The organism is Anaerobiospirillum sp. NML120511 (assembly GCF_023050955.1).
GTDB lineage: Bacteria > Pseudomonadota > Gammaproteobacteria > Enterobacterales > Succinivibrionaceae > Anaerobiospirillum.
Window position 1 is genome coordinate 1 of record NZ_JALKIK010000029.1, and the last position, 57671, is coordinate 57671.

At 53.3% G+C, this 57671-nt stretch carries 34 protein-coding genes, 1 tRNA gene and 1 pseudogene (1 of these 36 running past the window's edge); 5 read left to right on the plus strand and 31 right to left on the minus strand.

What is annotated here, in order from left to right; genetic code table 11:
- Positions 1-624 precede the first annotated feature (624 nt).
- The 3 genes from MXE39_RS08660 to MXE39_RS08670 all read right to left on the minus strand — a co-directional run bounded on the left by MXE39_RS08660 (position 625) and on the right by MXE39_RS08670 (position 4249).
- The gene (locus tag MXE39_RS08660) at positions 625-1542 is read right to left on the minus strand and encodes a flagellin (protein ID WP_246978243.1); all 918 of its coding nucleotides are present in this window, start codon (positions 1540-1542) and stop codon (positions 625-627) included.
- A gap of 326 nt (positions 1543-1868) precedes the next feature.
- Positions 1869-2777 carry a flagellin gene (locus MXE39_RS08665; protein WP_246978242.1) on the minus strand — a complete coding sequence of 303 codons (909 nt, stop codon included), beginning with the start codon at positions 2775-2777 and terminating at the stop codon, positions 1869-1871.
- 599 nt (positions 2778-3376) lie between these two features.
- Positions 3377-4249 carry a hypothetical protein gene (locus tag MXE39_RS08670; protein ID WP_247073990.1) on the minus strand — a complete coding sequence of 291 codons (873 nt, stop codon included), beginning with the start codon at positions 4247-4249 and terminating at the stop codon, positions 3377-3379.
- Positions 4250-4679: 430 nt separating this feature from the next.
- Between MXE39_RS08670 and MXE39_RS08675 the strand changes: the two genes are divergently transcribed.
- Entirely contained in the window at positions 4680-5171 is a 492-nt protein-coding gene (locus tag MXE39_RS08675) for a hypothetical protein (RefSeq protein ID WP_247073992.1), read from the plus strand.
- A 671-nt stretch (positions 5172-5842) separates the two neighbouring features.
- Here MXE39_RS08675 and nagA read toward each other — a convergent pair.
- The 7 genes from nagA to MXE39_RS08710 form a co-directional block, all read right to left on the minus strand.
- On the minus strand, positions 5843-7030 hold the full coding sequence (gene nagA, locus MXE39_RS08680; RefSeq protein ID WP_246978239.1) for an N-acetylglucosamine-6-phosphate deacetylase: 1188 nt from the start codon (positions 7028-7030) through the stop codon (positions 5843-5845).
- A gap of 158 nt (positions 7031-7188) precedes the next feature.
- Positions 7189-8592: a DEAD/DEAH box helicase gene (locus MXE39_RS08685; protein WP_246978238.1), complete on the minus strand. Its 1404-nt coding sequence runs from the start codon at positions 8590-8592 to the stop codon at positions 7189-7191.
- A 529-nt stretch (positions 8593-9121) separates the two neighbouring features.
- Positions 9122-9391 (minus strand): succinate dehydrogenase assembly factor 2, encoded by a 270-nt coding sequence (locus tag MXE39_RS08690; RefSeq protein WP_246978237.1) that lies wholly within the window; start codon positions 9389-9391, stop codon positions 9122-9124.
- A 1396-nt stretch (positions 9392-10787) separates the two neighbouring features.
- On the minus strand, positions 10788-12821 hold the full coding sequence (glmS, locus tag MXE39_RS08695) for a glutamine--fructose-6-phosphate transaminase (isomerizing) (RefSeq protein WP_246978236.1): 2034 nt from the start codon (positions 12819-12821) through the stop codon (positions 10788-10790).
- 2013 nt (positions 12822-14834) lie between these two features.
- Complete coding sequence (gene thyA / locus MXE39_RS08700) at positions 14835-15629, minus strand: thymidylate synthase (protein ID WP_246978235.1); 795 nt, start codon at positions 15627-15629, stop codon at positions 14835-14837.
- A gap of 333 nt (positions 15630-15962) precedes the next feature.
- The gene (gene ptsP, locus MXE39_RS08705) at positions 15963-18263 is read right to left on the minus strand and encodes a phosphoenolpyruvate--protein phosphotransferase (protein ID WP_246978234.1); all 2301 of its coding nucleotides are present in this window, start codon (positions 18261-18263) and stop codon (positions 15963-15965) included.
- Positions 18264-18635: 372 nt separating this feature from the next.
- The gene (locus MXE39_RS08710) at positions 18636-19145 is read right to left on the minus strand and encodes an RNA pyrophosphohydrolase (protein ID WP_246978233.1); all 510 of its coding nucleotides are present in this window, start codon (positions 19143-19145) and stop codon (positions 18636-18638) included.
- Between the two features lie 925 nt (positions 19146-20070).
- Here MXE39_RS08710 and MXE39_RS08715 point away from each other — a divergent pair.
- The 3 genes from MXE39_RS08715 (at position 20071) to MXE39_RS08725 (ending at position 23936) form a co-directional block, all read left to right on the plus strand.
- Positions 20071-20883: a MutH/Sau3AI family endonuclease gene (locus MXE39_RS08715; protein WP_246978246.1), complete on the plus strand. Its 813-nt coding sequence runs from the start codon at positions 20071-20073 to the stop codon at positions 20881-20883.
- A 1849-nt stretch (positions 20884-22732) separates the two neighbouring features.
- Entirely contained in the window at positions 22733-23062 is a 330-nt protein-coding gene (locus tag MXE39_RS08720; RefSeq protein ID WP_246978232.1) for a hypothetical protein, read from the plus strand.
- Between the two features lie 797 nt (positions 23063-23859).
- Positions 23860-23936: transfer RNA gene (locus tag MXE39_RS08725), tRNA-Met, on the plus strand.
- A gap of 425 nt (positions 23937-24361) precedes the next feature.
- Here the strand turns inward: MXE39_RS08725 and MXE39_RS08730 are convergent.
- The 10 genes and pseudogenes from MXE39_RS08730 to MXE39_RS08775 all read right to left on the minus strand — a co-directional run bounded on the left by MXE39_RS08730 (position 24362) and on the right by MXE39_RS08775 (position 35857).
- Entirely contained in the window at positions 24362-25276 is a 915-nt protein-coding gene (locus MXE39_RS08730) for a flagellin (protein WP_246978231.1), read from the minus strand.
- Positions 25277-25477: 201 nt separating this feature from the next.
- Positions 25478-26392 carry a flagellin gene (locus MXE39_RS08735; protein WP_246978231.1) on the minus strand — a complete coding sequence of 305 codons (915 nt, stop codon included), beginning with the start codon at positions 26390-26392 and terminating at the stop codon, positions 25478-25480.
- A 339-nt stretch (positions 26393-26731) separates the two neighbouring features.
- Positions 26732-27649, minus strand: coding sequence for a flagellin (locus tag MXE39_RS08740; protein ID WP_246978230.1), 918 nt, complete (start codon positions 27647-27649; stop codon positions 26732-26734).
- Positions 27650-28266: 617 nt separating this feature from the next.
- Positions 28267-29514 (minus strand): hypothetical protein, encoded by a 1248-nt coding sequence (locus MXE39_RS08745; RefSeq protein WP_247073994.1) that lies wholly within the window; start codon positions 29512-29514, stop codon positions 28267-28269.
- 715 nt (positions 29515-30229) lie between these two features.
- Positions 30230-30580: a 50S ribosomal protein L19 gene (rplS, locus tag MXE39_RS08750; protein WP_246978228.1), complete on the minus strand. Its 351-nt coding sequence runs from the start codon at positions 30578-30580 to the stop codon at positions 30230-30232.
- 28 nt (positions 30581-30608) lie between these two features.
- Entirely contained in the window at positions 30609-31355 is a 747-nt protein-coding gene (gene trmD, locus MXE39_RS08755) for a tRNA (guanosine(37)-N1)-methyltransferase TrmD (protein ID WP_246978227.1), read from the minus strand.
- Positions 31356-31422: 67 nt separating this feature from the next.
- Positions 31423-31953 (minus strand): ribosome maturation factor RimM, encoded by a 531-nt coding sequence (gene rimM, locus MXE39_RS08760; protein ID WP_246978226.1) that lies wholly within the window; start codon positions 31951-31953, stop codon positions 31423-31425.
- Positions 31954-32116: 163 nt separating this feature from the next.
- Positions 32117-32347: pseudogene (rpsP, locus tag MXE39_RS08765) on the minus strand (30S ribosomal protein S16); the annotation flags it as partial.
- Positions 32348-33235: 888 nt separating this feature from the next.
- The gene (gene ffh / locus MXE39_RS08770) at positions 33236-34639 is read right to left on the minus strand and encodes a signal recognition particle protein (protein WP_246978225.1); all 1404 of its coding nucleotides are present in this window, start codon (positions 34637-34639) and stop codon (positions 33236-33238) included.
- Positions 34640-35137: 498 nt separating this feature from the next.
- Complete coding sequence (locus MXE39_RS08775) at positions 35138-35857, minus strand: flagellar protein MotX (RefSeq protein WP_246978224.1); 720 nt, start codon at positions 35855-35857, stop codon at positions 35138-35140.
- 1066 nt (positions 35858-36923) lie between these two features.
- Here MXE39_RS08775 and MXE39_RS08780 point away from each other — a divergent pair.
- Positions 36924-37223, plus strand: coding sequence for a hypothetical protein (locus MXE39_RS08780; RefSeq protein WP_246978223.1), 300 nt, complete (start codon positions 36924-36926; stop codon positions 37221-37223).
- A 758-nt stretch (positions 37224-37981) separates the two neighbouring features.
- Here the strand turns inward: MXE39_RS08780 and mdh are convergent.
- The 11 genes from mdh to murD form a co-directional block, all read right to left on the minus strand.
- Positions 37982-38941 (minus strand): malate dehydrogenase, encoded by a 960-nt coding sequence (mdh, locus tag MXE39_RS08785; RefSeq protein WP_246978222.1) that lies wholly within the window; start codon positions 38939-38941, stop codon positions 37982-37984.
- A gap of 621 nt (positions 38942-39562) precedes the next feature.
- Complete coding sequence (locus tag MXE39_RS08790) at positions 39563-42127, minus strand: bifunctional aconitate hydratase 2/2-methylisocitrate dehydratase (RefSeq protein ID WP_246978221.1); 2565 nt, start codon at positions 42125-42127, stop codon at positions 39563-39565.
- A 349-nt stretch (positions 42128-42476) separates the two neighbouring features.
- On the minus strand, positions 42477-43031 hold the full coding sequence (gene ampD, locus MXE39_RS08795) for a 1,6-anhydro-N-acetylmuramyl-L-alanine amidase AmpD (RefSeq protein WP_246978220.1): 555 nt from the start codon (positions 43029-43031) through the stop codon (positions 42477-42479).
- 579 nt (positions 43032-43610) lie between these two features.
- Complete coding sequence (gene lpxC / locus MXE39_RS08800) at positions 43611-44564, minus strand: UDP-3-O-acyl-N-acetylglucosamine deacetylase (protein WP_246978219.1); 954 nt, start codon at positions 44562-44564, stop codon at positions 43611-43613.
- 1912 nt (positions 44565-46476) lie between these two features.
- The gene (ftsZ, locus tag MXE39_RS08805) at positions 46477-47847 is read right to left on the minus strand and encodes a cell division protein FtsZ (protein WP_246978218.1); all 1371 of its coding nucleotides are present in this window, start codon (positions 47845-47847) and stop codon (positions 46477-46479) included.
- A gap of 1740 nt (positions 47848-49587) precedes the next feature.
- Positions 49588-50913 carry a cell division protein FtsA gene (gene ftsA / locus MXE39_RS08810; RefSeq protein WP_246978217.1) on the minus strand — a complete coding sequence of 442 codons (1326 nt, stop codon included), beginning with the start codon at positions 50911-50913 and terminating at the stop codon, positions 49588-49590.
- A 687-nt stretch (positions 50914-51600) separates the two neighbouring features.
- Positions 51601-52359, minus strand: coding sequence for an FtsQ-type POTRA domain-containing protein (locus tag MXE39_RS08815; RefSeq protein WP_246978216.1), 759 nt, complete (start codon positions 52357-52359; stop codon positions 51601-51603).
- A 169-nt stretch (positions 52360-52528) separates the two neighbouring features.
- Positions 52529-53959, minus strand: a complete 1431-nt coding sequence (murC, locus tag MXE39_RS08820; RefSeq protein ID WP_246978245.1) for a UDP-N-acetylmuramate--L-alanine ligase — start codon at positions 53957-53959, stop codon at positions 52529-52531.
- A 774-nt stretch (positions 53960-54733) separates the two neighbouring features.
- Positions 54734-55798 carry an undecaprenyldiphospho-muramoylpentapeptide beta-N-acetylglucosaminyltransferase gene (gene murG / locus MXE39_RS08825; protein ID WP_246978215.1) on the minus strand — a complete coding sequence of 355 codons (1065 nt, stop codon included), beginning with the start codon at positions 55796-55798 and terminating at the stop codon, positions 54734-54736.
- A gap of 171 nt (positions 55799-55969) precedes the next feature.
- On the minus strand, positions 55970-57118 hold the full coding sequence (gene ftsW / locus MXE39_RS08830) for a putative lipid II flippase FtsW (protein WP_246978214.1): 1149 nt from the start codon (positions 57116-57118) through the stop codon (positions 55970-55972).
- 170 nt (positions 57119-57288) lie between these two features.
- A protein-coding gene (gene murD, locus MXE39_RS08835; RefSeq protein ID WP_247073996.1) for a UDP-N-acetylmuramoyl-L-alanine--D-glutamate ligase crosses the window boundary here: on the minus strand, positions 57289-57671 show its 3' end. Its footprint extends 973 nt past the window's final position; only the last 383 of its 1356 coding nucleotides appear in the window; its start codon lies beyond the right edge, outside the window; the stop codon is at positions 57289-57291.

A 57671-nucleotide genomic window follows, 5' to 3' on the forward strand; every position in this document is an offset into this window, starting at 1 on the left:
TTATTTAAATTTGTTTTTGTCTTATTCCGCTTATTTATCGCAAAACTAGTAAGAGTCTTATGCACATCAATATTTGTCATTGACGGATATCTATTTATTTAGTACATAATTGTGGGAAAGTTTTATTTAAGCTGCTAACGTTTGTATTTACGTAAACGCCCATTTTGATGCTCCGGTATTTTCACTATTAGTTTCAGTTTTGATTGGGGCCACAGCAGTTGCCCTCACATGCAATTATATTAACGCCATGTATGTTTAAGCCTTGAATAGAGCTGAATCAATGAAAAATAAGCCGATTTTCATAAACGGCGCACACACAAAATAGATATCAATTCTGGCGTTTAACCGTCATGACCTCCGCATGGCAACTGAAGCTTAACGCCCACAGTCAGGCCTTTCCACATTTATCTTAATAGTCCTCATGCCTCATGATTTGCCTCCCGGCTCATTGGTAATTGCTTTACATAACGAAACCTTATGCTTTGGAGTTTTGTAAAGCGTTAACTGCCGGATGGTGCTTTTTCATGCTCAAAAAACGCCAAAGCCCCTGACCTTAGTAGATCAGGGGCTCCGGAGAGGCTGCATGGACTTAGGGATGCTGCAGCCTTGTATGGACGTGCTGTATTAGCCTAACAGGGACAGACCCAGCTGTGGACGGGTGTTAGCCTGCATGAGCATGGAGGTGGCAGCCTGCTGAATGATGGACTGCTGGCTCAGGTTGGCAGACTCTTCGGCGAAGTCTGCATCACGAATGCGGCTACGGGCGTCAGCCTGGTTGGCGGAAACGTTTGCCTGGTTGCGGATCGAACTCTCAAGACGGTTCTGGATCGCACCTAGGCCAGCACGCTCGGCATCTACCTGAGCAATGAGGTAGTCCATGGCCTGAATGGCGTTCTGAGCAGCATCAGCTTTAGAAAAGACGATAGCCTTATTGTCATAGAATTTGGCTATGTCAATCTTGTTGTTACCACCGCCGCCAAACTTGCCAGTGGCATTTGCAATCCTGGTGAAGTGGGCGTTACCTACGTCGAAGGTAATGGTGTCGCCCTTATTGGCGCCTACCTGCAGAGTTAACTGACCGGCGGATTCCTTGCCACCCTGTAACAGGCCGGTGTCCTTACCACCATCGAGAATAAGAGCGCCACCGAAGCGGGTCTGAGCTGCGATACGATCGATTTCCTGTACCAGAGCAGTGGCTTCCTTGGAGAGGGCGGCCTTGTCCTCACCTGTGTTGGTGCCATTGGCAGCCTGGACAGCCAGAGTACGGATCTTCTGGAGCATGCTGGTGGTTTCGTCCATGGCGCCTTCAATGGTCTGGGCCAGTGCGATACCATCAGCGGCATTGCGGTTACCCTGGTTCAGACCGTTGACCTGGGTGGTCAGGCGGGAGCTGATTTGTAAGCCAGCGGCGTCGTCCTTGGCAGAGTTAATTCTCAGGCCTGAACTGAGTCTCTGGTAAGTGGTAGTCAGCTGATTCTGGACATTGTTGAGGTATCTGCGGCCATTTAAGCTGCTAACGTTTGTATTTACGTAAACGCCCATTTTGATGCTCCGGTATTTTCACTATTAGTTTCAGTTTTGATTGGGCCACAGCAGTTGCCCTCACATGCAATAGTACTAACGCGCCCTTTCATTTCAGCTTAAATAGACACACACTGATGCGATACTCCCTGATTTATCGTAAACAGCACTACTGGACAAACTAAATAGATATAAAAATTTATTTACACCCTCTACTTACATCCTAGAAGATTCATCCATGCCCTTCAAAGCCCATAAATACCAAAGCCCCTGACCTTTGTAGATCAGGGGCTCCGGAGAGGCTGCATGGACTTAGGGATGCTGCAGCCTTGTTTGGACGTGCTGTATTAGCCTAACAGGGACAGGCCCAGCTGTGGACGGGTGTTAGCCTGCATGAGCATGGAGGTGGCAGCCTGCTGGATGATTGACTGCTGGGACAGATTGGCAGACTCTTCGGCGAAGTCTGCATCACGAATGCGGCTACGGGCGTCAGCCTGGTTAGCGGAAACGTTTGCCTGGTTGCGGATCGAACTCTCTAGACGGTTCTGGATTGCACCTAGGCCTGCACGGGTAGAATCGACCTGACCAATCATTTTATCAAGAGCAGAAATTGCATCACTGATATTTTCAGACTTGGTAAATACAATTCCTTTAGTGCCTGACCAGAACTTCTTTAAGTCACCATCAGCAATACCACCATTTAGTGCAATCTGAGAGAACTTCATGGCATTAATCTCGAATGAGATTATGTCACCCTTATTGGCGCCTACCTGTAAGGTCAAAGCACCAACAGAGTTCTTCTGACCACCGCCGCCTTTTGTAAGCAGGCCATAAGCTCCATCGAGCACCTGGCCACCACCAAAGGTTGTCTGCTTAGCAATACGAGTAATCTCTTCTGCAAGCGCTGTAGCCTCTTTCTGCAAAGCCTTTCGGTCATCAGAAGTATTAGTGCCATTGTTAGCCTGAACTGCAAGAGTACGTATCTTCTGCAGCATTCCGGTAATTTCATCCATGGCACCTTCAACAGTCTGGGCAAATGCAATACCATCGCTGGCATTACGGTTACCCTGGTTCAGACCGTTGACCTGGGTGGTCAGGCGGGAGCTGATTTGCAGGCCAGCGGCGTCGTCCTTGGCAGAGTTAATTCTCAGGCCAGAACTGAGTCTCTGGTACGTAGTAGTCAGCTGATTCTGTACGTTGTTGAGATATCTGCGGCCGTTTAAGCTGCTAACGTTTGTATTTACGTAAATGCCCATTTTGATGCTCCGGAATTTACTCTATTCTTTTCTTACAGATCTGGTCAGGCCACAGCAGATGCCCTGACGTGCTGCCTTATTAACGTGTTATTAACTATGTCCTTAAACAGGTAGCCATAAATACCAAAACAGGCTGATTTTTCGTACTATAGCTGTTCATGTTCCCAAAATAGATGTAAATGACTTTATTTACATACCCTGAATTATGGGCGTTAAAGGTCACCATGCGGTATGGATTGCGGGCATGGAGAAGCACCAGTACGTGCCTTTTATGGGCTTAGTGCAGGGCGATTTATCATATTTTGTAAAGCATCTCAGCAGACTTCATTGCGCCATATGCAGGCTGCTGACGGGCTTATGTATAAGCTTTACAGACAGCAGGGCACAGTATGGCGATGTTACGTTAACTGCTGCGTTTTCTTTGCTCTGGCGGCTGCAGGCTTCGATGCAGCCTTTTTGCCGCCCTATGCACTGCTCAGGGTCTGCCAGGAACTGCCTTAAGACTGATCTGCACTGTCCTTGCTACTGGTCTTGCCAGTGCTTCTGTTCATGGCCTTAGCTGTGCTCTTGCCTGTGCCTTTGCCCTCGGATGTCCAGCCTTATGGCATTGCCGGGATTTTGCCATCATCTGGCCCACACATAACCGGATTTGCTATAACCTGATTAAAAATGAAACTGAGAGCCATCATCTCATCCATGTTAAAGCCGTCAAGATCATTCAAATAATCGAGCGTTCCATTTTTAATAATCCTGGTAACCCTTATTTTGAAATTGTCAAATGCGTCACGATGGCGGACCACAGAGACAAGACTCATAGCCATAGCAGAGTCAACGGACTCAAGAAATGACTTCATTGAGTCAGACTCTAAAACACGGCTTGTCAATTGAGACTTCACATAAGACACTTTAGGATCGTTCAGGAAATCCTGGCATATCTGTCTAAAGTGCTCAAGTTCAATTCCGCTGGTACCGTCCTGGGATATGACTGACTTTGGCAAGGCATTAAATATCATATCCAGCTCTGCATCCAGTGACATACTGATGCTCTTATCAACTATCAAAGAGATGCAAAATGGCAGCAGCTTTTGCGCAGCCCAAAGGGCAAGCTCAGAGGGGGACATTGAGTCAAAGTCCACCACAGTGCTGTCCCGATCTTCAAAGATCGGCTTATGAAAACTTTTTGTGCCTGGAGGCAGATCATATGGAACTCTGTCCCTTTCCAGCTCGAGCTCAGCCTCAACGCTGTAGAGAAAATCTTTATAGCTGCCAATATGCTCGTTAAAGTACTGCTCTGCTACGGTGTAATCCCTGCGTCTTATATCACTGAGCATCTGAAGCACCATTATGCTGCTGTCTTTCCTGTCACTGTGCTCAGTTAAAAGCTCCCTCAAGCTGTCATACATAGCCTGAATATCATTAATTCTGGCCATAAGCGCAAAGTTCACCAGAGTCTCATTGTCTGCAAATGCCATAAAGGCATCAGAGGCATTTTGTAACAGATAATACAGATCATTCTTAGTATCTGCCTTGAGAACTTCAGCATAATAAGAGTCGTTGTACTCAGAAAGTTTGTCCTCGACCATAGTCCTGATTATGCTCTGAGCTTTCCTGGCTTTGGCTGCTCCCTTGTAACGTGTTTGTTCATACTCGCTGACAGCCTCACGCTCAGCCCTCTCCTTTAAATCATGGTTTACACATTTATCAGCATAAATGTCGCAAACACATTTCATAATCTGTAACTTGCACGACTCTCGATCAAAATCAACATGCTCCTGACTGCTTTGAGCAAATGATGCCCTGGTGGTGGAGATGCTTTTGGCTGATTCTGATGCATCTGAGGCAGTGCTTTTGGCTGACTCTTGTGTCTCGGCGGCAGGGCTCTTTGCTCTGGTCCTGGTGCTTTTGGCTGATGCTGATGCCTCGGTGGTGGAGCTCTTTGCCCTGGTCCTGGTGCTTTTTGCTGACTCTGATGCCTCGGCGGCAGGGGTCTTTGCCATGGTCCTGGTGCTATTTGCTGACTCTGATGCCTCGGAGGCAGAGTTCTTTGCCCTGGCCCTGGTGCTTTTTGCTGACGCTGATGCCTCGGCGGCAGGGCTCTTTGCCCTGGCCCTGGTGCTTTTTGCTGACTCTGATGCCTCGGCGGCAGGGGTCTTTGCCCTGGTCCTGGTGCTTTTTGCTGACTCTGATGCCTCGGCGGTGGAGCTCTTTGCCCTGGCTCTGGTGCTTTTTGCTGACTCTGATGCCTCGGTGGTGGAGCTCTTTGCCCTGGCTGCAGTGCTTTTGACTGATGCCGATGTCTTCACTTTCTTTGATGCCACCTCCTCTGACTTTGAGGTGCTTTTCTTATTGCCAGTCATACTGCTCACCTTGTCTCCATTAACAAAACTTCGGTAAATACCACTGAGGCACAGCATGTGCCACCTGCAGGCCGTTCTGGCTCAGCAGGTCTGTCTGCAGCTGTTTCTTATTTAAATATACATAATGGCAGCGCTTATGTCTTTAGCTGATGTTCACGTAATCATGATTTACACTCAGATTGCGGCAAAAGATATATCATTTTAGGACGCACCTTGCGCAAATTACGTTTTGTTACTGGCTAACTGCCATGACGCGTATTGTTTTCGAAGACAATGATATGAGCAGCACAAGACAAGAGTAATGGGCTGGAACTGGTTTGCTGCAGCGGAGAGAAAGGAATGTGAAAGGATGGAGATGAAGCAGGCTGGTGTATGAGATGCCTGACTGGTCAGCCCTGCACTGGGTGCACGCATGCTCCATGGGCTGTGCCTGGCTATAGCCATGGCTTGACCTGCACATGGCTTTGCCTTGCGCATGGCTGCTGCCAGCAGAAGCCATCGGTGGGGGGCCTGCGCGGTTGCCTGTTGTGCGCGGGCACGTGATGGGGTTGAAATTTTGCCTGGGGTGATGAAATGCCAAGGGCACCTTTGTCCTGTCATGACGGGGCATGTGTCAGGATAAAGGTGCCCTTGAGAGGGCCAGCCGGCTGGGCCTGGCTGGCTGGCTGGTGCCTCGCCCCGGGGCTGTGGGCCTGGGGCGTGGCTGTCTTAGATAAGCTCGGCTGTGGTCTTTAAGAAGCCGTTCTGGATGACGTAGCGGATCTTGAAGTCGTCGTTGAAGACGATAAGGTCAGCACGATAGCCGTGGTCAATCCAGCCGGACTCGTAGTCAAGGCCCAGTACACGGGCTGGAATGGTGGAGGCGGCCATCAGGGCCTCATCAAGAGGAATACCACAGGTCTTAACCAGGAACTTGACGCCGTCCATCATACAGATGTTGGTGCCCACCAGTGAGCCCTTGGCATCGATAAGACCGCGCTTGGAGTCGTTGAATACTTCAGTACCGGCTACGGTAAAGGAGTTCATGACCTCTGGAGAGCCAGCAATGGCCTGAGAGTCAGAAACGATGTACATGCGGTCCTTGAGCATCTGGTGCACGATACGAACAATGGCAGGGTGCACGTGACGGCCATCGGCAATCACACCGGCTCTTACGGTCTGGGCGTTGAGTACGGCACCGATAATGCCTGGCTCACGGCCGTTGAGCGGACGCATGGCGTTGAACAGGTGGGTAATGTTGTTCACACCCATCTTGAAAGCATCAACGGTATCGTTGAAGGAGGCATTGGTGTGACCAAGAGACAGCTTCATGCCCATGCCCATCAGTTCCATGAGGAACTTGCCGCGTACAACTTCAGGAGCTACGGTCATGTAGGCGATGTTGTCGATATTGTCACGCAGGTAGGCAAGGTCGGAATTGGAGATACCACGGATATAGCCGCTGCCATGGAAGCCCTTGCGCTCAGGGTTGATAAATGGACCCTCAAGGTGAATACCAGGACATACGCCAGGGTGCTTGTCCATGAACTTGCGTACGGCAGCCAGAGCACGGGTCATGCTCTCACGTGGGCCTGATACCAGAGTTGGAACAAAAGTCAGGGTACCGCGCAGAGTAAGCCAGCGACGCATACGCTCAAGGCCGTCAAGGCTCAGGTCTGAGGAGAAGGTGACACCGGCACAGCCATTGACCAGCAGATCAATAAAGCCCGGGGCTACGTGCATGCCGTTAAGATCAATTTCCTCGGAGGTACCGTCCTCAAGCAGCACAGGGTCCACCGGAATAATACGGTGGTTCTGAACTGCAATGCTGTCAGCGCCTTCAAGTACACCCTTGGACAGGTGCAGTTTTGCATTACGCAAAATGGTTGCACCCATTGACTTAGTTCCTAAAATCATATGCTTTCATCATGCCGGCTTAGTTGGAAATCAGGCATGCTCGACTACAGTCATGAGCATGATTCCAGGCAGTAATTCTGACAGGTTAAACCCGCCCGGCGCCGAGACCGCACGGATATTAATCAGGACCTGAGCTTACGACCTGCTCTAAAATTCTTTTACTGCTGCCTGTCAGGTTCAGAGCCCTGTGCAGCTCCGGCATTAACCCTGCCGGCAAGGCGGGCAGCCTTTTTCTCACGTTTGGCTGCAAAATCTGGCTTGCCCTTGTTCTTTTTATCACGCAGGCGCACCTTTTTACGCGGCTTTTTGTCCTCGCGGGCCTTTTTGTCAAAACCGCCATTTGGTGAAGCACGGCTGCGCTTCTTCTCACTTTGATGGACTACACCCACCTCCTCAAAGGAGGCACACAGGCCCTTGATGGCTCTGCGCTCCACAGTACGTCCTGTATAGCGCTCAATGCGCTCGAGAGTGGCAAATTCGTCAGCCTGAACGAGGCTGATAACCACACCCTTTGCTCCGGCACGTGCCGTTCTTCCGGCGCGGTGCACATAGATCTCGCCCTTTGACGGCAGGTCAAAGTTGTAAACGTGAGTTACATCTTCAAGATCAAGACCGCGTGAGGCCACGTCAGTAGCAATAAGGATGGAGACTTCGCCGTCACTAAAACGACGCAAAGCCGCTTTTCTCTCCTGTTGTGAGCTTTCACCCTGCAGGCTTGCAAACGCCATGCCTTGACGCTTTAACAGTGCAGCAAGGCGGCTTAAATTGTCGCGGGTGCGGACAAAAATAATGCTTTTTCCCTGCACTGTGGTCAGCAGATGGAAAAGAATTTTGACCTTCTGGGAATCATTGGCTGCGTAGTAAGCACGTGACTGCAACAGCTCAGGGAGCTTTTCACTGCTCTGCTCAGACTCACCTGCGCTGACTTCATGAGGGTTGTTAAGCACATTGCTGGCAAAATCACGGACACCAAAGCCCTCAAGCGTAGCTGAAAAGAGCATGGTCTGATAGCGGCGGTCAAGCTGACGGGTAATTTCGGCAATGTCATCACGAAAGCCCATGTCGAGCATGCGGTCGGCTTCGTCAATGACCAGAATTTCGACATCACGGCTGTCAAACCAGCCCTTTTTGAGAAATTCCTGGAGACGGCCCGGGGTGGCACACACAATATTAGGCAGCTCATCGCGCTGACGGGCACGATCCTCACCGCCTATGATGGTTCCAGCGGTAATGGCTTCGGTGATTTCCCCCTCACCTGACTCAATGGCCTCATCCTGGGAGGCCAGCAGGTCGCGGGCTACGTTCATAATCTGAATGGCCAGCTCACGGGTAGGCTCAAGAATAATGCACTGTACGCCCTTACGTGGTCTCTGAGCCAGACGGGCAATAACAGGCAGCAAAAAGGCTGCACTCTTGCCTGTACCTGTCGGAGCACCGCCCAGGATATCAGCTCCCTCCAAAGCAGCCGGAATCACCAGGCTCTGTACAGGGGTAGGCTCTTCCCAGCCCATCTTTTCAATGGCATCAAGGACAAAACCAGGTAAGGTAAACTCTTCAAACATTACATCATCTCTTCAAAAACTTCAGACCCGCAGTACTCACACTGCCCGGGCTGCACTCAGCCCACCGGGGCAGACTCAGCTGCCCTGGCTCTCCGTCACCGCCATGCGCCCGGCTCACGCAGCCTGGCCCTGACTGGTGCCTGGCGCGTTGCGCCTGCGCACGCTGCCGCCCGTACCCTGCTCCGGAGAGGATCAACAGCCAATGAGCCTCAGGCGGCACTGCCGGGGCTGCCTTGCAGCCATGCAGCAATGCCCGCATGCACATCCCAGCTATGCCACGAAGGTACACTCAGACAGCGGATGCCTGACAGTCAGGCACAGCAAGGCCGTCCCTGCTGCTTATGACATCAGGGCACAGTACAGAGCATGCTGCCAGGTGCTTTTGCCCGGCCCTGACGAGGCATGGCCAGGTTGTGCTGCCATAAAGCCGGCAGCCAGAATCAGAGCTCATCGCTCCGGGTACGGCCAGGCTGACCACGCCGGGCATTACCAGGACAGGCCGGGTAATGCCCGGCCAGTGCGACAGGGCTTATACGCCTTCGCGGCCGGCACGGGTAGCGTGACAGGCAATGATGGTCTCAACCATCTTCTGACGACGCTCACTGTCAGGGCTCTCAGTCTGATGCAGCCAGCGGAACAGCTGGAGGTCGGTTGCATCAAGCAGGTCCATATAATCATCGACCACTTCAGGCGCCATGCCTGGCAGATCGTGCTCGACAAAAGGCAGCAGCATTAAATCAAGCTCGCGCATACCGCGACGGGACTGCCACTTAATCTTGCCCCAGTTAATCTCACTCATAATTTACTCATCCTCATTGGTGTTACCCCCACATACTAAGGCCAGCCCAGCCAGCCACCACAGTGCCGGCCAAAAGGCTGACAGCCAGAGCAGCTGCGCGGCAGTGCAGCCGTATGCTGCAGCTGCAGCTGCTGCTGCCGTTGGCATCCTCACGGTCAGGCCACAGGCCGGCTGCGCGTGCCCGTACCTTGCTCAGGGTCAGGCTCTGATGCCAGCAAAGACTTATCAGCATCAGCTCAGAGCCGCTGTCATGGCGGCAGCAAGCATGCTTACTGGGCTCAGGTCCGGCATTACGCCGCAGCTTTCTACCTGACTGACTTGAGCACTGCCGGACTCAGGCTGCGCCGGGCTGGCCAGACCTTGCCTTGCCAGGTTGCAGTCATCTCAGGCTGGTAAGCCATTGCACGCATGCCTGAGCTGCATTTCAGCTCAAACCAGCCTGGCTTGAGCACAGCCACTGCCGGGCCTGCCCGGTAAGCATGACAGCTAAAACCAGGCGATGCGGCGCAGCAGCACGCTCAGCTCCAGGCGGCTCACAGCCGCCCGTCTGCCTGATGCTGCTCAATAAGCGCAGCTCACAGAGCTCAGTACAATATCAGGCCGACATGCTGTTTGTAAGGCGGCTGACTGCCGGGCTTGCCGTCAGGCGGACATCACAGAGAGCTGCTGGCTGCAGCTTGAGACGGGTGCTGATTCCTGCTCAGGCTGACGTACGCTTTACTGGTGCTGTACAGGCGCTGACTGGCTGCTGTGAGTACTGCAGCTGCGTGCAACTGTCTGCAGTCGTGCTGTGCAGTGCTGGGCAAGCTGCATTATGGCCAGGCCCTGGCACAACGGCGCAGCTGGCGGTTATCCAGCAGCGCGGCCACTGCCGCTCATACATTTACTCCTTAGTGGGGAGCTCCATGATAAGGGCAGCAAGGCGCTCAGGGGCTCATCCCGTAATTATCGGAAAAAATGAGCCCCTGGTCAAAATTGACTGCCGATAATGACCCGCAGCTGCAGCCGGTGCCAAGCCCAGCCAGACAGCTGCAGAGCAGCTGCCCGGCTGCAGCGGCCTGGATTAGACCTTGGTGGCCACTGCAGCCAGAATCAGGCCGGACTGTCACGAGCAGTCGGGCTCAAATATGGCCTGTCGCTGAAATATGGACTGTCGCTGCAACATGGCTCAGGACCTACAGTCTGCAGCGCCGGGATCAGGCATGGCAGGCTTGCGCCACCTTGCTCAGACCTGTCAGAACTCTTGTGCCTGCCTAAGATATGACTGTTGCTTCAGGCGCGCTGAGGTCAGGCAGGATTGCGGTCACACAGGTCGGCAGGGCGGGGAGATGTGGCGGCGGCACGCCCTGGCGCGTTGGCGCCGGGGCGTGCGGGTCTGGCCTTGATAACAGGTGACCTATTCCACGGTTACGGACTTGGCCAGGTTGCGTGGCTGGTCAACGTCGGTGCCGTTGATAACGGCTACGTGATAGGACAGCAGCTGCAGCGGAACGGTGAAGATAACAGGGCTGATGAAGTGCGGTACTTCATTGACAGGAATGAGGGTGCACTGAGCCGGGTCGAGCTCTGCCTTGAAATTGCTGCCCGGAAAAATGTACAGCCGCCCGCCACGGGCACGTACTTCCTCGATATTGGAGACCAGCTTGGGCAGCAGCTCATTGTCAGGGGCTACCACAATTACCGGCATGGAGCTGTCAATCAGGGCTATAGGGCCGTGCTTGAGCTCGCCTGCGGCATAGCCCTCGGCGTGGATATAGGATATTTCCTTGAGCTTAAGGGCACCCTCAAGAGCTACCGGGTACATAAGACCACGACCAAGGAAGAGAGCATGCTGCTTGCCGGCAAAGTCATGAGCCAGCTGCTCAATACGGCTATCAAGACTCAGCACCTGATTAAGATATGTCGGAGCTGCCTGAATCTGGGCAATAAGGTCAGCAGCCTGCTCAGCGCTGATGGTATTGCGGGCTCGTCCCAGAGCTACTGTTAACATGTTCATGGCCAGCAGCTGGGTGGTAAATGCCTTGGTGGAGGCCACGCCAATCTCGGCACCGGCACGGGTCAGGAAAGCAAAGTCAGACTCACGCACCAGAGAACTGTTGGCCACATTGCAGATACACAGGGTATAGCGGTAGCCCCGGCTGCGCGCAAGGCGCAGGGCCGCAAGAGTATCAGCCGTTTCACCTGACTGCGAGAGAGTAACGAACAGAGCATTGTCCGGAACGATATTGCTGTGATAGCGAAATTCCGAGGCAATGTTTACTGTGGTGGCCACCCGGGCATATTCCTCAATGAGGTACTTGCCTGTCAGACCGGCATGAAATGAGGTACCACAGGCCACAATCTCCACATGCCTGATATCCCTCAGCACACTGAGAAAATCCACTCCGCCTGGCTCCCCACCGGCAGCTGCGTCCAGGCTGCCACTGGCTGCGCCGTTGGAGCCGCTGGCTGCGGCGGCGCTGCCAGTGAAGGCATCGGCCAGGATATTGTCGCTGCCCAAGCGGCCCATCATGGTGTTATTAAGGGCCTCAGGCTGCTCAAAGATTTCCTTTTGCATGTAGTGACGGAAGCCGCCCTTGCCCAGGACTTCGGCAGTGCTCTCAAGGGAGCAGATATCACGCTCTGCCTTACGGCCCTGACGGTCATAAAGCTCAATGTGGTCACGGCGGATAAGACCCCTGTCACCCTCTTCAAGGTAGATAAAACGGGAGGTGACCGGCAGCAGCGCCAGCACATCTGAGGCAATGAAGTTTTCTCCAATGCCAAGGCCCACCACCAGAGGTGATCCCTCACGGGCAATGATGATTTCATCAGGATTGCTCTTTTCAATCACAGCTACGGCATATGAACCATGGACCTGACTGAGAGCCATATTCAGGGCACGGTAACCAGGGCTGTGCTCAGCACAGCCGCCGGCACAGCTGCCATCCTGGCCCTGCCACTCATCTGACTGCGCAGCGGCCTTCTGGCCGCAGGCGCTGCCGCCACAGCAGCTGCCAGTGAGCTCATCTGAAAGTATACGGGTAAGGCAGGAGTCAATCAGGGCCGCCAGGACTTCGGTGTCGGTGGAGCTTTTAAACTCATAGCCCTCGGAGCTCAGGCGCTCACGAAGCTCCTGATAGTTTTCGATAATGCCATTGTGGACCAGAGTAATGGCTCCGACCTGATGAGGATGGGCATTTTCCACTGTAGGACGGCCATGGGTAGCCCAGCGGGTATGGGCTATACCACAGCGGCCATCGGCATGAGCTTCTTTTACCAGAGCCTCAAGAGCACTGACCTTGCCCGTGCTTTTAATAATCAAAGGGTCATCAGCTCTGGCAAAGCACAGACCTGAGGAATCATAACCACGGTACTCAAGAGCCTTAAGACCATAGAGCAAAATTTCAGCAACAGGACGCTGAGCAATTGCACCGACAATACCACACATACTTTTTACATCTCCAAGTCAGCTCACCCAGCCTCCGCAAGGCAGGCCTGTCGGCCCGCCTGGCAGCTGGCGGGTGGCTGCAACACATCCCGCAAATATCCGGACAAGTAAAGCACAGCCATGTGCTGCGCGCTGAGCACTGAGTGCTGCGCACTGCGCAGCAGGCGTGCTGGCAGGCATGAAGCACACCCTGCCTGCTGCCCTGCTGGCGCCCCTGCCCACTCAGGTGCAGCTTCAGGCACAAAAACCGACGCTGCCGTGCAGGCCGGCCGGCCTGGACTGTGACAGGGGCAGGCCGGCTCAAACTCCGACGGTCAGTTTAACTGCTGCCCAGCTTAACCGCTGTCCGGCTTACCTGCAGCCTGCCTGTCTGACCGCCGGCCTGCCAGAGTGCACAAGTCTGTCTCCAGCCCTGTAAGCTGCAGACTGCCTGACACTGACCTGACGTGCAGGCAGGTACCGGCTCACAGGACTCAGCCTGCAGGTCATAGCAGAGCTCCATGGCAGGCAGTGCCATGACGGCCCAGTCCAGTCCAGCCATCAGCTCGAGGGCATGGGCAGCATAGCCTGAAGGCAGCTGCCTCATGGGTCCTCAGGGACCAGATGTTCAGGCAGGCCTGAACAGCAGGCGCCGCTGCAGCTGCTGGCTCCTGGTTAAGGGTCGGCTCTGCTTGCCTGAATCTGAGTACTGTTGCGCTTTGAGGCATTATGGCCTGCATGGTCTGGCCTTTGGGGCATGCCGGGCTGTGCCTTTGCTCGGGCTTGAGTGGCCTTGGGCAGCCGGCCTTCAGACTAAAAGCCGGCCCCGTGGCCGGCCTGACAGGTCAGCCTGACAGCCCATGCAAAGGGTCTCACCCTGAACAGCATGCGAGCGGCTGCTCTGAGCGCTGCCAGGCAAACAGCCTGGTAAAAAGCCTTGTCAGCCTTACTGGCTGGCAGGTGGCTGGCCTTATTTTGTTACGGATATGAGCAGCCGTGAGCACCATGCCCACGGCAGCTGCGGGGCTGCCCCTGATGAGCGGCATTAATGGCGCTTATCAGGGGCAGTTCACACTGAAATGCCAGGCAGAACGTGCTGTGCCGCCCTGCGCAGGCAGATGGTCATTTTATCAGCAAAAAAGCTGCTGACAGCGGTATGTTTCGGGCCTGTGATAATGATGTGCACTGGTGCAAGGCCCTGTGATTTTCTGTGCCCGCACAAGTGCAAGGGATTAGCTTTTTGAGGGATGGTCAAAGGAGAGCGCCAGGGCAGGTTCGGGCCTGGGACCTTGCCCTGGTTCATGCCCCAGGTTCAGCTAAAGCTCCATCAGTGACAGATAGCATGTCAGCACTGGGGATTTATAATTTGGACAGGGCTGGGAGACAATTGCCCGACGGACCTGCTCAGACAGGGGTGACCTGCTCAGACAGAGATGTCCGTGCAAAGGACTGCTTTTGAGAGACGGTCACATTACAGGCTGGCTGGCTATTAGGGGCCAGGAAGAGGGCAGAGTGGAGCTGACTGTCAGGATTTTCTGAGAGTGTCTCTATGCGAACAGGCTTAAAAGAGGGCTGCTATGGTGGGCATACTTCATATGGATGTCGGTCTCTGAGCCGCGCTGGTTATAGCTGTGCTTTCGCAGGTCACACGCTGCCATGGCATGGCAAAGCCCCTACTCTCTCCCATACTTCAGCCAGGCTGATGAGGGCAGCTGGCTTAAAAAGGACTGGCTGGACGTGGCTGGAATGGTATGGGAGTGGATGGAGGGGCAGGCCTGACAGCTTTGCTATGCGCGGACAGTCTGCATTTCAGGACATCCTGCATGGTCAAGGCTGGTTCTGGCCCTGGCATTTCAAGAGCATGTGCAGATACAGGCCTGCCTTTGCAGCAGGCTGCATGGCCCGGATGGCGGACATGCTCGAATGGGTGCGCCTGAGCATGGCCCGGGTCGGGCTCAGACAGGCCGGGCAGGCCTGATGGCCTGCCCGGTGTGGATGATGATGGGGTCTGGGTCCTTCTGGACAGTTCGTGGCCTATACGGCGATTGGTGCCTTGATGACAGGGTATGGGTCGTAGTCGACCAGCTCGAAGTCCTCGAATTTGTAGTCGAAGATGCTCTCAGGCTTGCGCTTGATGAGCATGCGTGGCAGGGCACGCGGGGTGCGGGAGAGCTGCTCGCGGGCCTGCTCAAGATGGTTGAGATACAGGTGGGTATCACCGCCGGTCCAGACAAATTCACCTGGCTTAAGACCACACTGCTGGGCCATCATCATGGTGAGCAGGGCATAGGAGGCGATATTAAATGGTACGCCCAGGAAGAAGTCGCAGCTGCGCTGATAGAGCATGCAGCTTAAGGAACCATTGGCTACATAGAACTGGAACATCATGTGGCATGGAGGCAGGGCCATATTGTCCACATCTGCCACATTCCAGGCATTTACTATGAGGCGGCGGCTGTTCGGGTTGTTCTTAATCTGCTCGACCACATTGGAGATCTGATCGATAACGCGGCCGTCGGCACATTCCCAGCGACGCCACTGCTTGCCATAAACCGGGCCCAGTTCGCCGTTTTCATCGGCCCACTCGTCCCAGATAGTTACCTTGTTTTCATTGAGATATTTGATATTGGTGTCACCGTTTAAAAACCACAGCAGCTCATGAATGATGGAGCGCAGATGTACTTTCTTGGTGGTCAGCAGCGGGAAATGAGTGCTGATGTCAAAGCGCATCTGAGTGCCAAAAAGGGATACGGTACCTGTGCCGGTACGATCACCGCGTTCGGTGCCCTCATCCATGATTTTCTTCATTAAGTCCAGATAAACCTGCATACCGCTCTCCATGCCAAAAAAAGTACAGGGGCATTGTGCCCGTAAGGACTGCTTAAAACAGCGACGGATTATTGTACCCCAATTGTCCGCCCGGCAAGCCAGGCTCCGCCCAAAACAGTTCAGGCCCGCAGCCCTCCCTTTGTGGGGAGAGCTGCGGGCCTGATATCACGCCATAAGGCAGGGGCCATAGGCTGCGGCTATGGCCCCTGCCCAGTGAGCTGTTGCCTGCCGGATGTCAGGTCCAGCTGCCCTGGGCCATTCGGCTGGGCCTGCATGGCCGTGCAGCCAGCCAGGTCACCTGGGAGCGGCCACTTCAGTGGCGCTTACCTGGCACTAAGGCTTGGCCGGTATTATGTTAGGGTCCGGCTTGTTGTGCTCCTGCTGGTACAGGGAGATGATTTTGCCCAGGCCCTGGGAAATAGCATAGACCTCGTACAGGGAGCGGATTTCGGCTGCTGAGGTCATGGTCAGTGCCTTTTTGCCCAGCTCCTGGAGCTGCTCGTAGCTTACTCGTCTGAGTATGTACTTGATACGGGAGATGTAGGAGTAGTTCATGCTCAGGGAGGTAAAGCCAAGAGACAGGAGCAGCAGTGCTGACAGCGGCTCACCGGCACTTTCACCGCACAGGGTGATGTGGCGGCCATGCTGACTGGCCTTGTTGGCCAGATCCTTAAGGCAGCGTACCACGGCTGGATGGAAGATATTGTAGAAACGCTGTACCTTAGGGTTGGAGCGGTCTACGGCCAGCAGGTACTGCATGAGGTCGTTACTGCCGATGGAGAAGAAATCGACCTCGGCGGCCAGCTCGTCCATGAGGTAGACACAGGATGGTACCTCAATCATGACGCCAAAGCGTGGCAGAGTGACCTCTTCGCCAGTACGGGAACGAATCTCGTTGGCTACCTCAATCATGGCCTTTTTGACAAAGAGTACTTCCTCAATGCGGGAGACCATTGGGATCATGAGCTCAAGGTTGCCATACTTCTGATGGGCACGCAGCATGGCACGCAGCTGGGTGTACATAATGTTTGGCATGTCCATGGTGACACGGACACCGCGCCAGCCCAGAGCCGGATTGTTTTCCTTGTTAGGCAGATAGGAAAGACCCTTGTCAGAGCCAATATCCAGGGTACGCATGCATACCGGCTTTGGAGAGAACTCCTCAAGCATGCGTGAGTACCACTCATACTGCTGCTGTTCACTTGGGAAAGTCTGGCAGAGCATGAAGGCAATTTCGGTACGGAACAGACCGATATTGTCGCTGCACTGGGATACATCTGAGTTCTTCTGGTTGAGACCGGCATTGAGGCCAATAGTGATATGGCGGCCATCAAGGCAATTAACTGTATTGTTCATCTCACGATCGAAGAGATCGTGCTGTTCACGGCTCTGGGTTACCAGCTGACGGAACTCGTCCACTACTGACTCAGGAGGGTCAAGAATGACCTCACAGTTGCGGCCGTCGACAATGATGGTGTGACCGTCAATATCGTTGATATTGATGTTGACACCCAGTACCGATGGAATGCCAAAGTCACGGGCCAGAATGCTGGCATGAGCACTGGCTACTCTTGAGGTAGCCACGAAGCCTGCAATCTTGTCCTTTGGCAGCTCAGCTACCATGGAGGCTGAGATATTCTCCATGACCAGAATGACAGGCTCGGCAATGTCAAACTCACGGTTGCAGGCATGCACCAGTCGGGAAATCAGTACCTGACCAAAATCCTGGATTTCGACAAATTTGTCTTCCTGACCTGAGATCTGGGCATCTTTCAGACGGCGCTCAATGACGAATTTGACCGCTGAGGTGGCCATATACTGGCCCTCCTCAATTGAGGAGACTACTTCGTCCTGGAAAGCGGAATCATCAAGCAGACGGCCATAGCTGGACACATAGCCTGAGGCAGCAGAGCGCTTGTCGCCCTCCTGCATCTTCAGGGCGGCACGGTCCATTTCAATCTGCAGCTGGAACATGACCTGGTTGAAGAGCTCAACCTGCATCATAGGGTCATCACACTGCTGAATCTTGACCTCATCAAGGGAGACATCAGGCTGCCATACCAGAGCAGGAGCAATGGCCACTTCACCTGTGGAGCTCATGCCCTTAAGACGCTGGAGCACGTCGTCTTCAACACTGTTTTCCTGCTTGGAGCGGGCAATGATGGAGCCAATCTGGGCGGCCAGGGTGACCATGAAGGACTCTTCCTGCTCACCAAAGATCTGGCGGGTCTTGCTCTGCACTACCAGAACGCCGAGGCGGTTGCCCTGATTGAGTACAGGCACGCCCAGGAAGGACAGGTATTCGTCCTCACCTACGTCAGGCAGATATTTGAAATTAGGGTGAGCGGAGGCGTCGGCCAGGTTGAGAATTTCACTGGTAGTGCCCACTACGCCTACCAGACCTTCGTCCTGGCGCAGTGTTGCCTTGCCTACGGCCTGCTGGGACAGACCGTCAGTAGCCATGAGGCGGTATCTTTTACGAAATTCATCCAGCAGATAAAGAGAGCAGCAGTCTGCCTCAGTAGTCTGACGGATATGCTGAACGAGCAGATTCATGGCTTTCTTCAAGTCATGCTCACTTGAGACCTCCTGGGTAATCTGACGTAAAGCCTGTAAGAAAATTCTTCCGTCCATGAAAACTCTCCAAATATTACCGCCACTGCCGGATACGGTCCTGTCAGGACCTGTTTGTTCTAAACATACTTAAATTGTTAAAGGCCGGATGACTGCGGCCCGGGGGCAATCAGGGTATCCCCCAAATTCTGTGCCACAGCCCCGCAGGGCGCTCGCCCTGCCAGCCTGCAGCAGCGCACGGCTGCACCGTGCTGCACTGCCCGGCCTGGCGCCATGCGCCATGGCCGGCTGTCCTGCCAGGGCAGCTGGGCAGACAGGACCTGCAGCCAGCCGGGCAGTTGCAGCTGCCCGTGCCAGGAATAAGGGGCTTTGAGGGGCGTGCAGGGCCATGCTGTGTGAAGCCGGGCCCGGTACATAATTACCTTTTGAATGTCAGTCGCGTCTGGCTTTGAGCTCCAGTCTAAGTGCAGACGGAGCAAATTCAACCAGGATTTTGCGGTATACATCCCTTTTAAATGAGATCACATGTCTGAGCGGATACCAGTAGGACACCCACTGACAGCGGTCAAATTCAGGATGCCGGCTGCTGTTAAACTGTACGGCGGCCTCGAAATTAGCCTCATCGGCCAGAGCAAGGAGAAACCAGCGCTGTTTCTGTCCCTGATAACCCTCGATTCCACGAGGGTAATTTCTGTGCTTTTGCGGGACACGGTAACGATAGAAGTTGCGTGAGGTCTGAACAATGTAGACATCATCTGCTTTCAGGCCAATTTCCTCGTACAGTTCACGATACATGGCCTCTTCTTCGCTTTCTCCATCCTTGATGCCGCCCTGAGGAAACTGCCAGGTATTCTGACGGGCTCTGCGTGCCCACAGCACCTGGCTCCGGGAATTAAAGATCACCATTCCAACATTTGGTCTGTAGCCATTTTCGTCAAGCATGCATACCTCAAAGTGATCTAACAACCCGCAGGCCAGACCGCCCGGTCTCCTCAGAACAGAATAATACCTGTGTGGCAGGACCATCCCAGCAAAGAAAAGACTGCGCCATCTCAGTCATCAAGCCCCACAGAGCTGTACCTGCCTGAGATATGACAGCACATCAGGGGAAAAGTTCAGAAAAAGCACACAGGCACGGTATCTTTGAGTACCTGTCAGGTCTGGCAGCATGTGCACACGTGCTTTGTCCATCTTTCCTGCAACATTTTGCATTATCACATATACCCGTGTTCAAGTACTAAGGGCCAGATCTAAAAATTCAAAATGAATCAGGATCATATTTTTCATCAGCGCCCGCCCCGCCGCCATTTCCGCCCCTTTCCCAGTCCCGTCACTCCCGCACAGCCACCCGCTCCCGGCATAATCACCAGGCCACGGCCGCAAAAAGCGCAAACCACCACTCCATGCCTGCGCCCAGCTGCGCAACGCTTCGCAGCGCATACTGCTTCCGCCCATGCGGCTGATTCAGCAGCACGCCGCACACCGCCACGGCACTCCCTCTCTGCAAAAGCAGGTGCAAGCCCCCACATCCATGAACATGCTGCACCATGGCTGCGTGAGCCTGATTCAGCCCCAGCTGCATAAGCATACCCAATGAGTTGGCTGCGGCACTGCCCCTAATGGCAAGATAGTACTCATTGCAGCGCAAGCTCAATGCCCATGGTACCTGTGGCACCGAAAGACCATCACACTGAGTGATTTTTACTGCGCCCGCTCAATACAGCTACTGCCTGTAACGCCCTTAACAGAGCGCAGCCTCTCATGGCAGTAAAAGCCATGGCATGTATAATCACTGGTACTCAGCTGCTCTCTGTGGACTGCAGCCAGAGCTTACTTTTATTCTCGGGCAGCAAGGATGCAGCAAGTGATGAACAACAGCGCAGATATCAAAATCGCAAATGACGGCTGGCAGTATGAAAACAGTCTCAAAAGCCCGCTGGTGCTCGATCCCCCAAAAGATATGGAGCAGCTGCTCCAGCGCCTCAATGCCATTGTGGGCCGCTCTGTTAATGAGCTTGCTGTGCTTGCCGGAGTATATATGCCCGAGCAGAGCCGTCAGTCCCGTGGCTACAGCGGCCAGATTATTGAGCTCTTTTTAGGAGCTGATGCCAGCAATCAGTCCCTTCCTGACTTTGTGGACCTGGGTATTGAGCTTAAGACCATACCGGTAAGCTCAGACTTTACTGCCCGTGAGACCACCTTTATCTCAGCTGCCACCATCAATCCTGAGCGTTACATTCCTTTTGAGCGTACCTCCCTGTACAGCAAAGTAAGACACATGCTTTTTGTCATCCTCTTTGCTCCCAAAGGACTGCCTCCTGCAGAACGCCGTATTCTGGGATATTTCTTTTTCCAGCCTGACAAAGACCAGCTTGCCATCATGGAGCAGGACTACAACGAGTTCAATGAGCTGATCTTCTCCGGCCGCGCTCACGAGATAAACGGAACCATGGGCAACATACTGCAGATGCGCCCCAAGGCCCTGGACTCCCTTACCTACACCCCGGTAAGAGACACCGAGGGCAATACAGCCTGGACCACTCCACGCGGCTACTACTTTCGTCAGGCATTTACCACCTCCCTGCTGCAGGCCCTGAGCGCAGCCCAGGGCCTGCAGCCTGGTGACCTTGCCCACCTCAAGGAACTCCAGCACATCCTGATGCCATCAGAGCCCTCCTGACCCAATACCCCGGCTCAACAGGGCCCCTGCCCTTGGAGACCTGCCTGACCAGTCAACTGGCTGCCTTCCTGCCAGCCAGGAAGGCCTTTCGAGGCTTGCTACCTTACTGCCCGCCTGACCTAAACAGTCACCCAGGCAGGCCGTACTCATGCCCACCATCCCTGCCTGGGTGGACGCATGATCTTTAGCAATAGCCCTGCATGGGTGGCCGCCTGACCTTTCGCTCCAGCTGCCCTTCAAGCACTGAATATCACTCTGAATGCCATGCTGCACCGACTCTCTGAGCTGCCTGCGTCTCAGTGTGGCAGCTGGGAGCTCTGCCTCTCCACTACACACCTCCTAAATCCCCCTCAAGCACATAATGCCTGCTGCTGACCTGAATGCCAGCATGTCCTGCCTTGTATGCAGCTACCCCCAAGACCTGTACAGCCAGAATGTCCTACCCTGTTTGCAGGTACTCCCAAGGCCTGTAAGGCCAGCATGTCCTACCTTGTATGCAGGTACCCCCCAAGACCTGTAAGGCCTGCATGTAATACCCTGTATGCAGGTACTCCCAAGGCCTGTAACGCCTGCATGACATGCCCTGTATGCAGGTATCCCCAGGGGCTGTAAGGCCTGCATGTCCTACCTTGTATGCAGGTACCCCCAAGACCTGTAAGGCCAGCATGCCATGCCCTGTGTGCAGGTATCCCCTGCCCTGTGATACACCTGGTCACATGGATGGCCATAGCCAGTTTGTAATCTTGCTGGGCTCTCTTGCCTGCAGCCCGTACAGCGCCCACCCCTGTCTTCCCTCCAGCAGCACATCCCTCCGTCTCAAAATAAAGTATCTAAGCTATTTAACCTCAAGCCCATGCTAACCTGACCAGAACTTTACCGGCCATGGTTATCAATATTAAAGCTTCAGTCTCAGTACCTCAGGTCACCATAAGATGGTCATTGAATGACCAGACATACCGTGGTCATGAGGTTACCTGACAAGGTACCCATACCCAGCCCCTATTGAGCTGTTGGATACCTGATACATACCTTGTACAAGGGTACCTTTACCCTGCCTGTTAAGTCAGATGAAGGCATGTGAAGGTCGACCTGCATGCATACCTGTTAAGGCACCATGCAGTATGCAGTGTAAGCCTCTGTTGGGCAGTCCTGCACATGCCTGCAGCAGCCCCATACATACCTGTAATAAGTGCTTGAACCAGACAATACGCCGCTTATTATCGAAGCTGACCTGTACCCATAAGCTATGCCTTAGTGACCTGCTATGAGCATGGCTGAGCACAGGTAGTACCAGGGTACTGCAGGACACCTGCAAGGTACCTTTAACATGTCCGGCAAGTACCCTGCTAAGAGCTTGCTGACAGGTATCCTAAGGGGCCCATTAACAGGATGCCAGGTACCATGCTTTTGGAGGGTACCCTGGTACCATCTAAAGGGTCCTGCCATGGGGTAAGCAACCTTTTAGGGCATGGTATGACAGGCTGAGCAAAATAAATTTCCTGGCTCAAGAGGCGTACCAATGGGACCTGGCAGGGGCAACTCTGATTTTTTTGATAAATATCGCGTTTTTTCCTTTGTCAGGACCTTGATAATCTCATATAATCACAGTCAGCATATTCTTTGAACCAGTATTGCAATTATACGCGTCAAGAAAATGTACAGGTTATCTCCTGCCATCAGGGCTGTAATAACAGCAACATTCGGCCGTTATGGCAGAGGTAACTGATATGACCATACGCCCCTGCTGCAGGCAGGAATTGCACAACTTGACAAGGTACGCCTCAATGTCCTGGAGGTTGTGACCCGGCTTATGGGACGTATGAGTCCTGCATCAATAACGAGGTTTTGAATGAGTATCTCCAAACGCCTGACCAAGGATGGCAAGAAAGTCACCATTACTTTCTACATCAAGAAGGAAGCCACTCTGGGCGCTCAAAAGATTTACTTAATCTGTGAACACAATGGCTGGGAGCCAGTTGCCATGAAGCCTATGAAGAATGGTACCTTCTGCGGCTCCATTTCCGTGCTGACCGGCCTGCAGCCAAGCTACCAGTACCGTTTCAAGTACGTCATGCCTGATGGTCAGGAGCAATTTGACAACGACTGGGATGCCGAGTCTTATGCCCCTAATCCATATGGTGGCGAGAACTCAGTGTTCACCACAGCCCAGCAGAACTAATCCTGCACGGCAGATAAGACAGCCCCAGGTGCTGTCTTACTGCAATACGGCCCGGCCACCTGCCTCACCGGCCGGGCCCGCTCCAGCCTCCGGCATCAGCCGGAGGTCTGGCTGCTCAAACTGTCCTTCCTGAATGACTGCCCTGGCACTGTCCCCTGCCTTACACTCCCTCTATCCTCTCCATACTTTCCCTCATAAGCACTCTTCTGCCTTTACAGCACTTTACTGCTGGTGTCGATTAGCCATGCCTGTTTGCTTTGCAGTCAGGCACGATCACGGTAATTAACCCTGTACAGTGGTTAACGCCTGAGGGCCGATATTGAGGATGGCTGTCAGAGGTATACCCCGGTTCTCAGCATGGCTGGAACTGCTGCAGGCTATTCGTATACCTGTGCTGCCATACCTGTAAGGCAGAGCTCTGTCATGGGCATAGAGCATAGTGGTGATGCTTCAGACCTTCCTGATATGGATAGACGTGATATTCCATAGTCTTGCCTGACAGGTCCTGTACGCCGCCCTCTCAACGGGGCAGCAAGCCCCGGTACACAAGGACAGGACCGCCTCCCCATTCCACAGGTTGTCAGTGGTGCCACTTTCTTTAACTTTTGGCTCCTCTGTTTTTAACAAAGATACACGCCCACTCATGGCAACCTCGATGGCTTATATAAGGGCGTTGGTACAGGTTGAGAACCTCTTGTCAACTGCCATGCGGCACAGTAATGTGATGGCCGTGTTAATTTTTTTTGAAAAAGTTGTTGACATGTGATCTGCATCTCCATATAATGTGCTCATTCAATCGCGGGGTGGAGCAGCTCGGTAGCTCGTCGGGCTCATAACCCGAAGGTCGTAGGTTCAAATCCTGCCCCCGCAACCAGTTTTAAACTGGTCAGCCTGCTCCAATGACGACGCAAATCAGCAGCTTTAAGCTGCTTTTTTCGTTTCTGGGTCCTGCAAAATTCTCCTGCAGCCCGTCGCCTCCACGGCAACCTCCCATCAGGCGCTATCCCGCCGCAACTCATCTGAAGACCTCTAATCCCCTATTACCTCTCATCGCATGCCAGTAATCACTGGTCAGTACTCTATTGCCTTCAGGCTCTGTCCAGACGTCAATATCATTTGGGCGTGGCACAGGTGATTAAGAGGGCCTTGAGTTTATCTAAGCCGTTATGGATCCTCTAAACAGCTTCTTACATGTTCATCTCCAGATCCATGCCTCTTTATTAAAGCGGTCAGCTCTGTTGCCCCAGAAGCGAAAAAGCGGACCAGTGGCCCGCTTCGGTTAAAGAGAGAAGTAATTGATTATCTGCCCAGTAAGCTAAGAGCGATAGTAGGACGCTGGTTAGCCTGAGCCAGCACGGACTGTGAGGCCTGCTGGATAATGTTGTTCTGGGTAAGAGCTGCAGTCTCAGAGGCGAAGTCAGTGTCTCTTATGCGGCTGCGGGCATCAGACTGGTTTTCGGAGATATTAGCCTGATTACGGATAGTACTCTCCATTCTGTTTTGTAAAGCACCAAGTCCTGCGCGTTTGGAGTCAACAGCCTGAATCAGCTTGTCGATATTGGCTAAGGTGTTGGTAGCCAGTGAAGCCATCGAAACAGTGAACTCAATTGTATTGTTCTGATTTTTTAACAGGCCAGCGGTTTTGGTAGTCTGCTTGTCATGCGCAATACCCGCCTGATCTGCAATACCACTTAAGGTAAAACCAACAGACCAGTTGAGATTAAGAGTGTTACCGGCATTAGCACCTACCTGGAAAGTAAGCTTTCCATCAGCTGGAATAAGACCTTTACCTGCACCCTCAAGTACTACCTGGCCTGCAAAAGTGGTCTGCTTGGCAATACGTGAGATTTCAGCTGAAAGCTGTGCAACCTCTTCCTGAAGAGCTTTACGGTCTGATGCAGAGTTAGTACCGTTAGCGGACTGTACAGCCAGCACGCGGATACGCTGCAGCATGTTGGTGGTTTCGTCCAGGGCACCTTCAATGGTCTGAGCCAGGGCAATACCGTCATTGGTGTTGCGGTTACCCTGATTGAGGCCGTTAATCTGGGAGGTCAGACGGTCAGCAATCTGCAATCCGGCAGCATCGTCCTTAGCAGAGTTAATGCGCAGACCTGAGGACAGTCTCTGATAGGAGACATTCAGGTTTAAAGTGGCATTACTGAGCTTCCTCTGGGCATTGATAGAGCTGACGTTCGTGTTAACGTAAAGGGCCATAATCTTTTCCTTTCTCTCTCAATTATCTTTATATCCAGTACTTCGAAAGTATGCATATACGTACTGCATTGTTGGTATAGATTCATGCAACGCTGGTGCCACTCAGGCTCTTAAAAACTCCCCTTTGATGACAGCTGCACAGCCACACAAAAGTAAAAAGCGGGCCAGTGGCCCGCTTAGGTTAAAGAGAGAAGTAATTGATTATCTGCCCAGTAAGCTCAGAGCGATAGTAGGACGCTGGTTAGCCTGGGCCAGCACGGACTGGGATGCCTGCTGAATGATGTTGTTCTGGGTAAGCGCTGCGGTCTCAGAAGCGAAGTCTGTGTCTCTTATGCGGCTACGGGCATCAGACTGGTTTTCGGAGATATTAGCCTGGTTGCGGATAGTGCTCTCCATTCTGTTTTGTAAAGCACCAAGTCCTGCACGCTTGGAGTCAACAGCCTGAATCAGCTTGTCGATATTGGCTAAGGTGTTGGTAGCCAGTGAAGCCATCGAAACAGTGAACTCAATTGTATTGTTCTGATTTTTTAACAGGCCAGCGGTTTTGGTAGTCTGCTTGTCATGCGCAATACCCGCCTGATCTGCAATACCACTTAAGGTAAAACCAACAGACCAGTTGAGATTAAGAGTGTTACCGGCATTAGCACCTACCTGGAAAGTAAGCTTTCCATCAGCTGGAATAAGACCTTTACCTGCACCCTCAAGTACTACCTGGCCTGCAAAAGTGGTCTGCTTGGCAATACGTGAGATTTCAGCTGAAAGCTGTGCAACCTCTTCCTGAAGAGCTTTACGGTCTGATGCAGAGTTAGTACCGTTAGCGGACTGTACAGCCAGCACGCGGATACGCTGCAGCATGTTGGTGGTTTCGTCCAGGGCACCTTCAATGGTCTGGGCCAGAGCAATGCCGTCATTGGTGTTACGGTTACCCTGATTGAGGCCGTTAATCTGGGAGGTCAGTCGGTCAGCGATCTGCAGACCTGCTGCATCGTCCTTAGCTGAGTTAATACGCAGACCTGAAGACAGTCTCTGATAGGAGACATTCAGGTTTAAAGTGGCATTACTGAGCTTCCTTTGGGCATTGATGGAGCTGACGTTCGTATTAACGTAAAGGGCCATGGTTTTTTCCTTATTCTCTCAATTTCTCGTTGCATGACACACGTAAGGCATTAAGTACGTGTTCTGCATTATATGAACAGTTTCATGCAACGCAGGTGCCATTGCTTCCCTCAAGGCAGGCTCCTTGTGGCTTTAACGTCAATAAACAGAAACCAACAGGCTCTTTTATGACTGAAGCTTATGAGTCAAATGGCCTTGACTGTATTAAGCCAGAACGTGTCGCAATCTTGTCATGGCACAAAGACCGGCCGCCAGACAGCAAGTATCCGACTGCTCTTAAAAAGCTAAAAAGCGGGCACGAGGCCCGCTTTAGGTAAAGAGAGAAGAGTAATGAATTTATTATCTGCCCAGTAAGCTCAGCGCAATGGTAGGACGCTGGTTAGCCTGGGCCAGCACGGACTGAGATGCCTGCTGGATGATGTTGTTCTGGGTAAGAGCTGCAGTTTCAGATGCGAAGTCTGTGTCTCTTATGCGGCTACGGGCATCTGACTGATTCTCGGAAATATTGGCCTGATTACGAATAGTACTTTCCATTCTGTTTTGGAGAGCACCAAGTCCAGCACGCTTGGAATCAACTGCCTGGATAAGCTTATCGATATTAGCTAAGGTATTGGTAGCATGGGATGCCATTGAGACAGTAAACTCCATTGCATTGCCGTTTTTAAGAAAGCCTGAAGTTTTAGTCTGTTTAGCTGCTGCAATACCAGCCTGATCCGCAATCATGGAAAGAGTGAAGCCGGCAGACCAGTTTAATTCCAGTGTATTACCTGCGTTGGCACCTACCTGGAAAATCAGCTTACCTTTATTATTACCATTAGCAGGAATAAGACCGGTACAGCCATCCAGAACCTGCTGACCAGCAAAGGTGGTCTGACGGGCAATGCGGGAAATTTCAGCAGAAAGCTGAGAGACCTCTTCCTGAAGAGCTTTGCGGTCTGCTGCTGAGTTAGTACCGTTGGCAGACTGTACAGCCAGCACACGGATGCGCTGCAGCATGTTGGTGGTTTCGTCCAGGGCGCCTTCAATGGTCTGGGCAAGGGCGATACCGTCGTTGGTGTTGCGGTTACCCTGGTTGAGGCCGTTAATCTGAGAGGTCAGACGGTCAGCGATCTGCAGGCCTGCTGCGTCGTCCTTGGCAGAGTTGATTCTAAGGCCTGAGGAGAGGCGCTGATAGCTGGTATTAAGGTTCAGAGTGGCATTACTGAGCTTCCTCTGGGCATTGATGGAGCTAACATTCGTATTAACATATAGAGCCATAATCTCTTCCTTAATCTCTCTATTTTTCGCGACTCATGTATGTCACAGCATAGGATAGACATACTGCATTATTGAAATAACTACATGCAACGCAGGTGCCATTTATTCACGCAAAGCTGATAGCTACGGGCTTTGCAGCAGAAAAATGCATGGCAACAGATACCATTTGCAGATTGAAAGAGAGGCAAATATCACGTTATTTATCAAAGGCATATGACCATGTTCACGTGCACACCTGCATATCTTCTGGCAGTCATCGCCTCTACATTTAGCGCACTCTGCACAGGCCACTGCACGAAGTGGCTCTCATGCCCCCCATGCATATCCTCGACAGTGCTCAGTCCCTGGTACGTGCTCTTTGGAGGCAGCTCCTGATGGTCCATATGATGAAAAGCTGATACAGGCCACGTCACCTAGGCTCCATTACCCCCATCATCATTCTTTCCCGCCTAAATGCGGCAAAGCTGCCAGCCGGATGGTCCGACTGGCAGCTTTGTTCTATGTATTATGACGGCCGCAAAAGCCATATGTATTCTGTCTGCCGTGAAAAGCTGTGGGGTGCGGCTCTGTTTTTTGTGGGGACTGTGGATGGCTTTTTGCTCTGGCTGAGTTTTGGGTCAGCGTGCGTGGTATTCGCTCATCATCAGCTCCTTGCCCTGGAGGCTGCGGTACTCGAATGCGGCCTTGAGCATGAGGGAGCCGAAGATAAGGTGGAAGCGGCTCTTCATCTGGGCTGTAGTCTCTCCACTGGCGCAGTACATGAGCAGGTCGTCCCTGATTATCAGCTCGGTGTCCGGGTTCTCGCTCATCTCAAAGATACGGTACGGATCCCATCCTGATGGTCTTGGGGTGTTGGTGGCCAGGATACTGATGCCGCGCAGCATAAGTCCCTGTTCCTCTTCGTAGAAGTCATCGAAGTTTTCAAAGGAGCCAAAGCCGTCGGTCTCGCCGTCATAGGAATAGTGGTAGGTCACCTGGGCAAGGCTCTTACGTGAGTGCAGCTGCTTGGCACAGTGGCCCATGATGCCTATACCCGCCTCAAGCTCAAACTGGGTGAACAGGCCTGCGTCTATGCCCTCCTGGGCAGCACTGCGGGCTGCATTGCTGTCAAGCTTGAGCCTTGCTACAAAGCTGCAGTCCTGATGGGCCATGTTATCGAGATCCTTAACCTCAGGTTCATCAAGATCCATGTAGACGTCGACATCGTCTGCAGTCAGGCCGTAATCTCCAAGTCGGCTGAGCAGGCTGTGGATACCCTCCATCTGGTTGACGCTGCCCGGACGGAAGTCGTAGAACACAGGAAGAGGATTGGAGGACAGGTCGACTACCACCTCAAAGGTGGCAAAAGGAGCATCTTCGTCAGCGTAAGGATTGTCCCAGTCAGTTCTCATGTAATCCACGAGGCGCAGCTTTTCATAGCCGATGAACATGATCATTGAAGCCTGAACATCGGTCTCATCGGTAAGCCAGCTGCTGTAGCGGCGGGACTGGACAATAGAGCGGCTGAAAGCATCAATAAATGTATTGTCGATAAGCTTTTCAGCTTCATCTATTTCCCAGCTGCTCACACCGTCAGTCAGAGCTGACATCTCATACTTGCGAACGAAGTTGTTGAAAAGGTCGTGACTGAACTCGTCATTAATCACCATAAAGCACATGAGGAGCTCTATGATGCGGGCAAAGCGATTGAGGTCGTACTGTGGGAGGTGATGAGCTTCATTGAGAGCGTTGACAATGGCAGCATAGACGCCAATGTCCCATGAGGCATTCTCGATCTCAATACAGTATGCGATCTGACTTGCCTCCTCCCATGTCAGGCCACACTTGTCCACGTAGTAATGGACAATCTGCGGTCTGTCGCTCAAATCCCTGGTAAATCTGTGCATAAAAGCGCAGGTCTCCTAATTCCGACTTCTTTTTGCTGTTAGTCAAAAGCCCTGTGGCTGCGGCATATTCCTGATGCGGCATTCAGGACACAATGGTGAAATCTCTGCAAGCAATGAGCCGCCATGCTCAGGCTGGTCATAATAATCATTTAGCCAGGATAAAGTGGTATGGCAGGCCTGACTGCCAGGCTGCTTAACCTCTGGCCGCCAGGCTGCCGGGCTGCCGTGCCATGATCGCCGGACTGCCGTGCCATCGTCGCCGGTCAGCTGGCTGTTAGTGATGCAATGAGGCCCCTATGCTATCACAGACAATTACGCCCAAATTGAGTCTTAACAGTTTTTAGCAAGTCAGAGGCCATAAGTGGCCGAACACAGCCCATACTGACGCCTGCTGTGTGCATAATGCACAATGTGCACAGCCATGCAGCAGCCGGGCACCATAAAGGACTGGCCCGGGGTCTGGCTGCGTAAGGAATGACCGGAGCTGCGGCCGCCTGCTGGGCGGGCCGGATTCAGCGTGGCCCGAGGGCGGGTTGCAGATAAGCGGCCAGGCCCAAAATAACAAAAGCCCTGTACGGACTGTACAGGGCTCCTGGCAGGCTCTATGGTTATCAGCATGAGCCGATAATGGCAGACCACTGGCCGCTGCGCGTAGCGCTTTGCCAGGGCCGCCGGGAACGCATAGTTCCTTGTATTAGACCTTCTCGCGGATACGGGCGGCCTTACCGGTACGGCTGCGTAAGTAGTACAGCTTGGCACGGCGAACGTCACCACGACGGGTAACCTTTACGGAGGCGATCATTGGGGAGTGGGTCTGGAAGACACGCTCTACACCCTCACCGGAAGACATCTTGCGAACGGTGAAAGAGGAGTTTAAGCCACGGTTACGCTTGGCAATAACGTTGCCCTCGAAAGCCTGTAAACGGGACTTGTCGCCTTCAACTACACGAACCTCAACACGAACGGTGTCGCCTGGGTTGAACTGTGGGATGTCCTGACGGAGCTGCTCTTTCTCAAGCTGGTCAATAATTGGATGACTGGCCATTTTTTACCTACCCTAAAACAAAATCTTTTTAATCCTCGAGCTTCTTTTGCTCAAGGTATTCGTCAAGAAGCTTCTGCTCTTCACGATTAAGTAATCTTGACTGCAATAAATCAGGACGTCTCTCGTAAGTTCGGGACAATGCCTGCTGCAGTCGCCAACGACGGATCTTTTCGTGATTGCCGCTCATCAGTACCTCTGGTACCGCCATCCCGTCTATGACTTCAGGACGGGTGTACTGAGGAAAGTGCAATAAACCATCGGCAAAAGAATCCTCATGGGCATTACGTATATCCCCCAGAACTCCTGGAACCATACGTGATACCGCATCGATGACACACATTGCAGGGATTTCACCACCCGAGAGCACGTAGTCACCGATTGAAACCTCCAGATCGACTTCTTTCTGAAGGATACGCTCATCTATCCCCTCATAACGTCCGGCTATGAGGATTAACGAACCCCAGTTATGGAATCGTGTGACCAGTGAGTGGCTAAGACGTTCTCCTTGCGGAGACATGTAGACGACTTTCGTTCCTTGAGGTGCCTGCTGGCGGGCCGCGCTGATTGCATCCCTTAAAGGCTGAACCTTCATCAACATACCGGGACCGCCACCGTATGGCCTGTCATCCACTGTCTGGTATTTGTCCAGAGTAAAATCGCGCGGGTTCCACACGTTGATATCAATCAGTCCGTGTTTGACCGCACGGGATGTTACTCCCGATTCAGTTACAGCTTTAAGCATCTCAGGAAAGAGCGATATAACACCAAACCACATTGCGATTTCCTTGAAAAGATGACTCAAATTTCTGCAGGCAGGGCCTGCGCATCCTTAAAAAGAAGGTTTAGTAATCTTCGCCCCACTCAACCCAGATTGTCTTCGCTTCGAGATCAAGTTTCGTGACAATCGGGCCTTTAACGTAAGGAATGAGCCTTTGACGAGGTCCACCCTTAGTTTGGTCAGAGGGAGACACCACCATGTAAGGGGCAGCTCCTTGATCCACAACCCTCAGTACTGTACCGAGGTTGACACCCTCCAGACCGATGACAGTGCATCCCTCGAGATCGCAAAGATAGATCTCGCCGTCTGGAAGTGCGGGCAAGCTTGAGCGCTTGATCCCGATATCCATGCCAGTAAGAAGAGCAGCCTCTTCTTTGACATTTACCGCATCGAGCTTAACAATAAAGCCGTCAGCATGCGGTTTCCAAGCTTCTACCTGAACCTCACGCCAATCTTCCCCACGCCGACGAATGAACCAAGGCGAGTAGTCAAAAAGGTTTTCAGGTTGCTCGGTAAAGGACTGTACCTTGAGGTAGCCCTTTAAGCCATAAGTAGAGCCCAGTCTACCCATGGAGCGTGGTGCATCATCAGCCATAAGCTGGAAAAAATGCTAATTAAGCTTCAGCAGGAGCTTCGGCGGCGGCAGCCTCAGCAGCGGCAGCAGCGGCGGCGGCTTCAGCAGCAGCCTTACGAGCGGCAACAGCCTTCTCGTACTTGGCGGTCTTGTAAGCGGCAACAGCCTCAGCGCCCATCTCGAAGTCCTTGATTAAGCGCTCTACGCGATCGGATGGCTGAGCGCCAACGCCCTTCCAGTAGTTAACACGGTCGATGTTCAGGTTTAAACGAACTTCCTGACCACGGGCGATTGGGTTGAAGAAACCAACCTGCTCGATGAAACGACCAGTTGCTGCAAAACGGGAATCAGCAACTACAACGTGATAAAAAGGACGCTTCTTAGCGCCGGCGCGACGTAAACGAATGACTACCATTTCGTAAATTACCTATTTAATACGTTCACAGCTGAGAGGTGCATATAGATTTCTCATGATGCGCATCAGCCAAGTTATAAATACAGACAAGCGATTTTACAGTTTTTCACCGAAAAATCAAGATCGATAACTCATTTTTTAACATTCCGCACTAGGCAAAGCCCCCGCGATGTGCTATTTTCGTATGGATGTCTTTTAGACGTCTCCCACCTGCGCCCACTGCGGCAAATCCCGGCCTCATCAGCACGCTCACCATCTGCGGCTGCATGCAGCACCTCACTTTCCCCTGACCTGTTCCCGTTAAAACCGGCCCGGCCCTCAGTGTATCTGCACTCCGGCCGCCTAACCTGCCCTTGATGCTCCTTTAACTCTGTCTTTATCTGCCCTTCGGCCAGCGGTCAGGTCATGCCTGCGGGCCGTGATGCTGTGTGCCGGACCATGGACAAGAGCCATGGCCTGCGCGTAAGGCCTGTTTCCCGGCTCGCCCGGCTGCCTGCCCGACCGCCGGTCGGGCAGCCGCCACAGTCCCTGCCGTGACGGAGGTTGACCATACAGGCAAGCCTGATGGCTTAACCAACTACAGGGCAAGTAAGAAAAGAGATGACGGCCCAGTATCCCTGTCTATAAAGAGCCAGGTTCAGAGACGGCATCGGCGTCAGCTCATGGACCCTGCCGGGCCTTAGACGCCAGGGGCAATGCGGCAGGTGATCTCCAGCTATATATATATATGTAGTGACGGTCGGACCTGCTGTGCGCCCCATTACGACAAAGGGCAGTACCTGTTGTGGTACTGCCCTTTGTTTTGGGGGACCGGGGTGGCTGCGGCTGAGGCCGCAGTCGCCCCGGGTTCAGGCATGAGCCGGTGCCATGGCGGCGGGCCCGGGCTGCTTAGCGGCGACGGCCCGGGTTGCCCAGCAGTCCGGCCAGACCACCCATGCCGCCCATGCCGCCGGCCATACCGCGCATGGCGTTCATGGCAGCACGCATGCCCTTGCCGCCCTTGAGCTTCTTCATCATCTTCTGCATCATCTCAAACTGGGTGAGCAGACGATTGACTTCCTGAACCTCAAGGCCACAGCCGGCGGCAATGCGCTTCTTGCGGGAGCCCTTGATGATTTCAGGGTGAGCACGCTCCTTGGGAGTCATGGACAGAATGATGGCTTCGATATGGGAGAAGTTCTTCTCGCTGACAGCCTCACCAGCCTGAGCCATGAGTTTTTCGCCACCAGGCAGCTTGGAGATAAGGCCGGTCACACCGCCCATCTTCTTCATTTCAACCATCTGGCTTAAGAAGTCATTAAGGTCAAAGCCCTCGCCCTTCTTAAGCTTCTTGACCAGACGGTCAGCCTTTTCCTTGTCAGTCTTGAGCTGTAATTCCTCAACCAGGGAGAGCACATCACCCATGCCAAGGATACGGCCGGCAATACGATCAGGGTGGAATGGCTCCAGAGGAACGACCTTTTCACCAAGACCAATAAACTTGATTGGCTTGCCGGTGATCTGACGTACCGACAGGGCAGCACCACCACGGGCATCACCATCAGCCTTGGTCAGAATCACACCGGTAAGAGGCAGAGCCTCGGCAAAGGCCTTTGCAGTATTGGCGGCGTCCTGACCGGTCATGGCGTCTACGACGAACATGGTTTCAACAGGCTCAAGAATGCCGTGCAGCTCCTTGACCTCGTTCATCATGTCTTCGTCTACGGCCAGACGACCGGCAGTATCGATAATCAGCACATCGATAAAGCGGCGGCGGGCCTCTTCAAGGGCAGCAGCGGCAATCTTCTGTGGAGTGCTGGACGGATCAGATGGCCAGGTCTCAATGCCGGTCTCACGACCCAGAGTATGCAGCTGCTCGATAGCGGCCGGACGATAGGTATCGACCGAACACATCATAATGCTCTTCTTGAGGCGCTCTTTAATATAGAGGCCAAGCTTGGCAGCCGAGGTGGTCTTACCGGCACCCTGCAGACCGGCCAGCAGAATTACTGCCGGTGGCTGGTGAGCAAGATTGAGCTCGCTGTTGCTGGCGCCCATGATCTCAATGAGCTGATCATGAACAATACTTACAAACTGCTGGCCTGGGGTTAATGAAGTATTAACCTCCATGCCCAGGGCCTTTTCCTTTACTCTGGCAGTAAAGTCACGGACCACTGGCAAGGCCACGTCGGCCTCAAGCAGTGCAGTACGCACCTCACGTAAAGTATCCTTTACGTTGTCTTCGGTAATTCGACCCTGACCTGAGATGTTCTTCAGGGTCCGGTTAAGTCTGTCGCTTAAACTTTCAAACATGGACTGGTAACTTTCCTGCACAACCAGGACGCCTGGAGCTGCACTGACAGTGCATGCCCCTACCGCACACTATATCCGCTGAGCATTTGCGCCTGTTATTGGTTTATCCGCCTGCCCGGCAGTCACAAAAGACTGCTCCAACTGTAAGTCACTCTACACAGTGCAGGCCTGCTCGAAATTCTTTATTATGCCCGCCTTTTACGGACACAATCGTCAACATTATACACATAGTACGGATAATGGCTAAATCGCAGCCGCCCATGTCTGCACCGGCATGCACATGAAGGACAGGCCAGAGGCCAGCCCTGTCGTCGGGCAGCGCTGCGGCCTGCGACGGGGCCGCACACCGGCAGCCTGCCTGAGGTGCAGACTGCCGGAGCGGGATTTTGTCTGTCTGCGCTCCAAAGAAAAAACCCCCGTACCACAAGATACAGGGGTCTTGGACTGAAACTAAATCTTTAGATCAGACCTGGCGCAGCCATATGGCCAGCCAGACCGTTAAATATCGTAAAAGCCGTCGCCCATGGCACGGGCAATAACATTAGGCGGCATCATCTTCTGCATTTCAGCCTGCAGGAAGTTACGCTTGGTTTTTTCGTATTCGGTGAAGTAAAGGGAATGATAAAGCCAGGAATAGGCTTCCTCATAATAGGCTGGTGCACCCAGTCCACGGACCAGCATATCGGCCCACTGCAGACGTGCGGTACGGTTACCAAGAGCGGCAGCAGCACGCATCAGGGTAACAGCCTTTTCCTTGTTACGAGGCACCAGATAGCCACGCTCAAAGTAATCTGCCATCTTGATCATGGCAGGAGCATAGGCGTGATCCACGGCCTTCTTCATATAGTCCAGGCCCAGTTCTACGTCCTGCTTAACGCAGATACCTGAGATCAGCATATCTCCCCAGACGTACTCGAATGCAGGCATGCCTACGATACGGGCACGGTCTTCGATATCAGGGGTGAACTGGCACTTGTCTCTGTCTCTGATAACCTGAGTGTAAACACCGCTGTCTACATAGGTGTTGAGTTCATCAACAGTATAGACGTTAACGGTAGTGTTATCGTCCTTGTACTTCTCAAGAGTGCTTTCAATTGCCTTGCGGGCAGTTAAAGCCTGGGCATCGGTTACCTTGTCATAAGTAGAAGATACAGAGGCCATAGCAGAGCTGGAAAGGCCGGCAATAAGGGCAACAGCCAGTAATAAACGCGATCTCATAAATGAGCCCTCGTATTCAGTTTTAGTTTCGTCCTAACCTATTAACGACAGGGCGCCTCCGTTTCTTTAATTTTTTGCCGCATTCGGCAAAATTTTGCCATGCCACCCCCAAAATCACTGTGTAAATACGATATTTACAGGCTTTTTAAACCAGCCTCACTCCTGCACTGTTTTGCACCAAAGCAGTCAAATTTCTGAATTTTAAATCTTTAAATAGCTCAACAGGCCCCCAGATCTGTCAATTTGACAACACCATCAACCCGCGCCATCCCACCTTATCAAACCGCAAAAATAAGCCATTTCTTACCTCAAAACAGGCCCCTTAAGCCACCCCGGAAGTGCCGACTTCCGCCTGCAAAGAGCATGCATACGGCCCTCAAAACGCAAATAGTTACAGCCTGGCAATTTTGCCGATCATTGCCGCCCCAAAGGAAAAATCTTTGCCGCCCTGTGACACGCATTCACTTTCATAATATTGACACTCATCCCTCGGACCCACACTGATGGTGACACGGCCATCACCCCACCAGTGCTGCCACCCCCATTCCCTAACAGCCACAAATCCCTGAATATTCTTTATAAAACATATAATGATGCATGTACGAAAACAATACAACAGAGCAAACGGATTGACAACGATGAGATTGTCCCCACCTGAATGAAACAATGCCTGTAATAAACTTTATAAAACAAATGGTGAAGTATATACATGCACCACTTAAAATTGCGCCCAGCTAGACGGCGCTGAGTCCAGCCGGACAGGTATTAGTTTAGTGATGAGCTGGATGGATGTATGGATGGGCAGTTGACGTACGGAGCTGCACAACAGTGAAACAGAGCAAGGAGAAAAGAGAAAGGATCAATGCAGTGGCTGGGGGTCGATGATGATGATGTGGCCTTAGACACTTGCTAAAATATTTTGCAGTGTTTAGCTGCTCAAAAGTGTGCCGCAGGCAGGTGCTGCATATTAATTCAGCCAGTACGATTGAAATATTCATTCACATCATAAAAGCAAGCTCCCGTGAATGCCAGAATATCTGATATACACGGAATCTCCAGAAGGATTATGAAAGACACCAGTTTTAAAATCATCTGCAGTGAAGTGCGGTGCGGTGCGATGATTGTTGATGCTGACGCAAATGAGGAGCTGGTAACCGTATCTCTCAGTAAGAGATTGTGGGCGCTGGAGCTTATGTTGCTCCCTCATGCGCTGATGGCATTGTCGAAAGCGCAAGTGCTAGCACATGTGCAGGTGTATGTAAGCTGCAGCTTAAGCCCAGACGACTGCTCTCCCAGACTCTTCAGAGCAAAACTCACTCAGCTCTCAGTTCAGGTTAAAGCCACCAAAAATCAGTTAGAGCTCTGACAATGACCTGAGCTGACCGCTGTCCTGCAGCAGCGACTGCAGGGGCGTCAGCTTAGCGCCAGTACCAGTCTCAGAAGCTGGCCCTTACCGCAGCCGGTCGCAGTGGGTGACTGTGACAGCAACTGCCATTATGGCTGCATCTGCTCATGGCTGCCGCCGCTGCTGGCTGCAGCTTAAACAATGACTGAGTGCGTTGGGTGTGTTGCCATGGTACTTGCCATATTTACAGCCGTGGTAGAGACAGTAGTGAAGCTCATGACAATGCTTGCGTGCTGGTCGTTGCTGTGGCCATTACAGTTGCAGCAACCAAGGCACTTGCCATGGGCCCTGCTGCCATGCACCCAGCTACAAGGCATGCAACTGCATTAAGCATGGATAGCCCCTTCACACTCAGAAAACAGCCATGCAATGCAAGACCATGAATCTACATCAGCTGCCGGGCAACATTTCTTGCTGCCTGACTGCCCGCGACGCTGCGCGCCAAGATTATTTGTAAAATGTATTGGAAAGCGTATTTGTCTGACTGGTATGGATACAAAAAATCCCCGTGGCCAGGGGCCATGGGGATTTTTTTGTGGTGCCCGCTGCCTGAGGCAGCGGCGCCATGGGCGGCACGGCAGCCGGGCCGAGCATGGCGCGGCCGGGTCTGGTGTGACGCGGTGCTGCTGCGGCTGAAAAAAGAAAAGAGGTCATTGCTGACCTCTTTTCTTTTATGGCCCCGGCAGGGGCGGCGGGCACGCCATCAGGCGTGAGCGGAATTACTTGTTCTCAGCAACCCACTTCTTACCGAACTCAACACCCTTCTTGATGTTACCGGCCAGCTCGTCCTTCAGGGAGTCCAGGCACTCCTGCTCGTAGGCAGAAACTGGACCGAAGTCGATAACACGCTTCCAGCCCTCGGTACCGAACTCAAGACGCTGAGCGAAGAACTCACCGTACTTGTTGCCGCCTTCAACATAGCCGTACTCGGTTACGCCTGGCTCGCCCATTAAGCCACGGAGGACCTTCAGAGCGAAACGGGCACCGGCAGCAGCCATGGACAGGGTAGCAGAACCAGCACCGGCCTTGGCCTCAACAACCTCAGTACCAGCGTCCTGAATGCGCTTGGTTAACTCCTTGATGCGCTGCTCGCTGATAACCTCAGAGCCTACGACCTTGGACAGTAAAGGTAAGATGGTGGTGCCGGAGTGGCCGCCAACTACTGGAACCTGGGTGTAAGCCTTGGAAATGCCGAGCTCCTCACCAAGGAAGGTCTCGGAACGCAGAACGTCCAGAGCGGAAACACCGAATAAACGGTGCTTGTCGTATACACCCTCAGCCTTTAATACTTCTGCTGCAATAGGTACAGTGGAGTTTACTGGGTTGGTAATGATGCAGATGCAGGCCTTAGGGCATACACGGGCAGCATTCTTAACCAGGTTGGCAATAATGCCGGCGTTGATGTTGAACAGATCGTCACGGGTCATGCCTGGCTTACGGGCTACACCAGCTGGGATAACGACAACATCGGCGCCTTCAAGAGCCTTTGGAAGATCATCACCAGTAAAACCATTTACGCATACATCAGTTGGGATGTGGCTTAAGTCCTTGGCAACACCTGGAGTGAATGGTGCTACGTCATATAAAGAAAGGCTTGAGCCAGCTGGTAACTCAGTCTTTAAAATTAAAGATAATGGCTGACCAATACCACCTGCTGCACCTAAAACGGCAACCTTCATACTTTTTAATCCTCATGCGTAATGCTTAGCCCTGTCTGGCGCAAACTGACGGCACTGCCACATGCAGGTCCGGCTGTTCTTACAGTCAATGAGAGAGCTTACGCTGCTTCGGTCATTTCTGCCGGCACCAGGACTTTTGATTTTTTTCTGACGAAAACGGCCCAGTGACGGGCCTGGCACGACATGGTGCCAAATCGCAACTTAAGCCATTTTAGCAAAAGTGCCCTGATGTTGAATGTATTTTTCACAACTTTATTGCTGTTGTGCCTGATCACTTCACAGTTTGAAATATTTCCCGCCATGCCCTGAATCAATCAGGGGCACAGTACCCTCAGCCAAAAATACAAAAGACCGCCGGGAAAAGAGCCTGTCTTTCCCGGCGGTCCTGATTATGGGACGGGAGCACTGTCCCGGCAGTGCACTGTCGTGCCCTTGCTCATCAGTGCTGCATCTTCTGCCCCATGCCGGCGCCGTAAGGCGCTGTGATGGGGCGCAGTGAGCGGGCAAGGCGGCCTTGCAGCCTGGCAGACGCGCAGCTCAACGCAATACAGCTCAGCTCAGCGGCAACGCAGTTAAGCTGCGCCTGGCTGGATGGCTGGCTGGCTGGCTGACCTTGTGGTCTTAGACCTGAGCGAAGTTGAGCAGACGGTAGATCTGGAACTCGTTGCCATTGAGGCACTCGGTGTAATTGAAGTACTCCTCTCTGGTTGGAATGTAGCCAAGACGGGCACATACGGCACATAACTCGGCGCTGGAGAGGTAAACCTGAGAGCCCTTGCCCAGACGGTTAGGGAAGTTACGTGTTGAAGTTGAGATTACGGTGGCATTCTCAGCTACGTGGGCCTGGTTACCCATACATAAGGAGCAGCCTGGCATTTCCATACGGGCACCGGCACGGGCAAATACTGAGTACAGGCCCTCAGCACGCAGCTGGTACTCGTCCATACGGGTAGGTGGAGCCATCCAGAAGCGGCATGGGCTTTCCTGACCCATGGAGGCCAGAATGGAGCCAACAGCACGGTAGTGACCGATATTGGTCATACAGGAACCAACGAAGATCTCATCGAGCTTTGTGCCCTGGCACTCACTGAGTGGATAGGCAGCATCAGGATCATTAGGCACGCATAAGATTGGCTCAACAATCTCGTCCATGTTGATCTCAAGTACTGCAGCATACTCACAGTCAGGATCAGCCTTGATTGAGGTCGGGTTGGCAATGAACTCATCCATGGCAGCAGCACGGCGCAGCAGAGCGTCCTTATCCTTGTAGCCGTCCTCAGCCATTTCCTTTAACAGAGCGCTGTTGCTCTTTAAGTACTCAACTACGCTCTCAGTCTTGAGGTCGATAGCACAGGCAGCGGCAGAGCGCTCAGCAGAGGCGTCAGCCAGCTCGAAGGCGTGCTCAACGCTCAGATCCTCTAGGCCCTCAATTTCCAGAATGCGGCCGGAGAAGACATTGACCTTGCCCTTCTTGTCGAGGGTAAGCATACCCTGCTTGCGGGCAAAGTAAGGAATGGCATGAACGAGGTCACGCAGGGTAATGCCCGGACGACGTGTACCGGTGAAGCGCACCAGTACGGACTCAGGCATATCAAGCGGCATCATGCCGGTAGCTGCTGCAAAGGCCACCAGACCGGAACCTGCAGGGAATGAAATACCCAGTGGCATACGGGTATGGCTGTCACCACCGGTACCTACAGTGTCAGGCAGACACATGCGGTTTAACCAGGAGTGAATAACACCGTCACCTGGCTTTAAGGAAACACCGCCACGGTCAATGATGAACTTAGGCAGAGTCTTGTGATTCTTGACGTCTACAGGACGTGGATAGGCACAGGTATGACAGAAGGACTGCATTACCAGTGGTGCAGTGAACTTGAGGCAGGCAAGATCCTTGAGCTCATCACGGGTCATAGGACCTGTGGTGTCCTGAGAACCAACAGTAGTGACCTTGACCTCAACATACTGGCCAGGACGTACACCCTCAAGACCGCAGGCACGGCCTACCATCTTCTGGGCACGGGTAAAGCCCTTTGTGTTGCCGGCATCAGCATCGGACTGTACAGGGGCAAAGACATCAGGCATGTCACAGCCCAGGAACTCACAGGCGCGGCGGGTCAGAGCACGGCCAATGATAAGAGGGATACGGCCACCGGCACGAACCTCATCTACCAGGCTTGGACGCAGGGAGAATGAAGCAACAACCTCATCGCTGTCATTTAAGGTGATCTGGCCCTGAGCATAGTTGACCTTGATGGTGTCACCCATATTCATACGGGTTACATCCACCTCAATTGGCAGAGCACCGGAATCCTCAAGGGTATTGTAGAAAATAGGAGCAAACTTGCCGCCCAGCACCAGGCCGCCTGCCTTCTTGTTTGGTACGCCCTCAATGTCATCACCAAAGTGATAGAGCACGGAATTGGTAGCTGACTTACGGGAAGAGCCGGTACCTACTACGTCACCGACAAATACTACTGGCAGACCACGGGACTTGAGAGAATTGATGAGCTTGACCGGACCGGTTACGCCCTCTTCATCAGCCTCAAGACCGTCACGGGTGTTCTTGAACATGGCCAGAGCGTGCAGCGGGATGTCAGGACGGGACCAGGCATCAGAGGCCGGGGAAAGGTCGTCGGTGGTGATCTCACCAGTTACCTTGAAAACGGTATAGGACTGGGACTCAGGAAGAGAGTCACGGGAGGTAAACCAGGTTGCCTTTGACCAGCGGGTGATGAGCTCACGGGCCTGCTCATTGCCCTCCTTGCACAGCTTTGCCACCTCATCAAAGGCGTCATAAATCATCAGAGTGTGCTCAAGGGCATCAACGGCATCGGCTGCCAGCTCGCCATCAGAGAGCAGAGCAATCAGCGGGGCTACGTTATAGCCGCCCTTCATCTGACCCAGGAGCTCTACAGCCTGCTCCGGGCTGACCAGTGGAGACTCGACAGCGCCGGTGGCAACATCAGCAAGGAACTTGGCCTTAACCTCGGCTGCCTCATCCACACCAGGTGGAACACGGGAGGCCAGCAGGTTGAACAGCACAGTTTCACTGCCTGATGGAGGATCCTGCAGCAGGTCAACCAGTTCAGTTACCTCAGCTGCATTTAAAGGCAGCGGCTCAATATGCTGACGGGCACGCTCGTTTGCTTTCAGGAAATAGTCAGTTAAATAATCTTGAGCCATAGCTACCTCTTTGGAAAAATCCTAATTATCTGCATGTGCATGTGGGCAAGGACTGTCCGGAAAACCCCTGTCCGGAGCCATGCGGGAATCCTAACCAGACAAGTGTATAAAACTTTTCCTGGACAGGACACTGTGCACTGTTTTTGCGCATCAACCCTCTCTACCCGCAAAAAATTACCTCACTTTTGCACACAATATGAGCATCACCCTGTCCTCGCAGCTGCCGCTGCAGCTGCAGCTGCAGACCATGCCTGCATGGCCTGCAGTGTCGCCGGCAGGGGCGCAGCGCAGCCAAGCTGAGCTGCACTGACGCAGCCACTTCCGTGGCGGCGTCTGCCGGTGCACGGCGTCAGTTCCTGGCATCGGTCAGGCGCAGGCCAATGCGGGTGTAGTCAAAGACAGGGCCCGGATCGGTCTTGCGGCCCGGGGCAATCTCACTGTGGGATGCCACTCTGTCACCAATATCAGGATAGGTCGCACGCAGCAATGTGACTACCTTATCAAGGACCTGATACTGCTCATCTGTATATGGAATGTCATCAGTACCCTCAAGCTCAATACCAATGCCATAGTCATTGCACTCAGGCTGGTCACGGTAGGAGCTGCGGCCGGCATGCCATGCACGATCAAGGAAGGAGACATACTGGGTGATAACACCCTGCCTGTTGATAAACAGATGGGTGGACAGCTCAAGCTGGTATATACCCTCAAAGTAAGGATCGTCCTCAGCCTTTAAAGATGAGGTAAAAAGCTGATCGACATATGGTCCGCCAAACTTGCCTGGAGGCAGAGAAATACCATGCATCACAATCAGCGAAATCTCACCGGCCGGGCGTCGGTTGAAATTCCTGGTAGGAACCTGACGTACTCCCCTGCCCTCAAGCCATCCGGCAATAATCCTCATACTTTCCCCCTTTTACACAGGTCTGCTGCCACTCTCTGAGCTGCCAGCCGCCATCAGCCAGCATGTCAGCCTGTCATCTGTATCAGCACCGCGTCACAGCATACCGCCACGGCGCAGCATGCCGACCACGCGATGGCATGGCATTTCGTCGCACGGCCATGCGGCTGCAGCAGCGCACAGGCGCTGTGAGCTTCAGGAAAACTGATGACAGTAATGAGCTCATTCTAATACATGGCTGATGCCAATGGCTGCAGCTGCAACGATAGAGCATAGAATAAGGGCAAAACAGATGAGGAGGGGATGGGACGGCATTGCTGACTGCAGGCGCGCTAATACCTTTAGTAAATCGTTTTGATTAAGGTGGTACTGGGCTGGACAGGTGAGCTTTTAAGATGACTGGGGAAGTCCGTGCAGATGCTTGGGTAATGCGACGGTCCCGGGTATGATGCAGCTGAGGTGCGGGCCTGGATAAGGAGATATGGCCTGCGTGCAAAGCGCAGCGGCCACAGCTCCGCTTGGAGGCTGTGGCCGCTGGATGGTGTGCCTGTGGGCTGTGGGCCCACGGGGCAGGGAATCCGGTTAGTTGAGGATTAGACGGTGGCCGCCCAGACCTGCAGTGACGTCCTCGGACTCGAGGAATTCGATGGCGTTGTTTTCAACAACACGACGATCAATCTCGATGAGCTCATAGTTGGCGGCGTCAGCCAGAACGGCGCGCAGCAGCATGTTGTTGAGCTTGTGACCGGTCTTGTAGGCACGGAAGTTACCTAAAATGCTGTGACCATACATGTAGAGGTCGCCTACAGCATCAAGCATCTTGTGCTTTACAAACTCATTTGGGTAACGCAGACCGTCAGGGTTGATTACACGGTAGTCATCAAGTACTACGGCATTCTCAAGGGAACCGCCCAGAGCCAGATTGTGGCTGTGCATGAACTCAACGTCCTTCATGAAGCAGAAGGTACGGGCACGGGACAGTTCGCGAACGAAGCTCTCACCTGAGAAGTCGAGGAAGAAATGCTGAAGATCCCTGTCCATGGCCGGATGATTGAAATCAATGGTCAGGTCCATGGTAAAACCATCGCCCGGAGTGATCTCGGCCCACTTCTCACCATCTTCTACGCGTACGGCACGCTTGAGGTGAATGAACTTCTTAGGGGCCTGGAGTTCCTGGACACCAGTGGTTTCGAACAGGTAAATGAAAGGCTGTGATGAACCGTCCATTACCGGCAGCTCAGGGGCATTTACGTCCACATAAAGGTTGTCGATACCCAGAGCACACAGGGCAGCTGTCAGGTGCTCAACAGTGGAAATACGTACACCATCGAGGTTGACCAGAGCGGTACATAACTGAGTGTCACGTACGGCATCAGGCTCGCACTTGATGGAAACGGCCGGATTCAGATCGGTACGGGTGTATATGATGCCAGTATTGGCTGGTGCAGGGCGAAAAGATACTTCTACCTTTGAGCCTGAATGCAGGCCAATTCCAGTGGCAGAAACAGCTTCTCGTATCGTTCTCTGGAAAATCATTGAAGTTTCCTCCTGCTACATCACAAAACGCCACAATTTTAGTACAAAGTGATGGCGAAAATAATACTTTCTGTCCTGAAAATCTTGCATATTTATGCAGACAGAAAAGCATAAACAGTATGTTATTGCATGGATTCCCTGATTCAGCGGTCTGGAAGAACCATGCCATGCTGCCATGCCTCTCATGCTACGCCCTCAAAATTAGGGTTAATGCAGCAAAATCGTGACAGAGGTCAAAATACTCCATCCGGTAACAACGCGCTTTTTCCTGCTGTTATCCCAGTGTGTATGCGCTGCCGGTGCCATTTAGACGGAGTGAAGAGACAAAAGTTTTATCCCTGAATCATAAAAAATATCGGCCATTGTCTGAGCATGAAATAAATCCATGCTTATCCATAGTAACGTCTATTTAACTCAATACTTTAATAATTCACTTTATTAATTTTATGTATCTAGCAAAAAGCCTGCAAACCAGCTATCCACCGGCTCTGCCGCCATGCAGTAATACCTGCATATGGCCCATATTTGGACAAACTATATAATACTTAAACAGGCATTACAAATTTCACCTCCCGACTTCACGCCCGCAAACATAAGTGATCTGTCATATTTTCATCACCCTGTCCCCGCCCTGTCGTAACGCAAGCCCCTTTAAGCAGGCTGCCTTTACAGCCGGACACAGGCACTGTGCGGTGAAGGCTAATCTATCCTCAACTTCCGCTGCTCCGCTGCTGTCTGTGCAGAATGAGAGTGGCTTGTGGCACCTGAGAAAGCCACAGCTGCAGTCGCATAAGCCCCACGTTCCCTCATCCGCAGCCGCAGGAGTAGCGTCATTAAGAACCAGGCTTTAAACAGGTTCTCCAGCCCAGCCAATACTCCATTACAGTCCCGCTACGGACAGCCCTTCTGACAACTTATGGCCTGGTGCTCATTACTTATAGCTGATTCCATGCTTACTCCCCTCCCTGCTACCTATACCGGCTTTACACATGCGAACTGGCGCTACTCACATGTGAACTGGCTCCGTTACCCATGTACTGCGTATTGCTGGTGGTGACCAATGAGCGCAGCGGCACTACCGCAAGGGGCAACACCTGCCATGTTCACGGCCTTTGCTGTGGGCAAGGCACAAGGTGCCGAAGCAACATGCTCGCAAGCACCAGCCGTTATGATGAGGTGTGTTCTGGTGAACACTGTCTGAACTGCCACTCATGAGGCGCTGTCGGTGTGCTGTCTGCAGGTCGGCAAGGAGCAAAATATGGCGCTGTTGAGATACTGTTTTGCAGGGAACTTTCCGGGATGAGAATCAGATGTCATACAACGCGCTTTATAACGCATGATGCTCCATTTCAGTCCAAGGCACAGGCCTATACATATAGTAAATTATATAGATATACTTCAATTATATTTGATTGATATAAGGAGACGTCTCGGAGCAGCTGGTGCAGCAATGGCTTGCCCTGCAGTGGCTTGCCCGGCATTAGACAACCCTGCAGTGGACTGTTGGACAGTTGCCTTGTGCTGTGCTGTTCTGTGGACATGGGCTTGTGCAGGAGCAGCTGCCTGACTCCGAAGTCATTAGATTAGGGATGGATGGGGTTATTGGAACTGGAAGTGAGCGACGTGGTAGCCGTCTGAAGAAGTGAGCTTTTGATCCGTAGAGAGAAAATGTGGCAGGCTGTCCTGCTGGGCCGCTGGACGGCTTTGGTGTGGGGTTTTGGAGTGGGGGATTTTGGTAGATTGTCGGGTGTTTAGACACGGGAGCGTAGTCGCTGGTCTTTTTTGGGTTGGGTTGGGGTGTTCGGAGGTGTTCGTGGGGCTGGAGGCAAATAAAAAGCCCACAACCGAGGTCATGGGCTTTGGATACACCACCGGGCCGATGGTGCTAGTACACTAAGTTATTGGGTAATCTTTAGACCTTCTTGCGGAAGATAGAAGGGATTTCGTTTGACTCGTTCCAGTCATCGCTGCTGGCGCTGCTTGAGCTGTTGCCGTTGAAGTTTACTTCCTGGCTGGCGATGGAGGAAAAGCCATTAGGTGCAAGACCGTTACCTACGGTATTGACCTGCTGAATGCGGTGCTCACCACCAGCTACGGCAGCTGGACGGTTCTGAGCGGCTGCACCGGCAGCGGCAGCTGCTGGGGCGGCTGGGCGTACTGGTGGAACGTAGTTCTGCTGCTGTACGTTTCTGAAGAAGCCGTTGTCATTACCTGATGGTGGACGACGGTTCAGGCTGGTACGGCCGGAGGAATTGAACTGACGCTCGGAGTTGGAAACCTCGGCTGAAGAGATACCGGTGATGAGAATGGTAATTTCGATCTGATCTTCCTGAATCTGGTCATCAAATACGATACCCAGCTTGCAGTCAGCTTCCTCATCAGCGTAGCTCTGGATTTCCTTCATAATCTGTTCCCACTTGTGCAGAGGGAAGTTTGGATTTACGCGGGCATAGGCAAGCAGACCGGTAGCACTTCTGATCTCAACCTCTTCAATGAGAGGAGAGTGAATGGCACGCTGAATGGCGTCTTCACAGAAGTTGGCACCCTGACCTGCGCCGGTACCGATCATGGCATGGCCACGGCCCTGCATGATGGTCTCAACGTCGGAGAAGTCGAGGTTGATGAAGCCCTTGATGGTAATGATGTCGGTAATACCGCGCACTGCGTTGAGCAGCACATCATTGGCCTCGTTGAAGGCAGAAATAATGGAGATGTTGGCACCAAGGTTGGACAGCAGCTTGTCGTTGTCCATAACGATTAAGGAATCAACGTGCTTGGACAGCTCGGTAATACCGGCCTCAGCGTTAACGGTGTGGCGCTTGCCCTCAAAGTAGAAAGGCTTGGTCACAACAGCAACGGTCAGAGCGCCGCTCTCACGGGCAATCTCGGCAATGATTGGAGCAGCACCGGTACCGGTACCACCACCCATGCCTGCAGTAATGAAGATGAGGTCAGAGCCGGCCAGCAGCTTCTTGATGTCATCACGGCTTTCCTCAGCAGCCTTGCGGCCCTTGTTAGGATCACAGCCGGAGCCAAGACCATTGGTGAGCTTAACGCCAATCTGAACCTTCAGAGGAGCAGTAGATGCGTTTAAGGCCTGAGCATCGGTGTTTACGGCAATGAACTCAACGCCGCCGATGCTCTGGTTGATCATGTGCTGGAGGGCGTTACCGCCGCCACCACCGATACCAAGAACGCGAACAACACTATTTTTTGCCTGGTGAATTCCGGATTCACTTGCAACAGAAGTCGGATCTACTGAATCCACAACAAAACCGCCCATAAAACCCCCAAATAGGTACTGTGCATCTAATTTAACTTAGTGTGTCAATTATTATAACCTCAAAAGCCCGAAAAAAGCACATCTAAATGAAAGTGCATGACCGGCGCCATGCCCTTATGCATCCCGTTCCCGGCCTGATTTACATCAGCTTCCGGACCAGGTGGCAACCTGCTGGCTACCAGCCTGCTGCTCAGTGCTGCAGACTGATTGGGCCTGCCGCGCCTGCAGCTCAGTGCCTGAGCCCGTGCAGCTTTTGCAGGTTGGGGTGCATCATTCATTGATGTTGCCCGGCAGAACGCCTGTCTCCGGCGCTGCCCGGGGCATCTGACATGCCAGCCCGGCTCGGGCACGACTTGCCATCTGCGGGCATACCAGGCTGTATGACATGCTGTGTCTTCCAGTTGTATTGCGTACTGCCTGGTACTGACAGAACCTTATGATGCCAAAAGGCGGTAAGCATCTCAGGTCATGTCCGGGTCAATTTTCAAGGTCAGCTTATTACTGCATTTTCAGCATGACTCTGTACTGCAAGCAGAGCCGCTGTTTACCTCATGCAGTTTTCCCTGATGCCGCTGGAGATCAGACATTTTCAGGCGACGCTCCCAACTTTGGGGTAGTACGTCGGCTGACGGCCTTGCTGTGACCGGATGTTGCCAGGTCACGTCCAGCCATGCTGATACAGCGGTACGGGCAAGCAAGCCGGAGCGTATCCGGCCTCGACAGGCTGATTTGCAGTAAAAGGCTGTTCAGCCACCGTCCTTGAAGACGGGCCTGTCGGTAAAAAAGGAAAGAATTCTTTGCGGGGCATGATTAACCGGGCTGATTCCAGCTCAGTAATACCCTTGCTTATGTGAAAAAAAATGATGGCCGTGGCCGCTCGGCAGCCACGACTTATCCACTTACAACATTTGCAGTGTTTCACATATATCTTGCGAGGTTCTATCTCGAAGATAAAATCATCGCGCCTGAATGAACCGTCCTTGAGTCAGATCATTAAAAGGAACTTAATAACCTTAATCAGGCTGATTCATGTACTCAGGCTAAATTGTCATTGCATGCAAGCATGCAGGACAAAATCTGCAGTTTACCTTAATTACGTGACAAATTTCACCTGCCGTCAGCTTTTTACCGCCAATTTGCAGGTCAGCGCACAACTTTGCCTGAAGTCCTGTTCCCGGCATCGCTGGGACAATATACTCAAAAGCACGCAGCTATGCGCCCTGGATGAAAATGCCCTGTAATTAAATCAAACTATATCAATATTACCCGACAATGCCCGACATTTTCCCTTGCACTATCAAGGTGCGCAACCTCAGTATCTGTAAATCAGATTTGGCCCCTGCTTTACCCAGGATAAAAAAAGCATGTACCAGGATAAAGGTCTGTACCGACAAAGGTCATTGGGGAATGTGTGAGAAGGTAAGGGAAAGGCAGGCCCGTGCTGCTGGCAAGATGCCAGGCAGGCCAGTCTGAGGCCATAAGGCTCAGGACCTGCAGCCCGTGCTTTCACTGAAAGCGCCCCTTCTGCTGCAAGGCAGTAAGGACGTCGTCCCACGAAGCAGTTTAATGTTTGTCTGTCTGTTTGCTTCAGTATATTGCTGGCTGTCCCCATTTGGCTTAGGGCAGCTGGCCTGCGGTTGCAGCTGCGCTGGGCAGCGCTGGCGCAGGCCATGCCAGGGGCGATCCAGCCGGCTTTGCCGGGCCTGGTGGCTGGCCCCATGGCCTTGTCTGTTCTTTGTTTTAGAACTCTTTTGAGAGCCAGTCGCGGGTCCAGCTTATGGCGCGGCCGACAACGCTGGTGCTGTTGCGGTTGGCGTTGAGATTGCGCACACGGTTGGACTGCTCGAGATTGATGGCATTGCCAAAACGAAGCAGGCCTACGGCAGTGGCAGAGGAGGCCAGCTCCAGGGCTTCATAATCACCCTTTACACCACGTGGTACGGCAGTCTTGACCTTTACATGGCCAATGCTGTCGGCGGCACCGAGCTTGTTGGTGGCCAGAATAGTAATACCGCTGGTGCAGGCAGCACCGCCGGTAATGACATAGCCTGCGCCAATGCTCAGAGGCTTGCCTGAGTTCTGACGGTAGCGCTCAATGCGGTCAGAAATGGTACGGAAGATATCGATAAGGCACAGTCCTACCAGGGTGGACAGATCATGACGTGGAATCATGGCTGTCTGATTGCCATTAGGGAAGGAGAGTACCTCGTTTTGTACTTCTGGAGGCAGCAGGGCCGGATGGGCTACGCCATAGTTGAGCTTGAGGTATTCAGCTGTTGGCAGGGAGACACCAAAGTGAGTGGCGATATCGCGGGTTACAGAATTGCCGCCCACATCAAGACCAAAGGTCAGCACCAGGCGTGACTGATCATAAACGGCCACGTTGATGGCACCGGCACCAAAATCGATGAGACAGACACCAATATCCTTTTCTTCCTGAGAGAGCACGGCGTCAGCCGCAGCTACGCCATTGTAGATAACATGCTCAATCTGGAACTGGCTGGAAAGCTTTTCAAAGGCGGCACGCAGATTATTTTCCTGATCTTCGTTACAGGCAATCAGATGTACGTCTACGCCCAGGCGCATGGCGCTTAAATCAATAGGATTGGAGATATTGCCGGTACCGTCAATGTCATAGCTCTGAGGAATGACATGCAGCAGGTGGCTGTACTCGGAGAACTTGGCAGAGCGGGCATGCGCAATGGCATTTTCCTTGTCCTGAGCAGTTACACGGTGAGACGGTACAGTGGCATTGCCCTTTTCATTCTTGGACTGAATATGACGTCCGGCAATACCTACAAAGCAGCGTGAAAACTGACCGCCGGTATTCTTTTCATAATTATGAATAAGAATGGAGAGCTTTTCGGTGAGCTTTTCAAGATCAGAGACAGTACCGTTGACAATACCTGCTGAAGGCACTTCATCAAAGTAGGAAACAGACACAATGTTTTCACTGTCCACAAGGCCCTCAATAAGGCGGATCTTGGAGGTACCAATATCTACTGCGACCAAAGGCTCCGGGGCTTTTGCCTGGTCTGCGGCTGCCTTATGACCTCTATTAAACATTCAATATCTCCTGTCCTCTGATAGACCTCATGAACCGGCCCGCTCCCCAAAAATCACAGACAGGGGGAGCTGCAGCCAGGCCACTGTTTGTGCACCTGCCTGGGCCCGCGCCACAAAGAGGTGCGGGCTCAGGCAGGGTGCCATTGCGCCAGTCGGTGACCGGGGGCGGACCTGTCTGCTTTGCATTGCATTGCCGTACAGCGCCGCTCCGGGCCTGACTGGTGTCAGCCTGTCAAAATCTTTTCCCGGGCCTTCCGGCAGCTGCTGCCGCCTGATGCGGCATGCTGGCTGTGCTGTGCAGCTTGCTGCATTGCGGCAGCTGCTGTGCAGCTTACTGCTGCAGCCGGGCCCATATACTAAAAACCTTTTTCACGGCAGCATCAGCTGCCTGCACATACGGAGAGTGCCACAAAAGCGCTTTTTCAGCTCTCCGCCGCTCCTGAACTTGCGCGAAGGAGCCACATAGTTCTCTGCCTTCGCTCAGGATGGTAAACAGTAAATTTTAGCCAAATTTGCATGTTAATGGCTAGTGGCGCACCGCAAAGGCGTGCTCAGGCACAGTGCCTTACTGTGCCGTGACACTGGCGCGCCGCCCCGCCCCCATCAACGCTTGCGCTGCACTGTGCAGGCAGAGCAGCGCAGGCTGACAGCACAGCGTTGAGCTGAGCTGAGCGGGGCGGACTTATGTTATTTGCTTTTCTCGCCTACGGCAAAACCGTTGTCGTAGCGCAGGTCGACATAGTCGATGTCACTTAATTTGAGCTTTGTTTCTCTAAAAGCAAGAATAAAGCGCTTTAAGCGCAGCAGCGGCAGATCAGGGGAGCTTTCGCGGCCCAGGATCAGCCAGACATTGCCCTCGATAAGTACGCGGTAGCCACGGGCAGCGTCCAGGTGCACCTCTCTTATGATGTAAGGAGTACGGGCTGTCATCTGCATGAATTTGTAGGCATGAGCATACAGCTCTCCGGCCAGAGTGTCATGAGGGGCACTCAAGGTCACGAGGGAGAGATCGGTATTGGGCATTTCAGGATAGAAAACGCTGTCGGTATGGGCATCATAAAAGCCCGTGGATTTCCATCGTGCCGACGGGAAGTGCTCTACCAGATTGACAATGATGGTGTCAGGCATGCGTCTGCTTACTGATGCCTTGGATACCCATGGCATCTGCACCAGAGCATTGTGCAGCTGTGAGAGATCGTAGCTGATGAGATTATGACCTGCGGCCATCTTGCCCACAGTAGAGGCAATTTCCTCTTTGCTGATATGGGTAAGCTTGCCATTGACCACAACGCGGGCCACAGGAAAAGTGCTGCTGTCGGTGGCGTAATCCACCATGAACTCAACAGCCTTGTAGTTAACTCCAAGAAAGCACAGGAATACGGCCAGTGACAGAATGAAACTGCCACGGCTGCGTCTCCTTTTAAATGGATGCTTTGCTGATGCCACTTGTCTTTCCTGTGGTTATTTAAATACTCCGACCGCGTCCTGCACAGACCTGCGGTATCAGTGGCCCGACTGGCCCGGGCATGGGCTTAGCTTCCCGGCGCTGGCGGCACATGGCTCATGGCTCATGGCTCATGCCAGGGGCATGGTGCCATGCCACCGGCGTCAGGCGTCAGGCCTCGGCCTTTGGCCAGCGGGAGCTGAGCATGCCGGCTACCTGTACGACATTGCCTGCGCCCTGGGTGAGGACAATATCGTTTTCCTCGCACAGTACGTCCAGCAGCTCAGGCACTTCGTCTACTGTTTCGACATAGTGAGGCTCAATGCGGCCCTGAGATCTGATGGAATGACACAGATGGCGGCCATCCACACCAGGAATGCGGCTTTCGCCTGCTGAGTAAATCTCGACCAGAATCAGCACGTCCACCATCTGCAGTACCTTGACGAAGTCCTCGTAAAGGTCGCGGGTGCGTGAGTAGCGGTGTGGCTGGAAGACCATAACCAGACGACGGCTTGGCCAGCCCTCGCGTATGGCCTTGATGGTGGCCATGACCTCAGATGGATGGTGACCGTAATCGTCAACGATGCTGACCGTTCCCTTAGGGGCCATGAAGCGGCCATAGCGCTGGAAGCGGCGGCCTACACCCTCAAAGTGCTCAAGAGCGCTGAGAATAAACTGCTCCTCAACTCCCTCTTCAAGAGCCACGGCAATGGCTGCAGTAGCATTCTTGGCCATGTGAAGGCCTGGCAGAGGCAGTTTGACGTTGAGGTCTGGGCCGTTCCTGCGCTTTACGGTAAAGAACGAGCCTGCCTTCATCTGCATGAAATTTGTGACCTGCAGATCGGCCTCCTCACTGACACCGTAGGTAATTACCTGACGGCCAATGCGCGGGATGATGCTCTTAACTACTGGATCATCAATGCACACTACGGCTACGCCATAGAAAGGCAGATTGTGCAGGAACTGGACAAAGGTATCGGTAAGTCGGGAAAAATCGCCGCCGTAGGTCTCAAGGTGATCGGCCTCGATATTGGTGACCACGGTCAGCATAGGCTGCAGATGCAGGAATGAGGCATCTGACTCATCGGCCTCGGCAATTAAAAAACGGCTGGTACCCAGACGGGCGTTGGTACCGGCAGAGTTGAGCAGACCGCCAATCACAAAGGTAGGGTCCAAGGCTGCCTCGGCAAAGATGGAGGCAATCAGGGAGGTAGTGGTGGTCTTGCCATGGGTACCGGATACGGCAATGCCATAGCGGTAGCGCATGAGCTCGCCTAACATCTCGGCGCGGCGTACTACGGGAATACGGGCAGCAATGGCGGCTTCAACCTCAGGGTTGCCGGTATGAATGGCAGATGACACTACCACTACGCTGGCCCCCTCGACATTTTCCTTACGGTGGCCAATGAAGATCTGAATGCCCAGTTCACTAAGGCGCTCGGTGACCTTGCCCGGGGCAATGTCAGAGCCGGATACTGCATAGCCCTCATTTTTCAGAACTTCGGCAATACCGCACATGCCTGAGCCGCCGATACCCACAAAATGGATACGACGTACCTTGTGCATGTGAGGCACAGTTTCAAAATTAGGCTGATTCTTCATGGCTGTAGTATGAAAATGGCGCTGACGGCAGCTGCCGGTAAACCTCAGGTTCACCAGGGCCCTGCTGCGCAGGAAAAGACAAAGACGGGATCCGGACTCGTGCAGCTGCCCATCAGGCAGCACTTACTGTGCAGACTGCGCAGCAATGCCGCTGCTGCCTGAGCAGCAGGGTGCACGCAGCTTAGCTGCAGCTGTGTGTCCGGGCAAATACTCCGGTAAATACTCCAGGCAATACCCCGGCATACTCAGCAAAAGCAGATGTGCCAGCATGGCCGGAGGCCAGGCCATATGGGCGGGCCAGTGGCAGACCATCGCATGACCAGGCCAGTAGCAGGCCATGGCATGGCAGTGCCATGATGATGGCAGGGGCACTGTCTTTCAGGCACGACAGTGCCGGGCATGGCCGGTGGTGTCATGGCACCAGGTCCGGGCAGGCCCCTTAAGAGCACAATGTGAGCAAACCGCAGTTAACCTTGAACAGACCAGCTTCTCTGACTGTCAGGGCTGATACCTGCAGTCGCATTTTTTAGGAGAGACCGACTGAAAAAAATTTGCCCTGATCTTAGAACAAAACTGCCCCGGGTACAAATAACGAAGTCCACATTTTTTGCACGTGGCCTGGCGGCCAGGTCCTGGTCCTCTGCCATGGGGCTTTGCCTATGGCGCTGGCCTGGGCCAGCCTGTCCGGCAGGCATGGCATCTGTCCGTATGACCGTCCCTGGTCAGGCCTGTGCCTGGCGTGGGCCTGTCCCTGGCACAGGATCAGGCACTGGGTCAGGCCAGTTCTTCAATAATCTGGCAGACGCGGCTGGTAGCGTCGAGGCGGGCAGCGCCTGAGGCGGCCTTTGACATCTGGGCCAGGGTGGCCGGGTCACGCAGCTGCGCAATGATATCGTGCAGGGCCTGGGCGTTGAGCTCAGACTGTGGCATCAGACGGGCTGCGCCGGCCTTTACCAGGGTCTGGGCATTTTTGGTCTGATGGTCATCTACAGCTGTAGGGAGAGGAACGAATACGGCTGGCAGACCTACGGCGCTGACCTCAGATACGGTTGAGGCACCGGCACGGCAGATAACCAGATCGGCCTTGCTGTAGGCTGAGGCCATATCCTCAATAAAATCAGAGGTCTGATACTCAAACTGGGCACCTTCGTAGTTGGCTGCAGTCTTTACAGCCTGGTCTTTGCCGCACTGATGGAAGACGCTGATGTCATCACGGCCAAAGAGCCTGAGGGCCTGTGGAACCTGCTCGTTAAGGGCTGTGGCACCAAGTGAGCCGCCCACAATTAAAATGCGGGTCCGGCCATCTTCATGGGCAAAGGAGCGCTCCTTACCGGCCAGAGCCATGATTTCGCTGCGCACAGGATTGCCTACGGACTCCACCTTTGGGCCGGTGAAAGCCTCACCTACGCCCAGCAGAATGCGGTCGGCAAAGCGGGCCAGTACACGGTTGGTCATACCGGCTGCGGCGTTCTGCTCATGGAGAATCAGAGGAATACCGCTTAAGCGGGCTGCCATGCCGCCCGGGGCTGAAGCATAGCCGCCAAAGCCAATGACTACATCAGGCTTGAAGCTGTTAATGATCTTCTTTGCCTGGCCAATGGCATTCATGACCATGAAAGGTGCCTTGATAAGGGACATGATGCCGTTGCGGCGAATACCTTTGACATCGACATAGCTGATATCAATGCCGGCAGCCGGAACCACACGCTCCTCAATACGGCCACGGGTACCCATCCAGTGGACTGTGTGGCCGCGATCCATAAGCTCACGGGCAATGGCCATGGCTGGAAAAACATGACCGCCGGTACCACCGGCCATTACTAATACTCTTTTGCTCATTGTTTAACTCTCATTGCCCGGGCTCATGCACGAGCCCTGTCCATTCGGGGTATTGGCGGGGCCGGTGCCCAGCAGAGCTGGGCCGGTAGCCCGCAGGCCTGCGCCTGCGGCCCGACAGGGCCAGCGGCAGCTGACCTGGCAGCTGCCGCGCATGTGGCGGGGCGGCCATTGTCAGCTGTATTTGAGGTCGCCCAGTTTCTGGGTGCGCCACTCGTAGTCGATGCGCAGCAGGATAGCAAGAGCCCACATACATACAATCAGGGAGGAGCCGCCATAGGAAATGAGCGGCAGGGTCAGACCCTTGGTAGGAAGACCGCCCGAGGCGGCGCCAATATTAATTACAGTCTGCAGACAGAAGAACATGCCAATGCCAAAAGCCACATAGCCCTGGAACTGGGAACGCTGCCTTAAGATGCGTGATGCCAGGATAATGGCCTTACAGATAATGATGAACTCCAGCAGGATGACAAAGCACACGCCAATAAAGCCGCACTCCTCACCAAGGATAGACATTACAAAGTCGGTATGGGCCTCAGGCAGATAGCCCAGCTTCTGAATTGAGTTGCCTATGCCCTCGCCCGTCATGCCGCCACGGCCAAAGGCCATGAGTGACTGGGTGAGCTGATAGCCGGAGCCAAAACGGTCCTGCCATGGATCAAGGAAGGCGGTCACACGGGCCAGACGGTAAGGCTGAGCCCAGATAATAATGGCGCCTACCGCGCCTACAAATACCAGGGTAATCAGATATTTGAGCAGACCGGCACCGGCCATGAACAGAATGCCAAAGGTAATGGCTGTTACTACCACCAGAGAGCCGAAGTCAGGCTGGAGCAGCAGCAGGAAAGCAATACCGGCAATGAAGGCCATTGGCTTTAAGAAGCCTGCCAGCTCATGACGCACCATTTCAATCTTGCGGCAGGTATAGCTTGAAAAGTAGATAATCCAGAAGAGCTTGAGCAGCTCGGCCGGCTGCAAATTGATGGGGCCTACGCCGATCCATCTTTTGGCCTCATTGACCTCACGGCCAATGATAAGCACCAGCACCAGCAGAAGCATGGCAAAGCCCATCAGGGGCAGCGAAATGTTAAACCACGTCTTGCTGGGTATCGAAGTCATCAGCAGTCCCCAGACTACAGCCACGCCGGTAAAGATAATCTGACGCTTGAGATAGTAATAGGCATCACCGGTAGAGTGATAGGCCTCCTGCACCGATGCTGATGAGATGAGCACAATGGAGATGAGCATCAGCAGCAGGCTGACAAAGATGATGGTGCGATCAAATTTGGCAACCTTGCTTACTTTAGTGTCAATCTTGAACATGAAGCACCTGAATAACTCAAAGGCGGGTCAGCCCGCATGGTAACTGCCGGTGAATGGCCCTGGGCCATGGGCCGGGAGCCCGATGGCCCACGGCCCGGGTCATGTGCCCCGTGGCCGGGGCCATCGGCCGGGCGGAGCCTGATAAAGGGCTGAGCAGGTTCAGCGCTTTATCAGGAGCTGGTGATATCGTCGCGGCTGATGAGGTTGTTGACCAGGTTGACGAAGACGCGGCCACGCTCGTCAAAGCCCTTGAACTGGTCAAAGGAGGCACAGGCCGGGCTTAACAGAATGGCCTGACCGTCCCTGGACTCGGCAAAGGCCTGACGTATGGCCTGACGCATGTTCATAACGCCTACGCAGCGCTTTTTGTCCAGAGCAAGGAGCTTGTCAGCATCACGGCCAAAGCAGTATATACGACTGATTTCCTTGCCCAGGTAACGCTTTAAAGGAGTGAAGTCCTGCCCCTTGCCGATGCCGCCTGCCAGCAAAATGATGCCTTCCTTGTGACGTGGGCTCAGGCCGGTAATGGCAGCCTCGGCTGAGGCCACATTGG

Excerpts from the sequence above, each read along its gene's own strand:
- MXE39_RS08660 (WP_246978243.1), bottom strand. The coding sequence starts at position 1,542 with ATGGGCGTTTACGTAAATACAAACGTTAGCAGCTTAAATGGCCGCAGA.
- MXE39_RS08665 (WP_246978242.1), bottom strand. The coding sequence starts at position 2,777 with ATGGGCATTTACGTAAATACAAACGTTAGCAGCTTAAACGGCCGCAGA.
- MXE39_RS08670 (WP_247073990.1), bottom strand. The coding sequence starts at position 4,249 with ATGGCATTTGCAGACAATGAGACTCTGGTGAACTTTGCGCTTATGGCC.
- nagA (WP_246978239.1), bottom strand. The coding sequence starts at position 7,030 with ATGATTTTAGGAACTAAGTCAATGGGTGCAACCATTTTGCGTAATGCA.
- MXE39_RS08685 (WP_246978238.1), bottom strand. The coding sequence starts at position 8,592 with ATGTTTGAAGAGTTTACCTTACCTGGTTTTGTCCTTGATGCCATTGAA.
- MXE39_RS08690 (WP_246978237.1), bottom strand. The coding sequence starts at position 9,391 with ATGAGTGAGATTAACTGGGGCAAGATTAAGTGGCAGTCCCGTCGCGGT.
- glmS (WP_246978236.1), bottom strand. The coding sequence starts at position 12,821 with ATGTGTGGTATTGTCGGTGCAATTGCTCAGCGTCCTGTTGCTGAAATT.
- thyA (WP_246978235.1), bottom strand. The coding sequence starts at position 15,629 with ATGCAGGTTTATCTGGACTTAATGAAGAAAATCATGGATGAGGGCACC.
- ptsP (WP_246978234.1), bottom strand. The coding sequence starts at position 18,263 with ATGGACGGAAGAATTTTCTTACAGGCTTTACGTCAGATTACCCAGGAG.
- MXE39_RS08710 (WP_246978233.1), bottom strand. The coding sequence starts at position 19,145 with ATGCTTGACGAAAATGGCTACAGACCAAATGTTGGAATGGTGATCTTT.
- MXE39_RS08715 (WP_246978246.1), top strand. The coding sequence starts at position 20,071 with ATGAACAACAGCGCAGATATCAAAATCGCAAATGACGGCTGGCAGTAT.
- MXE39_RS08720 (WP_246978232.1), top strand. The coding sequence starts at position 22,733 with ATGAGTATCTCCAAACGCCTGACCAAGGATGGCAAGAAAGTCACCATT.
- MXE39_RS08730 (WP_246978231.1), bottom strand. The coding sequence starts at position 25,276 with ATGGCCCTTTACGTTAACACGAACGTCAGCTCTATCAATGCCCAGAGG.
- MXE39_RS08735 (WP_246978231.1), bottom strand. The coding sequence starts at position 26,392 with ATGGCCCTTTACGTTAATACGAACGTCAGCTCCATCAATGCCCAAAGG.
- MXE39_RS08740 (WP_246978230.1), bottom strand. The coding sequence starts at position 27,649 with ATGGCTCTATATGTTAATACGAATGTTAGCTCCATCAATGCCCAGAGG.
- rplS (WP_246978228.1), bottom strand. The coding sequence starts at position 30,580 with ATGGCCAGTCATCCAATTATTGACCAGCTTGAGAAAGAGCAGCTCCGT.
- trmD (WP_246978227.1), bottom strand. The coding sequence starts at position 31,355 with ATGTGGTTTGGTGTTATATCGCTCTTTCCTGAGATGCTTAAAGCTGTA.
- rimM (WP_246978226.1), bottom strand. The coding sequence starts at position 31,953 with ATGGCTGATGATGCACCACGCTCCATGGGTAGACTGGGCTCTACTTAT.
- ffh (WP_246978225.1), bottom strand. The coding sequence starts at position 34,639 with ATGTTTGAAAGTTTAAGCGACAGACTTAACCGGACCCTGAAGAACATC.
- MXE39_RS08775 (WP_246978224.1), bottom strand. The coding sequence starts at position 35,857 with ATGAGATCGCGTTTATTACTGGCTGTTGCCCTTATTGCCGGCCTTTCC.
- MXE39_RS08780 (WP_246978223.1), top strand. The coding sequence starts at position 36,924 with ATGAAAGACACCAGTTTTAAAATCATCTGCAGTGAAGTGCGGTGCGGT.
- mdh (WP_246978222.1), bottom strand. The coding sequence starts at position 38,941 with ATGAAGGTTGCCGTTTTAGGTGCAGCAGGTGGTATTGGTCAGCCATTA.
- MXE39_RS08790 (WP_246978221.1), bottom strand. The coding sequence starts at position 42,127 with ATGGCTCAAGATTATTTAACTGACTATTTCCTGAAAGCAAACGAGCGT.
- ampD (WP_246978220.1), bottom strand. The coding sequence starts at position 43,031 with ATGAGGATTATTGCCGGATGGCTTGAGGGCAGGGGAGTACGTCAGGTT.
- lpxC (WP_246978219.1), bottom strand. The coding sequence starts at position 44,564 with ATGATTTTCCAGAGAACGATACGAGAAGCTGTTTCTGCCACTGGAATT.
- ftsZ (WP_246978218.1), bottom strand. The coding sequence starts at position 47,847 with ATGGGCGGTTTTGTTGTGGATTCAGTAGATCCGACTTCTGTTGCAAGT.
- ftsA (WP_246978217.1), bottom strand. The coding sequence starts at position 50,913 with ATGTTTAATAGAGGTCATAAGGCAGCCGCAGACCAGGCAAAAGCCCCG.
- murC (WP_246978245.1), bottom strand. The coding sequence starts at position 53,959 with ATGAAGAATCAGCCTAATTTTGAAACTGTGCCTCACATGCACAAGGTA.
- murG (WP_246978215.1), bottom strand. The coding sequence starts at position 55,798 with ATGAGCAAAAGAGTATTAGTAATGGCCGGTGGTACCGGCGGTCATGTT.
- ftsW (WP_246978214.1), bottom strand. The coding sequence starts at position 57,118 with ATGTTCAAGATTGACACTAAAGTAAGCAAGGTTGCCAAATTTGATCGC.